This window comes from Actinocatenispora comari (genome assembly GCF_017312725.1).
Classification (GTDB): Bacteria; Actinomycetota; Actinomycetes; order Mycobacteriales; family Micromonosporaceae; genus Actinocatenispora; species Actinocatenispora comari.
Genome location: NZ_BOPO01000038.1, coordinates 1 through 55,578, shown reverse-complemented (window position 1 = coordinate 55,578; position 55,578 = coordinate 1). Strand labels below are relative to the sequence as shown.

General features: G+C 73.1%; 58 protein-coding genes. 23 read left to right on the top strand and 35 right to left on the bottom strand.

The genetic code is table 11. From position 1 onward, the window contains the following. Positions 1-810: PASTA domain-containing protein (locus NUM_RS12200; RefSeq protein ID WP_207124923.1), on the top strand; the 810-nt coding region annotated here is incomplete at its 5' end. Then, positions 807-2,594: a Stk1 family PASTA domain-containing Ser/Thr kinase gene (pknB, locus tag NUM_RS12195; RefSeq protein ID WP_207124922.1), complete on the top strand. Its 1,788-nt coding sequence runs from the start codon at positions 807-809 to the stop codon at positions 2,592-2,594. The genes NUM_RS12200 and pknB, both read left to right, overlap by 4 nt. A gap of 13 nt (positions 2,595-2,607) precedes the next feature. On the opposite strand, the gene NUM_RS12190 is transcribed toward pknB, so the two are convergent. The 4 genes from NUM_RS12190 to NUM_RS12175 are packed head-to-tail and all read right to left on the bottom strand — an operon-like array spanning position 2,608 to position 5,216. Then, positions 2,608-3,258: an aminodeoxychorismate/anthranilate synthase component II gene (locus NUM_RS12190; protein WP_207124921.1), complete on the bottom strand. Its 651-nt coding sequence runs from the start codon at positions 3,256-3,258 to the stop codon at positions 2,608-2,610. 39 nt (positions 3,259-3,297) lie between these two features. After that, a complete protein-coding gene (locus NUM_RS12185) occupies positions 3,298-3,555 on the bottom strand; it encodes a hypothetical protein (RefSeq protein ID WP_207124928.1) in 258 nt (85 codons plus the stop codon). Between the two features lie 3 nt (positions 3,556-3,558). Next, on the bottom strand, positions 3,559-4,380 hold the full coding sequence (locus tag NUM_RS12180; protein WP_207124920.1) for a class E sortase: 822 nt from the start codon (positions 4,378-4,380) through the stop codon (positions 3,559-3,561). A 35-nt stretch (positions 4,381-4,415) separates the two neighbouring features. Then, complete coding sequence (locus NUM_RS12175; protein WP_207124919.1) at positions 4,416-5,216, bottom strand: DUF881 domain-containing protein; 801 nt, start codon at positions 5,214-5,216, stop codon at positions 4,416-4,418. Positions 5,217-5,282: 66 nt separating this feature from the next. Between NUM_RS12175 and NUM_RS12170 the strand changes: the two genes are divergently transcribed. Continuing rightward, positions 5,283-5,552 carry a cell division protein CrgA gene (locus NUM_RS12170; protein WP_030445359.1) on the top strand — a complete coding sequence of 90 codons (270 nt, stop codon included), beginning with the start codon at positions 5,283-5,285 and terminating at the stop codon, positions 5,550-5,552. A gap of 307 nt (positions 5,553-5,859) precedes the next feature. Continuing rightward, on the top strand, positions 5,860-6,099 hold the full coding sequence (locus tag NUM_RS12165; RefSeq protein WP_207124918.1) for a DUF397 domain-containing protein: 240 nt from the start codon (positions 5,860-5,862) through the stop codon (positions 6,097-6,099). A 116-nt stretch (positions 6,100-6,215) separates the two neighbouring features. Here the strand turns inward: NUM_RS12165 and NUM_RS12160 are convergent, their stop codons facing one another. Next, complete coding sequence (locus tag NUM_RS12160) at positions 6,216-7,394, bottom strand: acetyl-CoA C-acyltransferase (RefSeq protein ID WP_207124917.1); 1,179 nt, start codon at positions 7,392-7,394, stop codon at positions 6,216-6,218. Between the two features lie 95 nt (positions 7,395-7,489). Between NUM_RS12160 and NUM_RS12155 the strand changes: the two genes are divergently transcribed. Next, the gene (locus NUM_RS12155) at positions 7,490-8,212 is read left to right on the top strand and encodes a PH domain-containing protein (RefSeq protein WP_207124916.1); all 723 of its coding nucleotides are present in this window, start codon (positions 7,490-7,492) and stop codon (positions 8,210-8,212) included. A gap of 39 nt (positions 8,213-8,251) precedes the next feature. On the opposite strand, the gene NUM_RS12150 is transcribed toward NUM_RS12155, so the two are convergent. Next, positions 8,252-9,145, bottom strand: a complete 894-nt coding sequence (locus NUM_RS12150; protein ID WP_207124915.1) for a rhomboid family intramembrane serine protease — start codon at positions 9,143-9,145, stop codon at positions 8,252-8,254. 135 nt (positions 9,146-9,280) lie between these two features. Next, entirely contained in the window at positions 9,281-9,805 is a 525-nt protein-coding gene (locus NUM_RS12145) for a peptidylprolyl isomerase (RefSeq protein WP_207124914.1), read from the bottom strand. Between the two features lie 210 nt (positions 9,806-10,015). On the opposite strand from NUM_RS12145, the gene NUM_RS12140 reads away from it, so the two are divergent. Next, entirely contained in the window at positions 10,016-10,714 is a 699-nt protein-coding gene (locus NUM_RS12140; RefSeq protein ID WP_207124913.1) for a hypothetical protein, read from the top strand. 151 nt (positions 10,715-10,865) lie between these two features. On the opposite strand, the gene corA is transcribed toward NUM_RS12140, so the two are convergent. Beyond that, on the bottom strand, positions 10,866-11,996 hold the full coding sequence (gene corA, locus NUM_RS12135) for a magnesium/cobalt transporter CorA (RefSeq protein ID WP_207124912.1): 1,131 nt from the start codon (positions 11,994-11,996) through the stop codon (positions 10,866-10,868). 656 nt (positions 11,997-12,652) lie between these two features. Beyond that, the gene (locus NUM_RS12130) at positions 12,653-13,735 is read right to left on the bottom strand and encodes an aminotransferase-like domain-containing protein (protein WP_207124911.1); all 1,083 of its coding nucleotides are present in this window, start codon (positions 13,733-13,735) and stop codon (positions 12,653-12,655) included. A gap of 133 nt (positions 13,736-13,868) precedes the next feature. Here NUM_RS12130 and NUM_RS12125 point away from each other — a divergent pair, with 133 nt between their 5' ends. Then, positions 13,869-14,951 (top strand): serine hydrolase domain-containing protein, encoded by a 1,083-nt coding sequence (locus NUM_RS12125; RefSeq protein ID WP_207124910.1) that lies wholly within the window; start codon positions 13,869-13,871, stop codon positions 14,949-14,951. A 117-nt stretch (positions 14,952-15,068) separates the two neighbouring features. Further along, the gene (locus tag NUM_RS12120; protein WP_207124909.1) at positions 15,069-16,310 is read left to right on the top strand and encodes an MFS transporter; all 1,242 of its coding nucleotides are present in this window, start codon (positions 15,069-15,071) and stop codon (positions 16,308-16,310) included. 106 nt (positions 16,311-16,416) lie between these two features. Here NUM_RS12120 and NUM_RS12115 read toward each other — a convergent pair whose 3' ends face one another. Further along, positions 16,417-17,256 carry an acyl-CoA thioester hydrolase/BAAT C-terminal domain-containing protein gene (locus tag NUM_RS12115; RefSeq protein WP_207124908.1) on the bottom strand — a complete coding sequence of 280 codons (840 nt, stop codon included), beginning with the start codon at positions 17,254-17,256 and terminating at the stop codon, positions 16,417-16,419. Positions 17,257-17,404: 148 nt separating this feature from the next. On the opposite strand from NUM_RS12115, the gene NUM_RS12110 reads away from it, so the two are divergent. Together NUM_RS12110 and NUM_RS12105 are read left to right on the top strand one after the other, a co-directional pair. Next, positions 17,405-17,944 carry a YbhB/YbcL family Raf kinase inhibitor-like protein gene (locus NUM_RS12110; RefSeq protein WP_207124907.1) on the top strand — a complete coding sequence of 180 codons (540 nt, stop codon included), beginning with the start codon at positions 17,405-17,407 and terminating at the stop codon, positions 17,942-17,944. A gap of 55 nt (positions 17,945-17,999) precedes the next feature. Then, the gene (locus NUM_RS12105; RefSeq protein ID WP_225918509.1) at positions 18,000-18,635 is read left to right on the top strand and encodes a DUF6518 family protein; all 636 of its coding nucleotides are present in this window, start codon (positions 18,000-18,002) and stop codon (positions 18,633-18,635) included. 151 nt (positions 18,636-18,786) lie between these two features. Here NUM_RS12105 and NUM_RS12100 read toward each other — a convergent pair whose 3' ends face one another. The 5 genes from NUM_RS12100 to NUM_RS12080 all read right to left on the bottom strand — a co-directional run bounded on the left by NUM_RS12100 (position 18,787) and on the right by NUM_RS12080 (position 25,310). Further along, positions 18,787-19,548, bottom strand: coding sequence for a D-Ala-D-Ala carboxypeptidase family metallohydrolase (locus tag NUM_RS12100; RefSeq protein WP_207124906.1), 762 nt, complete (start codon positions 19,546-19,548; stop codon positions 18,787-18,789). Between the two features lie 139 nt (positions 19,549-19,687). Next, positions 19,688-20,836 (bottom strand): acyl-CoA dehydrogenase family protein, encoded by a 1,149-nt coding sequence (locus NUM_RS12095; RefSeq protein ID WP_207124905.1) that lies wholly within the window; start codon positions 20,834-20,836, stop codon positions 19,688-19,690. Positions 20,837-20,863: 27 nt separating this feature from the next. Next, positions 20,864-22,417 (bottom strand): acyl-CoA carboxylase subunit beta, encoded by a 1,554-nt coding sequence (locus NUM_RS12090; protein WP_207124926.1) that lies wholly within the window; start codon positions 22,415-22,417, stop codon positions 20,864-20,866. Positions 22,418-22,671: 254 nt separating this feature from the next. Further along, complete coding sequence (locus NUM_RS12085; RefSeq protein ID WP_207124904.1) at positions 22,672-23,877, bottom strand: chaplin family protein; 1,206 nt, start codon at positions 23,875-23,877, stop codon at positions 22,672-22,674. 182 nt (positions 23,878-24,059) lie between these two features. Continuing rightward, complete coding sequence (locus NUM_RS12080; RefSeq protein ID WP_207124903.1) at positions 24,060-25,310, bottom strand: hypothetical protein; 1,251 nt, start codon at positions 25,308-25,310, stop codon at positions 24,060-24,062. A 354-nt stretch (positions 25,311-25,664) separates the two neighbouring features. Between NUM_RS12080 and NUM_RS12075 the strand changes: the two genes are divergently transcribed. Further along, a complete protein-coding gene (locus NUM_RS12075; protein WP_207124902.1) occupies positions 25,665-26,507 on the top strand; it encodes an LLM class flavin-dependent oxidoreductase in 843 nt (280 codons plus the stop codon). Between the two features lie 63 nt (positions 26,508-26,570). Here NUM_RS12075 and NUM_RS12070 read toward each other — a convergent pair whose 3' ends face one another. From NUM_RS12070 to NUM_RS12040, 7 genes are all read right to left on the bottom strand, one after another. After that, positions 26,571-27,170, bottom strand: a complete 600-nt coding sequence (locus NUM_RS12070; protein WP_207124901.1) for a Uma2 family endonuclease — start codon at positions 27,168-27,170, stop codon at positions 26,571-26,573. A gap of 117 nt (positions 27,171-27,287) precedes the next feature. Continuing rightward, the gene (locus tag NUM_RS12065; RefSeq protein WP_207124900.1) at positions 27,288-28,202 is read right to left on the bottom strand and encodes a hydroxymethylglutaryl-CoA lyase; all 915 of its coding nucleotides are present in this window, start codon (positions 28,200-28,202) and stop codon (positions 27,288-27,290) included. Beyond that, positions 28,199-29,554, bottom strand: coding sequence for an acetyl-CoA carboxylase biotin carboxylase subunit (locus NUM_RS12060; protein WP_207124899.1), 1,356 nt, complete (start codon positions 29,552-29,554; stop codon positions 28,199-28,201). The genes NUM_RS12065 and NUM_RS12060 overlap by 4 nt, the downstream gene beginning before the upstream one ends. A 387-nt stretch (positions 29,555-29,941) precedes the next feature. Continuing rightward, positions 29,942-32,341, bottom strand: a complete 2,400-nt coding sequence (locus NUM_RS12055) for an ATP-binding protein (RefSeq protein WP_207124898.1) — start codon at positions 32,339-32,341, stop codon at positions 29,942-29,944. Positions 32,342-32,459: 118 nt separating this feature from the next. Continuing rightward, a complete protein-coding gene (locus NUM_RS12050) occupies positions 32,460-33,035 on the bottom strand; it encodes a TetR/AcrR family transcriptional regulator (RefSeq protein ID WP_207124897.1) in 576 nt (191 codons plus the stop codon). Positions 33,036-33,101: 66 nt separating this feature from the next. After that, a complete protein-coding gene (locus NUM_RS12045) occupies positions 33,102-33,638 on the bottom strand; it encodes a hypothetical protein (RefSeq protein WP_207124896.1) in 537 nt (178 codons plus the stop codon). After that, the gene (locus tag NUM_RS12040; RefSeq protein WP_207124895.1) at positions 33,596-33,964 is read right to left on the bottom strand and encodes a hypothetical protein; all 369 of its coding nucleotides are present in this window, start codon (positions 33,962-33,964) and stop codon (positions 33,596-33,598) included. The genes NUM_RS12045 and NUM_RS12040 overlap by 43 nt, the downstream gene beginning before the upstream one ends. Positions 33,965-34,159: 195 nt before the next feature. Here NUM_RS12040 and NUM_RS12035 point away from each other — a divergent pair, with 195 nt between their 5' ends. Then, a complete protein-coding gene (locus NUM_RS12035) occupies positions 34,160-34,717 on the top strand; it encodes a GNAT family N-acetyltransferase (protein WP_207124894.1) in 558 nt (185 codons plus the stop codon). Between the two features lie 106 nt (positions 34,718-34,823). Then, on the top strand, positions 34,824-35,264 hold the full coding sequence (locus NUM_RS12030; RefSeq protein ID WP_207124893.1) for a hypothetical protein: 441 nt from the start codon (positions 34,824-34,826) through the stop codon (positions 35,262-35,264). Positions 35,265-35,513: 249 nt separating this feature from the next. Here the strand turns inward: NUM_RS12030 and NUM_RS12025 are convergent, their stop codons facing one another. Both NUM_RS12025 and NUM_RS12020 read right to left on the bottom strand, forming a co-directional pair. Then, positions 35,514-36,227 (bottom strand): VanZ family protein, encoded by a 714-nt coding sequence (locus tag NUM_RS12025; RefSeq protein ID WP_207124892.1) that lies wholly within the window; start codon positions 36,225-36,227, stop codon positions 35,514-35,516. Beyond that, positions 36,224-36,949: a TetR/AcrR family transcriptional regulator gene (locus tag NUM_RS12020; RefSeq protein WP_207124891.1), complete on the bottom strand. Its 726-nt coding sequence runs from the start codon at positions 36,947-36,949 to the stop codon at positions 36,224-36,226. Before NUM_RS12020 ends, NUM_RS12025 begins: the two co-directional genes overlap by 4 nt. A 37-nt stretch (positions 36,950-36,986) precedes the next feature. On the opposite strand from NUM_RS12020, the gene NUM_RS12015 reads away from it, so the two are divergent. Together NUM_RS12015 and NUM_RS12010 are read left to right on the top strand one after the other, a co-directional pair. Continuing rightward, entirely contained in the window at positions 36,987-38,612 is a 1,626-nt protein-coding gene (locus tag NUM_RS12015) for an FAD-dependent monooxygenase (protein ID WP_225918510.1), read from the top strand. Positions 38,613-38,736: 124 nt separating this feature from the next. Further along, positions 38,737-38,919, top strand: coding sequence for a hypothetical protein (locus NUM_RS12010; protein ID WP_207124889.1), 183 nt, complete (start codon positions 38,737-38,739; stop codon positions 38,917-38,919). Between the two features lie 106 nt (positions 38,920-39,025). Here NUM_RS12010 and NUM_RS12005 read toward each other — a convergent pair whose 3' ends face one another. Then, entirely contained in the window at positions 39,026-39,832 is an 807-nt protein-coding gene (locus NUM_RS12005) for an SGNH/GDSL hydrolase family protein (protein WP_225918508.1), read from the bottom strand. A gap of 282 nt (positions 39,833-40,114) precedes the next feature. Here NUM_RS12005 and NUM_RS12000 point away from each other — a divergent pair, with 282 nt between their 5' ends. After that, positions 40,115-40,819, top strand: coding sequence for a DsbA family oxidoreductase (locus NUM_RS12000; protein WP_207124888.1), 705 nt, complete (start codon positions 40,115-40,117; stop codon positions 40,817-40,819). 242 nt (positions 40,820-41,061) lie between these two features. On the opposite strand, the gene NUM_RS11995 is transcribed toward NUM_RS12000, so the two are convergent. From NUM_RS11995 to NUM_RS11985, 3 genes are all read right to left on the bottom strand, one after another. After that, positions 41,062-41,619, bottom strand: a complete 558-nt coding sequence (locus NUM_RS11995) for a YbaK/EbsC family protein (RefSeq protein ID WP_207124887.1) — start codon at positions 41,617-41,619, stop codon at positions 41,062-41,064. Positions 41,620-41,736: 117 nt separating this feature from the next. Next, complete coding sequence (locus tag NUM_RS11990) at positions 41,737-42,090, bottom strand: VOC family protein (protein WP_207124886.1); 354 nt, start codon at positions 42,088-42,090, stop codon at positions 41,737-41,739. Between the two features lie 50 nt (positions 42,091-42,140). Next, positions 42,141-42,626 (bottom strand): GNAT family N-acetyltransferase, encoded by a 486-nt coding sequence (locus tag NUM_RS11985; RefSeq protein ID WP_207124885.1) that lies wholly within the window; start codon positions 42,624-42,626, stop codon positions 42,141-42,143. Positions 42,627-42,784: 158 nt separating this feature from the next. Between NUM_RS11985 and NUM_RS11980 the strand changes: the two genes are divergently transcribed. After that, positions 42,785-43,543, top strand: coding sequence for a phosphotransferase (locus tag NUM_RS11980; protein WP_207124884.1), 759 nt, complete (start codon positions 42,785-42,787; stop codon positions 43,541-43,543). Between the two features lie 158 nt (positions 43,544-43,701). Here NUM_RS11980 and NUM_RS11975 read toward each other — a convergent pair whose 3' ends face one another. Beyond that, positions 43,702-44,340 (bottom strand): maltokinase N-terminal cap-like domain-containing protein, encoded by a 639-nt coding sequence (locus NUM_RS11975; RefSeq protein WP_207124883.1) that lies wholly within the window; start codon positions 44,338-44,340, stop codon positions 43,702-43,704. 435 nt (positions 44,341-44,775) lie between these two features. Here NUM_RS11975 and NUM_RS11970 point away from each other — a divergent pair, with 435 nt between their 5' ends. Then, positions 44,776-46,293: an MFS transporter gene (locus tag NUM_RS11970; protein ID WP_207124882.1), complete on the top strand. Its 1,518-nt coding sequence runs from the start codon at positions 44,776-44,778 to the stop codon at positions 46,291-46,293. Here the strand turns inward: NUM_RS11970 and NUM_RS11965 are convergent. The 3 genes from NUM_RS11965 to NUM_RS11955 form a co-directional block, all read right to left on the bottom strand. After that, on the bottom strand, positions 46,274-47,515 hold the full coding sequence (locus NUM_RS11965) for an amidohydrolase family protein (RefSeq protein ID WP_207124881.1): 1,242 nt from the start codon (positions 47,513-47,515) through the stop codon (positions 46,274-46,276). The two genes, NUM_RS11970 and NUM_RS11965, sit on opposite strands and share 20 nt — an antisense overlap. A gap of 263 nt (positions 47,516-47,778) precedes the next feature. Next, positions 47,779-48,318 (bottom strand): hypothetical protein, encoded by a 540-nt coding sequence (locus NUM_RS11960; protein ID WP_207124880.1) that lies wholly within the window; start codon positions 48,316-48,318, stop codon positions 47,779-47,781. Positions 48,319-48,462: 144 nt separating this feature from the next. Further along, positions 48,463-48,762, bottom strand: coding sequence for a hypothetical protein (locus NUM_RS11955; RefSeq protein WP_207124879.1), 300 nt, complete (start codon positions 48,760-48,762; stop codon positions 48,463-48,465). Between the two features lie 363 nt (positions 48,763-49,125). Between NUM_RS11955 and NUM_RS11950 the strand changes: the two genes are divergently transcribed. The 3 genes from NUM_RS11950 (at position 49,126) to NUM_RS11940 (ending at position 51,560) form a co-directional block, all read left to right on the top strand. Continuing rightward, positions 49,126-49,890: an SDR family NAD(P)-dependent oxidoreductase gene (locus NUM_RS11950; protein WP_207124878.1), complete on the top strand. Its 765-nt coding sequence runs from the start codon at positions 49,126-49,128 to the stop codon at positions 49,888-49,890. 100 nt (positions 49,891-49,990) lie between these two features. Then, complete coding sequence (locus tag NUM_RS11945) at positions 49,991-50,434, top strand: carboxymuconolactone decarboxylase family protein (protein ID WP_207124877.1); 444 nt, start codon at positions 49,991-49,993, stop codon at positions 50,432-50,434. A gap of 79 nt (positions 50,435-50,513) precedes the next feature. After that, complete coding sequence (locus tag NUM_RS11940; RefSeq protein ID WP_207124876.1) at positions 50,514-51,560, top strand: amidohydrolase family protein; 1,047 nt, start codon at positions 50,514-50,516, stop codon at positions 51,558-51,560. 13 nt (positions 51,561-51,573) lie between these two features. On the opposite strand, the gene NUM_RS11935 is transcribed toward NUM_RS11940, so the two are convergent. Further along, positions 51,574-52,092, bottom strand: coding sequence for a hypothetical protein (locus NUM_RS11935; RefSeq protein WP_207124875.1), 519 nt, complete (start codon positions 52,090-52,092; stop codon positions 51,574-51,576). Positions 52,093-52,201: 109 nt separating this feature from the next. Beyond that, positions 52,202-52,699: a YcxB family protein gene (locus NUM_RS11930; RefSeq protein ID WP_207124874.1), complete on the bottom strand. Its 498-nt coding sequence runs from the start codon at positions 52,697-52,699 to the stop codon at positions 52,202-52,204. A 163-nt stretch (positions 52,700-52,862) separates the two neighbouring features. On the opposite strand from NUM_RS11930, the gene NUM_RS11925 reads away from it, so the two are divergent. Continuing rightward, the gene (locus NUM_RS11925) at positions 52,863-53,606 is read left to right on the top strand and encodes a phosphotransferase family protein (RefSeq protein ID WP_207124924.1); all 744 of its coding nucleotides are present in this window, start codon (positions 52,863-52,865) and stop codon (positions 53,604-53,606) included. An 81-nt stretch (positions 53,607-53,687) separates the two neighbouring features. Beyond that, positions 53,688-54,260, top strand: coding sequence for a DinB family protein (locus tag NUM_RS11920; RefSeq protein ID WP_207124873.1), 573 nt, complete (start codon positions 53,688-53,690; stop codon positions 54,258-54,260). Between the two features lie 895 nt (positions 54,261-55,155). On the opposite strand, the gene NUM_RS11915 is transcribed toward NUM_RS11920, so the two are convergent. Continuing rightward, positions 55,156-55,578: DDE-type integrase/transposase/recombinase (locus NUM_RS11915; RefSeq protein ID WP_207124872.1), on the bottom strand; the 423-nt coding region annotated here is incomplete at its 5' end.

Sequence of the window (55,578 nt, the reverse complement as noted above, 5' to 3'; positions counted from 1 at the left end):
GGGGCCGGGGGGCCGCAGCACACCTCGGTGCTGCCGGCCGGCGCGCCGACCAGCGGCCCCGGTGGGTACGCGCCGACCAGCGGCGCCGGCGGCTACTCGCGCGGCGCGGCGGCGGTGCCGTCCGGGCCACCGATGAACACCGGCTACGAACGCAACGACGAGTACGCCGGCGCCGCGCCGCAGCGCGGCGGCAACGGCCGGGGGCTGAAGATCGCCGCGATCGTGCTCGCGGTGGTCGTCGTGCTCGGCGGCGTCGGGGCCATCGCGTACGCGCTGACCAGCGGAAGCGGCGACGACAACCGGGCCAGCGGCAACACCACCCACTCGCCCAGCGCCAAGGCGTCGCAGAACGACACGGTCGACTTCGATGTCGACTCCTGCCAGAACAAGTCGTGGGACGACGTCCAGCAGGAGCTGACCGACAAGGGGCTCAACCCGATCAAGAAGTACAAGAACGTCTTCCAGCCGTCGGCCGGGCAGGTGGTCAACTGCGTGCCGGCGCGCAACGACGGCTCGGCACTGCACAAGGGCGACAACGTCCTCGTCTACGTGTCCACCGGCGGCTTCGGCAACGGAAACGGGAACGGCAACGGGAACGGCGACGACAACGGGAACGGGAACGGCGGCAAGGACCACATGCCGTCGCTCGACCCGTCGTCGCCGGGTGGCGGCAACTCGCCGTCGACCGCGCCGACCACGCCGGGCGGCAACCCGTCCCCCACCACCAGCGACGGCGGCGGGACCGGCAACAACGACGCGCTGTCCGGCCGCGACACGGGACCGTTCGGCCTCGGGGAGGACTCCCCGTGACCGACGAGGACCGGGTGCTCGGTCACCGGTACGAGGTCGGCGAGCTGATCGGCTACGGCGGCATGGCCGAGGTGCACAAGGGCCTCGACCAGCGGCTCGGCCGGGACGTGGCGATCAAGATGCTGCGCACCGACCTGGCCCGGGACGCCACCTTCCAGGCCCGGTTCCGGCGCGAGGCGCAGAACGCCGCCTCGCTGAACCACCCGGCCATCGTCGCGGTGTACGACACCGGCGAGGAGAAGGGCGCCGACGGCGAGGCGCTGCCGTACATCGTGATGGAGTTCGTCAGCGGACGGACCCTCAAGGAGGTGCTGACCGCCGAGGGGCCGCTGCCGCCGAAGTCCGCGCTGGAGATCACCGCGGACGTCTGCTCGGCGCTGGAGTTCAGCCACCGGCACGGCATCATCCACCGCGACATCAAGCCCGGCAACATCATGTTGACCGACGCCGGTCAGGTCAAGGTGATGGACTTCGGCATCGCCCGCGCGGTCGCCAGCACCACCACCACGATGACCCAGACCAGCGCCGTCATCGGCACCGCGCAGTACCTGTCGCCGGAGCAGGCGCGCGGCGAGACCGTCGACGCCCGCTCCGACGTGTACGCCACCGGCTGCGTGCTGTTCGAGCTGCTCACCGGCCAGCCGCCGTTCACCGGCGACAGCCCGGTCAGCGTCGCCTACCAGCACGTCCGGGAGGAGCCGAAGCCGCCGAGCCAGCGCAACCCGGACGTGCCGCCGGACGTCGACTCGGTGGTGTTGAAGGCGCTCGCCAAGAACCCCGCCAACCGGTACCAGAGCGCCGCGGAGATGCGCGCCGACATGCTGCGGGCGGCGAACGGTCGGCCGGTGCTGGCCACCCCGCCGCCACCGCAGGAGGGGCGTACCCAGGTGTTGGGGGCGGCGGGCGGTGCCGGCGGCGACACCGGTACCCAGCCGGCCGCCCGGGTGACCGACCCGCAGCGCCGCCGCCGCGCCGTGTGGGTGCTCGTCTCGCTGGCGCTGCTGGTGGTGCTCGGCGTCGCCGCGGTCGGTATCGGCCTCTACCTGCAGTCGGACCACAGCGCGAAGGCGGTGCTGCCGAACGTCAAGGGCAAGCCGACCGCCACCGCGATCACGACCCTGCACACCGCCGGCTTCCGGCACGTCGAGCAGCGCACCGCGAAGTCGACGAAGGCGCAGCAGGGCAAGGTGATCGAGGAGGTGCCGACGCCGCAGGCGAACAAGAAGATCGCGACCAGCACCCAGGTGACGTTGACGATCGGCAGCGGCCCGCAGACGGTCAAGGTGCCGGACGTGACCGGGTTCAGCCGGGACGCGGCCAAGAGCACGCTGGAGCTGCACCACCTGAAGGCCCGGTTCACCGAGGTGGACAGCGAGAACGCGAAGGGCACGGTGGTCGACACCGATCCCGAGAAGGGCAGCGAGCTGGCCATCGATTCCACGGTCACGGTGCACATCTCGAAGGGCAACGAGACCAAGGTGCCGTCGGTGGTCGGCAAGATGCAGTCCGAGGCGGAGCAGCAGCTGCGCAACGCCGGCTTCACCGACATCACCGTGCAGCCCGACACCGAGTCGAGCGAGAAGCAGGGCACGGTGACCAGCCAGACGCCGAACGGCGGCGAGTTCGCGGTGCGCGGCTCGCAGGTCACCATCACGGTGGCGGTCGGCCAGTCGAAGTCGCCCAGCCCGACCGGTTCGGCGTCCCCGAGCCCGAGCGAAACGCCGAGCAGCACTCCCTCGTCGCCCGGATTCCCGTTCCCGACCGATGGGGGCGGCGGCGACTGAGTGTCGCCGCCGGTCAGCCGGCGGCGACGAGGCGGCGGCGCTCGACCTGCTCGGCCAGGGCCGGGGCGAGCGCCAGCGCCTCCGGGTGGCCGCAGCCGGCCAGCCAGTTCGCCAGCATCAGGTGACCGCCCTGGGTGAGCACCGACTCGGGGTGGAACTGCACGCCCTCGATCGCGAGGTCGCGGTGTCGCATCGCCATCACCACGCCGGACTCGGTGCGCCCGGTGACGACCAGCTCGGGCGGCAGGGTCGACTCGGTGACCGCGAGCGAGTGGTACCGGGTGGCGGTGAACGGCTCGGGCAGGCCGGCGAGCACCCCGACGCCGGTGTGATGCACCTCGCTGGTCTTGCCGTGCAGCAGCTCCGGCGCCCGCGTCACGGTCGCCCCGTACGCCTCGGCGATGGCCTGGTGGCCGAGGCAGACGCCGAAGATCGGCAGCCGGCCGGCGGCGGCGGTGACCAGCGGGACGCAGATGCCGGCGCGGTCCGGCGTGCCGGGGCCGGGTGAGAGCAGCACGCCGGCCACGTCCAGCCCGAGCGCCTCGTCGACGGTCAGCTCGTCGTTCCGGCGGACCAGGCAGTCCACCCCGAGCTGGCCGAGGTATTGCACGAGGTTGAACACGAACGAGTCGTAGTTGTCCACCACCAGCACCCGGGTACCCATGGCAGGAAGTCTAGGACGTGCCCGGTGCGGCGCCGCAGCTCAGTTGCCGGGGAGGTCGGAGCCGCCGGTGCGGTGCGGCGTCGGGCTCGGCGCACCGCTGCCGTGGCCGGCGCCGTTGCCCTGGCCGGAACCGTCGCCCGGGCCGGTGACCTGGACGTCGTTGAACGGCAGGATCGGGTCGATGGCCGGGAACACCAGGTACCACAACAGCGCGGCGGCGCCGACGACCAGCACCAGCGTGCCGATCAGCTTCCCGGGCAGGCCGAACGGGAGCTTGCGCCAGATCCACCCGTACATGCGTCAGCCCTTCAGTTCCTTCGGCATGCCGTCCGCGGTGGGCATCTGACGGACCAGCTTGCCGTGGTAGATCAGCCGCTGGTAGTTGTCCCACCACGGATTGCAGGTGGTGAGCGTGACCAGCGCCTTCGTCGGCTTGGCGTCCGCGGGCTCGCCCGGCACCGGGTTGACCACGTCCACCTGGTGCGGGTCGACGATCTGCTGCTGGTAGGTGCGGTAGACGAACCAGGTGGTACGGGTCTGCACGATGATGTCGTCGCCCATCCGCAGCTTGTCGAAGTTGCGGGGGAAGATCGCGTCCTCGCGGTGGCCGGCGACGGCGAAGTTGCCGATCTGGCCGGGCATCGCCGAGTCGGGGTAGTGGCCGGGTGCGTTGCGGATGTCCTCCGGCGTCACGCCCTGCACCACGATCAGCTCGATGCCGAACCGCGGAATGTACAGCCGGGCCAGCGCCTGGCCGGGCAGCGGCGGCGCGTCGTCCGCCTTCTTCGGCGGGTCCTGCCAGGCCCGTTGCAGCTGCTGCTCGTACTTGTCCTGCTGCTTGTGGATGACGATCTGCTTGCCCCAGATCTCGTACCCGGCGAACAGCATCACGATCAGCCCGCAGGTGATGAGCACCTCACCGATGCCGCGGACGGCACGGCGCGCCGGCCCGTCGACGTGCGGCGGCACCGCGGCGGCCGGCTCGGGCCGCCCGGCGCCCCGGCCGCGGCCCCGTCCCCGGGCCCGGTGGGACCGGATCTCGGCGGGCACGGCCGGCATGACGACCGTCTCGTCGTCGTCCGGGCGCCAGCCCCGGCCTTCCTCCGGCCCCCAGTAGCTCACGTGCCCTCCGCGGGATGATCGGCTCGCATCCGTTCCTACCGCGGCACTCGGGCGTCGGACAGGGACGAGGACCCGTCGTACGCCGGCAGCCGCACGTCGTCGTCCTCCTTGACCTCGTAGCCGAGACCCCAGTCCTTGGCCGCGGCGCGGAAGGCACGCACGCCCGGTGCGGCGTCGAGCGCCGCGTTCATCCGGCCCCGGTCACCGATCGCCACGATCACGAACGGCGGCGAGAACACCTGGCCGGACAGCAGGAGCGTGTTGCCGACGCAGCGTACCGCGCTGGTCGAAACGACCCGGACGTTCATGATGGACATCGCCTCGGCGCCACCGGCCCACAGCGCGTTGACGACCGCCTGCACGTCCTGCTGGTGTACCACCACGTCGTCGGCGGTCGCGCCGCTGGGCAGCTGCCGGTCCGGCTGGCGGGGCGCGTCGTTCAGAGTGACCGTGAGCGCCGGGCCGTGCACCGCGGTCAGGCCGGCGTCGGCCTTGCTCCCGTCGGCGCGTTTCTGCTGGTCACGCACGCGCGCGTCGTTGCGGCCCTGCCGGCTAGTGTCGTCCTCGACCTCGGCGCGCAGCGCGGCGGCCCGCTTCTCGCTGCGGGCCACGTCCGCCTGGCGCTGCCGGATCGCGTCGCTGAGCTGCACCCGGCGGTCCTCCCGCAGCTGCGTGCCACGGGCGGTACTGGCGGTGGTGGCGAACAGGAACCCCGCGGCAACGACCACAAGTGGCACGATGGCAGACCAACCGGGCTTTCGGCCGGGGCGCCGGCGCGGCAGCAGGAATTGGGCGAGCAACCCGGGGTTCCGGTCCGCGGGACTGGAATCCGCCACGCCTCCTCCTTGCGGTCTGCCCAACCTTGATTACGCTAGCGTCCGGAACCCCTGTCAGGAGAGACCGTGCCTAAGTCGCGAGTACGTACGAAGAAGGTTTACACGCCGCCCGCGGATCTGCGACCGCAGGAGCGCACCGCCGCGGCGAAGAAGAAGCCCAGCCCGACCTGGGTGCCGATCACCGCGCTGGTGTTGATCGTGGTCGGGATCGGCTGGCTGGTGACCTACTACCTCTCCGGCGGGCTCTTCCCGGTCGGGACCTGGGGATACTGGAACCTCGCGATCGGTTTCGCCGCGCTGGTGGCGAGCCTCGTCGTGCTGTCTCGGTGGCGCTGACCCGGCACCGTCGCACCTCTCCTGGCGCTACCCGGGATCGCCTCGTCAACAGAGTTATCCACACTGTGGATAACTCTGTTGGCACGTGTCGTGACGCGGTGGCCGTGGTCACTCGAGCTCCGCTTCGCCCCCGTCGCGCCGGCTGTCCGATTTCCGACGCCGGGTTCGCCCTGTGTCCTTGATCACGCCCGTATGCGCGCACGCCGGTCCATCGCGTCGCGTTGACCCGGTCGGAGACCGACCAACCGCCCGACTACCGTCGAATCCGGCGCCGGTCGGCGCCGGTACCGCCCGCTGAGGAGAGACGATGACCGCGCCCGAGTCGCAGAAGAAGGAATGCCCCGACCTCACCAACGCGGTGTGGCGAGGCTCCGACGAGGAGACGCCGGCCGGCGGCGGCCGCATCGAGGTGGCGTTCGTCGAGGACAAGATCTGCATGCGCAACGGCGAGGACCCGGACAGCCCGGTGCTGGTCTTCACCCAGGCCGAGTGGGACGCGTTCGTCGGCGGCGCCAAGGACGGCGAGTTCGACCTGCCGATGGAGTGACGCCGCCCGGTTCTCGCGGTCCGGTCCGGCCGGTGGGAGCCTCCGAGCCACCGCCCAGCCGGGCGGATCCGAGCCGAGCGGCCGCCCGCCGCTCAGGAGCCGGGAACCGCCCGCGCTCAGGAGCCGAGCAGCTCCAGCACGGTGGCGTTGGCCATCCCGCCGCCCTCACACATCGTCTGCAGCCCGTACCGGTGGCCGCCGGCCCGCATCGCGCCCAGCAGCGTGGTCATCAGCCGGGCGCCGGAGCCGCCCAGCGGGTGCCCGAGCGCGATCGCACCGCCGCGCGGGTTGACCCGCTCCGGGTCGGCGCCGGTGTCCTTCAGCCAGGCCAGCGGCACCGGCGCGAACGCCTCGTTCACCTCGAACACGCCGATGTCGTCGATGCCGAGACCGGCCTTCGCCAGTACCTTCTCGGTGGCCGGCATCGGCGCGGTCAGCATCAGCACCGGGTCGGCGGCGGCCAGCGCCGTCGCATACACCCGGGCGATCGGGGTCAGGCCCAGCTCGCGCGCCTTCTCGCTGGTCGTGACCAGCATCGCCGCCGAGCCGTCGGAGATCTGCGAGGCGGACCCGGCGGTCACCACCCCGTCCGGCCGGAACGGGGTGGGCAGCTCACCGAGCTTGGCCAGCGAGGTGTCCCGCCGGATGCCCTCGTCGGCGTCGAACGTGCCGCCCTCCACCGGTACCGGGACGATCTCGTCCACGAACAGCCCGGCGTCCTGCGCGGCCGCCGCCTTCGCGTGGCTGGCCAGCGCGTACTCGTCGAGCTGGGTACGGCCGAACCCGTACCGCTGCGCGATGAGCTCGGCGCCGACGCCCTGGTTGAACGGCAGCGGCCCCGGCGTGACGCCCTCGACCCCGTCGTACCGGGCGAGCACCTGCGGGCCGAACGGCGTGCCGACGTCGTGGCCGACCGAGGATCCCATCGGTACCCGGGTCATCGCCTCGACGCCGCCGGCGACCACCACGTCGCACTGGCCGCTGACCACGGCGGCGGCGGCGAAGTGCAGCGCCTGCTGGCTGGAGCCGCACTGCCGGTCGATGCTGGTGCCGGGCACCGACTCGGGCCAGCCCGCGGCGAGCACCGCGTTGCGGGCGATGTTCCAGGACTGCTCGCCGACCTGGCTGACGCAGCCCCACACCACGTCGTCCACCAGCGCCGGGTCGATGCCGGACCGCTCCGCCAGCGCGGTCAGCACCCGCGCAGACAGATCGACCGGGTGCACCCCGGCCAGCGTGCCCTTGCGCCGCCCGACCGGCGTGCGTACCGCTTCGACGATGACCGCGTCGCGCATCTGTTACTCCCCGGTAGCCTTTGCCCGAAGCGTACCGCGGGCCGCGCCGCGCCGCGGGTGTGGCCGGCGTACCGGCGGGCGGGCAGACTGGGCGGATGGACAGCGGAGCGGAGTCGTTCGGGGTGCGGCGCGCGGCGCCGGGCGACCCGGACGGGGACGAGACGACGCCGGCCGACCGAGCGGGTTCGCTCCGGCCGGCGGCACCGCCGCCTCCGGACACCGGCGCACCGCACCGTCCGGACGATCCCGGCACGCCAGCCTGGTCCGGCGACCCCGATGCGCCCGGCTGGTCAGGCGACGCCGACGGGCCGGGCTGGTCGGACGGCGCCGACGCGCCGAGCTGGGCGGACGAGACCGGTCGGTCGGACCGGTCGACGGTTCCGCACGACGCCACCCCGACGCCGGACCGGGTCGAGTGGCGGGTGCGCCCCGCGGCCACGGTGCTGAAGGGCGTCGGGGCGGTGGCGTTCGTCGGCGCCGGGCTCTGGGCTGGGCGTACCGACCGGGTCGGGCTGGCGATCGGGCTGGCCGGTGCCGTGGTGCTCGCCGCGCTGGCCCTGCGCGACCTGGTGCTGTCCGTCTCGCTGGCCGCCGACCGGGAGGGCGTGACCGTGCGGGGCGTCCTGGGCCACCACCGGGTGCCGTGGTCGGAGGTGGAACGCATCCGGGTCGACCGCCGGTCCCGCCGCGGCATCCGGTCCGAGCTGGTGGAGATCGACTGCGACACCGAACTGCACCTGTTCGGTCGCACCCAGCTCGGCGGCGCCGACTGCGCCGACGTGGTCCGACAGCTCGCCGCGCTGCGCCCGACCGCCTGAGCTCCGGCGCGCCGGCCGGCGCCGGCGGCAGGGTGCTTGCTACGCGGTCAGCAGTTGGGCGGTTCTGCCCACGGTGAGCAGGATCAACACCAGCAGGACGCCGCCGAGTACCGCGATCTGCACCGGGGTGCGGGCCGACCTCGGTGCGTACGCGAGGCCGAGGCCGAGGACGCCGCCGGTGATCAGGCCGCCGATGTGCCCGATGATCGAGATGCCCGGCACCAGGAAGCTGAAGACCAGGTTGATCACGATCAGCACGACCACGCTGGAGCTGGACAGGTTCAGCTTGCGGTTGACGAAGAACATCGCCGCGAACAGCCCGAACACCGCGGTCGAGGCGCCGCCGGACAGGGTGCGGTCGGTGAACAGGTAGCAGGCGACGTTGCCGCCGATGCCGGCGATGAAGTAGAGCGCGACGAACCGGGCCGGGCCGAGCGCGCGTTCCAGGTAGCGGCCGAGCACCCACAGCACGTACATGTTCATCGCGATGTGCAGGATGCTGAAGTGCACGAACATCGCCGTGATCAGCCGGTAGTACTGGCCGTCGGCGATGGCCGGGGAGAAGACTCCGAGCTTGAGCTCCAGCCCGGTGGTGGCGCCGGCGAGGAAGCTGCTGCCGCTGCCGATCGCCGCGCCGAGGCCACCGCCGACCAGGATCAGCACGTACACCAGGACGTTGACGGCGATCAGGGTGATCGTGGCGTACCCGCGGTCGCCGGCGCGGTGGCTGCCGCCGAACGCACCCTGCGGCTGCCGAACGGTACGTTTGCCCTGGGCGACGCATTCCGGGCACTGGAAGCCGACCGAGGCGGCGTTCATGCAGTCCGGGCAGATCGGGCGGTTGCAGCGCACGCACCGGACGTACGTCTCCCGGCCCGGGTGCCGGTAGCAGACCGGGACGGTCGGACTGCCGGTGGTCTGCGGTTCGGTCATCGAGCGCCCTTCCGTGCCTGCTGGACCCGCGCCGCGCCCACGCAGCTGCTGCCGGGGGGCCGGTGCCGGGCCTCAAGCATGCCGCACCGGGCGGCCGAACCGCTCGGCCGCCCGGTCTGCGGTGTTGCGTACCGGTTATTCCTGGGTGATGTCGATGCGCTCGATCACGATGTCCTCGACCGGCTTGTCCTGCGCGCCGGTCTTGGTGGTCGCGATCTGGTCCACGACCTGCTGCGACGCCGGGTCGTCGACGGCACCGAAGATGGTGTGCTTGTTGTTCAGCCAGCTCGTCGGCGCGACGGTGATGAAGAACTGCGAACCGTTCGTGTTCGGCCCCGAGTTCGCCATCGCCAGCAGGTACTTCCGGTCGAACTGCAGCTCCGGGTGGAACTCGTCGCCGAACTTGTAGCCCGGGCCGCCGAACCCCTTACCCAGCGGGTCGCCGCCCTGGATCATGAACCCGTCGATCACCCGGTGGAAGATCGTCCCGTTGTACAGCGGCCCCTGGCCCGGCTGCCCGGTCGCCGGGTCGGTCCACTCCTGGGAGCCGTCGGCGAGCCCGACGAAGTTCTTCACCGTCTTGGGCGCGTGGTTCGGGAACAGCTCGACCTTGATCGGGCCGGCATTGGTCTGCAACGTCGCGTACAGCTTCTCAGCCATCTGAGTCTCCTTGTGGTGCTGTCCGGGTGGCCCTGTCGCCCCCGCGGCGGGCCACGGCGGGTGGCCAATCACGCAATCGTCGCATGCTGTCGTTTGGCCGGTACGGGGGTAGGGGAACAGGGAGGATGGGCGGGTAGTACTCACGGGAGGTGGGACACAGTGTCGCTGGGTCGTGCGGAGAAGACACGTGCACAGCAGTTCGGAAACGAAGTGACGGACGGGCTCGGGCACCTGCGGTCGGCGGCCGTGATCGCCGCCGAGCGCGCGGCGGAAGCGGTGGCTCCGCGGGTCGACACGGCACGGGTGGCGCTCAGCCCCCGGGTCGACGCCGCCCGCGAGGCACTCGCGCCGCGGCTCGACGCGGCCCGGGGCGCCATGTCGCCGCGGGTCGAGGCGGCCCGTAGCGCGGTGGGCAAGTCCTGGGACACCACCGTTCAGGCGGTGGCACCGGTGGTGACGGCCGCGGCCGACAGTGCCCGGCGCTCGACCGAGGAGGCGCGCAAGGCGGCCGGCAAGAAGGCCGGCAAGGCGCGCAAGAAGGCCGGCAAGAAGCTCGACAAGGCTCGTGCCGCGGCCACCGGCAACCAGCGGCGTCGTCGCTGGCCGTGGGTGGTGGGCGCGGTGGCGCTCGGCCTCGCGGTCGGTACGGTCGCGGCCGTCGTGTCCCGGCGGTCCACCGCCAACTGGGACGAGTACGAGCCGGAGCACGAGTTCGCCGAGCCGAGCAGCGTGTTCGCCGAGGCGCGGGAACGCGCCACGGAGAACGCCGAGTCCGGCAAGACCGACGCCGACAAGGAGAAGCCGGCGGACGCGGCCGACAGTGCCAAGTCCGCGGTGGCGGACGCGGCGAAGAACGGCGCGAAGGCCAGCCGGGCCACCGAGGCACGCAGCAACGGCCACAAGGCCTGACGGGTCACCGCACCGCTCCGCTCTCGTACCGGGAGCGGAGCGGTGCCGTCCGCGGGGCCAGAGCCGGCCCGCGGGGTCAGCGCCAACCCGGGCGGGCCAGAGCCGGCCCGCCCGGAGTCTGAGAGCGGCGGAAGAGCCGGCCCGCGCGGGGTCAGAGCCAGCCGGAGCGGCGGAAGATGCGGTACAGCCCGACGCAGATGCCGAGCATCAACGCGACCACGACCGGATAGCTGAACATCCAGTGCAGCTCCGGCATGTGAGTGAAGTTCATGCCGTAGATGCCGGCGATCGCGGTCGGCACCGCCAGGATGGCGGCCCAGGCGGCGATCTTGCGCATGTCGTTGTTCATGTCGACCGACAGCTGCGCCAGCCGGGCCTGCAGGATCGAGTTGATCAGATCGTCGAACGTGACCACCTGCTCGACCGTGCGGGAGAGGTGGTCGGCCACGTCCCGGATGTATCGCCGGATCTCGCTCGGCACCCCCGGGATCCGGCCGCTGACCAGCGCGTTCAGCGGGCGGGCCAGCGGCACGACGGACCGCTTGAACTCCACCAGCTCGCGCTTGAGCTGGTAGATGCGCTGGACCCGGTCGTCGCCGGCGCGGCTGAACACGCTCGCCTCGACCTCGTCGATGTCCTGTTCCATCTCGGACGCGACGTCGAGGTAGAGGTCGACGATCCGGTCGACGACGGCGTGGAACACCGCCCACGGCCCCTGCGCGAGCAGCTCCTCCTTCGTCTCCAGCTCCTGCCGGACCGGGCTGAGCCGGCACGCGTCGCCGTGCCGCACGGTGATGACGAAGTGCGGGGAGATGAACAGCATCACGGCTCCGGTCTCGACCACCTCGCTGGTCTCGGTCAGCTCGGCGTGCTCGACGTACCGCGCGGTGCGGACGGCGACGAAGGTGATCTCGCCGTACCGCTCGACCTTGGGGCGCTGGTAGGACTTGACCGCGTCCTCGACCGCGAGTTCGTGCAGGTCGAAGGTCTGCGCGATGTCGGCGAACTCGTCCACGTCCGGCTCGTGCAGGCCGAGCCACACGAACGCGTCGTCGCGCTCCAGAGCCGCCGCCAGCGCGTCCCGGTAGTCCCACTCACCGGGCTGGCGCACCCCCTGGACGTACAGCCCGCAGTCGACGATGGAGCTGCGCTCGGGCCGGGACGGCGGCCGCGGTGGGGTGACGCTCGACGTCGTGCGGGGCAGGACCTTCGACACGGCGCGGACGGGAGCGCTGAACGCCCGACTCAGCCCACGACCGTTTCCTCGGTGCTGATATGCCATCGTCCGCCCCCTTTCCGCCTGCACGGCAGCGGCCGATGTCCGGGCACAGTGCTGCCGCGGGTCCTCCCAGTCTGGTCGCCGAAAACGTCCGGCTCACGAACTCACAAGAAATGCCCAGGAGAGCGCGCACACTCTCGGCGGGTCCGCAGGAAACTGTACTACCAGGGGCAGATCGCCGACCGACGCGGCGCCGTGTGGCCGGTCACCGGTCGCGCTGCTGGGCGGCAGGATACCTCGCGAGCGGCGAACCGAGCGGCCGGCGCGGTGGGCCGCAGCGCCGCCGCGGTGGCTCGGCGTGGCGTGGCCCGGACATTAAGCGAGGCGCCGGGTGGGCCACCGGCTACGGGGGGTTCAGCCGGTGACTCCACCCGGCGCCTCCGGGGGCGGGGGTAAAGCCTTTATGCGCCACTCCGCAAGTTGATGCTCACGGACGGCGGCCGTCGCCAATCTAGGACGGCCCCGCCGGCCAGGGAACGCTTTGCAGTTGGCGGGTTTGCGCCATGTCGCAAAAGCGACGCCGTTCCCAGCGTCACTCTCCCACGATCTGGACGTTTGACAGTGGCTGTACCGACGGCGACAGGGCGCGCCCCGGAGGCTGCCGGCCGCGAACGACCGGCCGACCTCGGGACACGCCCTGCCTTCGTCCAGGCCGGTCGTCAGCCCGCGTGGACCGCCTCGGCGAGCCGGCGCACGCCCTCGTCGATCTGGTCCGTAGTGACCGCCGAGTAGGCCAGCCGCAGCGCGTGCTGGCCGCCCTCCAGCAGGAAGTCGCTGCCCTTGACCACGGCGACCCCGCGCTCGGCGGCGGCCGGTGCCACCTTGGCCACGTCCACGCTGTCCGGGAACTCGACCCAGAGGAAGTAGCCGCCGTCCGGCACCGTGAACCGCGCCTCCGGCAGGTACTTGTGCAGCGCGTCGGCCAGCAGGTTCACCCGCTCGGACAGCGCCGCGCGGACCGTCTTGATCGACGCGTCGATGGCACCGGAGGTGGCGAACTGGTAGACGATGCCCTGCGCGACCATGCTCGGCGAGATGTAGGTGTTGGTGGCCACCTTGGCGATCTTCGCGATCGTCGCCGCCGGCCCCACCAGGTACCCGACCCGCAGCCCCGGGCACACCGTCTTGGTGAACGACGACGCGTACACGACGCGGTCGTCCCGGTCGAGTTCCCGCATCGTGGGCAGTGGATCACCGGCGAACCGGATGTCCAGGTACGGGTCGTCCTCGAAGATCGTGAAGTCGTACTCCCGGGCCAGCTCCAGCAGCCGCTCCCGGCGCGGCGCGGACAGCGTGACCCCGGCCGGGTTCTGGAAGTTCGGGATGATGTGCGCGAGCACCGGTCGCACCCCGCCGGCGAGCAGCCGGGCCAGCTCGTCGACGTCGATGCCCTCGTCGTCGACGGTCACCGGGTGCAGGTTCCCGCGCCGGTTGCGCAGCCCGAGCAGGGTCCGGTCGTACGTCGGCCGCTCCACCACCACGTCGCTGTCCGGCTGGACCAGCAGGTCGAACAGGAACGCGTCGGCCTGCAGCGAGCCGTTGGTGACGAGCACCTGCTCCGGGGCGACACCGTGCTTGTCGGCGATCCACTTGCGCAGCGGCAGGTAGCCGACGGAGGTCCCGTACGCCGTGAGGCCGCCGGGATCGCTGTCGAAGGCTCGGACCGCTGCCTGCTTCAGGCCCTCGACATCCACGATGTCCAGGGACGGGGCTCCACGTGCGAACGAAATGGTGTCGGCCATGCCGACAAGGTTAGGCGCCCGGTCACCGGCTGCAACGCACGCCCTGTCTGCCGCTCACCATGCGGATCACGCGGGCGCCCACCACCCGGGTCCGGACCGAGCGGCGTGCCCCGCCCACGTAGTGTCGGCTGGCGTGAGCGAGCTGCGGGCGGTACTGGAATCGGGTCTGCCGGACGAGTCCGGGCCGGGGGTGTACCCGTCGGCGGTGGCGCTGGTGCTGCGCGACGGCGAGGTGGCCGGCCGGGCCGCGGTCGGCGAGGCGGTGCGGTACGCGAGCCGCGACTTCTCCCTGCTGCCCCCGGGGCGCCGGATCCCGGCGACGGTCGACACCATCTACGACATCGCCTCGATCACCAAGATGTTCACCGCGGTGATCGTGCTGGGGCTGGTCGAGGAGGGGCTGCTCGACCTGGACGAGCCGGTCGCCCGGTGGTTCGCCGAGTACCGCGGCGGGGTCAAGCAGCGCACCACGCTGCGGATGCTGCTCACCCACGTCGGCGGATACCGGCCCGGGCGGCCGGTCTGGCGGGAGGCCGACTTCGTCGGTGCCCGGCGGCAGCTGCTGCTCGACGCCGAGCCGGTGCGCGAGCCGGGCACCGCGTTCGAGTACTCCGACATCGGTTACCAGACCGCCGGGTTCCTGGCCGAGCTGGTCACCGGGCGGCGGCTGGAGGGGCTGATCGAGGATCGGATCCTCCGGCCACTCGGGCTCACCCAGACCGGGTTCAACCCCTCGGTGGCGCTGCTGCCGCGGATCGCCGCCGCCGAGGAACGCGACGACCTCGCCACCGGGATCATCCACGGCCGGGTGCACGACGAGAACGCGTACGGGCTGGGCGGGGTCGCCGGGCACGCCGGGCTGTTCGCCACCGCGGCCGACCTGGCCCGGTTCGGCGAGCTGCTGCGGCACGACGGCACCCTCGACGGGGTCACCGTGCTCAAGCCGGAGAGCGTCGAGCAGTTGCGCACCGACCAGCTGCCGGCGAGCGTGCCCAACCGGTACCGGCAGGGCATCGGGGCGCGGATCGGCGACGGCAACTTCATGGCGCCGCTGCCCGGCTCGTTCGGGCACACCGGTTTCACCGGGACGTCGCTGGTGGTCGACCAGGCCCGGAAGCTGACCGTGGTGCTGCTGACCAACCGGGTGCACCCGACCCGGGAGACCGACGTCAACCCGACCCGGCACGCGGTGTCGGAGTGGGCGGCCAACCTCTGACCCGTGCCGCGGTGCCGTCGGAATCCGGTACGAAGCGACGCAGCGCAGGCGTGCCCCCGCGCCCTGTGACCGGAAACTCGTAGCGGCGGCCGAGCGCGCTCTGTTAGTACCTGTAGCGTGCTCGCCCCTTACCGTCGCATCCTCGCCACCCCGCACCTGCCGCTGTTGCTGGTGATGTCGCTGCTGGCCAGGCTGTACGCGACGGGCATGGCGCTGGCGATCACGTTCCTCGTCGCCGGCTGGACCGGCTCCTACACCCTGGCCGGCGTCGTGACGTCGGCGCTGATCGTCGGCAGCGGCATCGGCGGCCCGCTGCGCGGCCGCTCGGTCGACCGCAAGCCGGCGCCGCGGCTGCTCGTGCTGACCAGCTTCGGGTACGCCGCGGGCATCGGGCTGATGGCGCTGCTGCCGGCGGCGTGGTGGCCGCTCGCACCGGTACTCGCGTTCCTCGCCGGGCTGTCGCAGCCGCCGGCCGGGCAGGTGGCGCGGTCGGTGTGGTCCCGGCTGCCGGACGCGTCCGCGCGGGAGGCCAGCTACGCGGCCGAGGCGACGCTGCAGGAGCTGCTGTTCGTCGTCGGGCCGATGCTCGCGGCACTGCTGGTGGCGCTGGTCAGCGCACGCGCGGCGGTCAGCGCCTGCGCGGTACTGGCGCTGCTCGGTTCGGCCGGCTTCGCGCTGGTGGTGCACCGGTCCGGGCTGCAGACCCGGCCGGCGGCGGAGCGGCCGGAGCAGCACCGGCGCGAGTCGCCGTTCGCGGTGCTGCGCTCCCCCGGCCTGGTGTCGGTACTGGTGGTGATGGCGCTGCTGGTCGGCGCGCTGACGGCGGGCGACATGGTGGTGGTGGCGTGGGCCCGGGATCGCGGCACGCCGTCGCTGGCCGGGGTGCTCGGCGCCGTCTGGGCGATCGGTTCCGGGGTCGGCGGGCTGTTCCTCGCCGGCCGTGGCGGGCAGCGGCTGCCGCTGCGGGTCGGCCTGGTCACCGCCGGGCTGGTGCTGCTGGCGCTGGTACTGCCGCCGGTGCTGGCGCACCCGTCGCCGCTGCTGGTGGCCGCGGTGCTGCTGATCGGCGGTACCGCCATCGCGCCGGCGATCGCGGCGGCCAACTCGGCGCTCGGCGCGCTCGCCCCGGACGACCGGCGGGGCGAGGCGTTCGGCTGGATGACCACCGCCACCACGGCCGGCGGCGCGGTGCTGTCGCCGGTGATCGGCGCGCTGCTGGACCACCTCGGCCCGGCCGCCGCGGCCGGTTTCGGTGGGGTGGTCGTGCTGCTCGGTACGGTGCTGGCCCGCCGGGTCCCGCCGGCGCCGGCGCCGGTGCTGGCCACGACCGGCAGCACCTCCCCGGTCTCCCCCAGCTGACCGCGCTCGGACGAGCGCCTTTGGCGCTGGTGGCGCGGGTCGGCGTCGACCCCGGCGGCACGATCCGCCGTCGACGCCTTCGGCGCCCATCGCGGCATGATCCGGGTCAGCGGAGCCCGAGGGCGGCGAGCAGGTGCGGCAGGGCGCGGGCGCCGAGTTCGGCGTCCGCGGCGGCGTTCCCGCCGTACCGGTAGTTCGCCGACGGCGCCGGCTCCGGCTCGCCCGGCAGGTACGGGCGGTGCCCGGCGGTGTCCGAGTCGAGCACCGTGAGCCGCCCGCCGGCAGCCCGGCGCCGGGCCGCGATCGCGCGGGCGAAGTCGGTGGACTGCCACATCTCGTCGTCCGCGCCGGCGACCAGCACGATCTCACCCCGGATCCGCTCGACCGGGATCGCCGCGGCCGCCGCCTCGGCCGGGTAGGCGGCGATGCTCCGCTCGTACATCGGGCGGCAGGCCGCCGGTGCCTCGCCCAGTGGCTCGTCGTCGTACGGCACGAACGGCAGCGGCTCGCCGTGCCAGGTCCAGGACGACCGGTACGGCTCCGTCACGCCGTCGCGGCCCGGCCCGACGTTGGCCCACACCACCGAGGTCGGCGAGAACGCACCGACCAGGTCGAGCCGGTCGTCCCGGATCCCGGTCAGCAGCGCCGCCTCGGCGCCCTTCGACACCCCGATCATGCCGAGCCTCGGCGGGTCGTACCGGCACAGTGCGTCGAGGGCGGCGGTGAACGTCTCCAGCGGTACCTCGCAGACGCCGGGCGGCTGGCCGGGTCCACCGAACCAGCGGATCGAGGCGGCGAGCGCGCCGTGCTCGGCGAACACCCGGGCCCGGTCGGAGTCGATCCGGCCGCTGGAACCGGCCACGACCAGCACCGCCGCCCGTGGCGGCTCGTCCGGCAGCCACAGCACGCCGGTGGGTTCGCCGGGCAGCGCCTGTTCGGTCGGCATCGCAGCCACCTCCCCCGCCGATCATCCCAGGGGGCGCGGCGCGAAATGCCGGTACCCCGCTGGCGTGAGCGGCGTAGGTTCGCCTGATGGCGGCCGACATTCGTACCGGCCGCGCCAGCCAGACCCGACGATCCCGAGAGGAGGCGGCATGACGACGAGCCGACCGCGGCCGCCGGTGCCGTACGACTTCCTGCCACCGGTGCCGTCGTTCCCGGTGTCCAGTACGGACATCGCGGACGGCCAGGTGCTGCCGCAGGCGCATGTCGAGGACGACGACGGCAGCGTGTCGCCGCAGCTGTCCTGGAGCGGCGCCCCGGCCGGTACCCGCAGCTACGCGGTGACCTGCTTCGACCCGGACGCGCCGACCGGCTCCGGCTTCTGGCACTGGGTGCTGTTCGACATCCCGGCCGACGTGACGGAACTGCCCACCGGTGCCGGCTCGGGCGACTTTCTCGGACTGCCGGTGGGCGCCAAGCACGGCCGGAACGACTACGACGAGCAGGGGTTCGGCGGCGCCGCGCCACCGCCCGGGCACGGCCCGCACCGGTACATCTTCGCGGTGCACGCGCTGGACGTGCCGACGCTCGGGCCGGACGCGGGCGACCCGCCGGCGTACGTCGGGTTCAACATGTACAGCCACACGCTCGGCCGCGGCCTGCTGATCGCCACGTACGAGAACAAGGGCTGACACGTCCGGGGTTTCACCGGATGCGACGGCTCCGCGGCGCCGGGACGATGACGGGGTGACCGTCTCGTCCCCGACCGCGGTACCGACCCGGGTCCGCGGCCGCGCCGCCACCCTGCTGGTGGCGGTGCTGGCCGGGCTGGCCCTCGGCGCCGTCGACCTCGCCGGCCAGTTGCTGCTGCCGTACCCGTGGGCGAACCTGGCCAACTCGCCGGCGGTGTGGGCCGCCGCCGCGTTCGCCCTGGGCGCCGGGCTGCGGGCCGGCCGGGCCCGGGCGATCGCGGCCGGCATCGTGCTGCTGCTGGTCGCGGTCGAGAGCTACTACCTCGCGGCGACCCTGGTGCTCGGCGACGACCTGGCCAACCTGTGGTCGCCGACCACGCTGATCTGGCTGTTCGCGGGCGTACTGGCGGGCCTGGTGTTCGGTCCGGCCGGGGCGGCGTGGCGGGCCGGCCGGTGGTGGCCGGCGACCGTCGCGGTCGCGCTGCTGGGCGCGGTGTTCGTCGCCGAGGGCGCTCGCGCGTTCCGGACCGTCAACCTGCCGACCGGGGCGATCCTGGCCGCGCTCGGCCTGGCGCTGGTGCTGCTGCTGGCCCGGTCGGCCCGGCAACGGTTGGTCGCCCTGGCCGTCCTGGTGCCGCTCGCCGCGCTCGGCGCCGTCGGCTATCTCGGCGCCGGCCTGGCCACCGGCTGACCGAGTCGCGCCGGGACACCGGCTGACCGAGTCGCCGCCGGATCACCACCCGAGTCGCCGCCGGATCACCGGCTGACCGGACCGGTCGGGCCGCCGCCGGTCACGGCTGACCGGGCCGTTCGGGGGTCGAGCGGCCCGGCTCCGGAAGCGGTCAGACGGTGCCGGACTCCCACCACCAGCCACGGCCGAACTCGGCCTGGCTGTCCACGTGCTGGTGGTCGGTCGTGTAGCGCTCCAGCCCGGAGAAGCCGCACGTCTCGGCGTGCTGGTAGATCGTCTTGTAGGTGATGCCGGAGACGTACATGTCGGCCGCCGCACCGTAGGTGTGCATGCTGCCGACGATGCCGCCGACATCGGCGTTGTGCTGCTTGTTGCGGAAGCCGGAGTTGATGTGGATCGGCAGGTTGCCGAGCTTGACCCGCAGCGCCTCCAGCTTGTACATCAGCCGGCGGACGTTCTCCTGCGCGCTCGCCGCGCTGACCGCGCCGCCGGCGAAGCTGCCGGTGCGGCTGTCCCACAGCTCGCTCCAGGCGAAGTGCGCGGTCGAGCCGTCGCTCTTGGCCAGCGCGTTCAGCTTCGACTGGGTGTTCGCGCCGACGATGCCGTCGACGGCCAACCCGTACGCGCGCTGGAACCGTTCGACCGCCGCGAAGGTCGCCGGGCCGAACTGGGCGTCGATGGCGAGGTAGACCTTCGCGGCGCTCGAGGTCGGCCAGCCGGCGACCCGGATCTGCAGTTCCCGCACCGCGGTACCGGACGCGCCCTGCCGCAGGGTGCCGCCCCACGGGTACGCCTGGGCCGGCGCGGCGAGCAGCGGGCCGGCCACGGCGCCGGCGCCGACGGCGAGCGCGCCGACGGCCGCGTTGCGCAGCAGTCGCCGGCGGCTCGGGGAGAACGAGAAGCTGTCCGTCACGATCGCTCCTTGAGGGGAAGAGCGGATAATGACGGAATAGTGCAGGATTACGAAGAACGGCGCCAGCAGCCGGTCGACCGTCGGTCGATCGACCGATAGGCAGTCGATCGACGCCGAACCGGCCGCCGGCGCACGGGTGTCACAGGCCGAGGTCGCGGGCGATCAGCAGCCGCTGCACCTCACTCGTCCCCTCGCCGATCTCCAGGATCTTGGCGTCCCGCCACATCCGGGCGACCGGGAACTCGTTCATGAACCCGTACCCGCCGTGGATCTGGGTCGCCTCGCGGGCGTTGGTGACCGCGGACTCGGACGCGTACAGCTTGGCGATGGCCGCCTCGGTCTTGAAGTCCTCGCCGGCCAGCATCCGCGCCGCGGCGTCGTAGTACGCCAGCCGGGCGGTGTGCGCGCGCACCTTCATGTCCGCGATCTTGAACTGGATCGCCTGGTAGTCACCGATCTCGTGGCCGAACGCCGAGCGCTGCTTGGCGTACTTGACGGACTCGTCGACGCAGCCCTGCGCCAGCCCGACCGACAGTGCCGCGATCGCGATCCGCCCCTCGTCGAGGATCCGCAGGAACTGCGCGTACCCCCGGCCGCGCTCGCCGACCAGGTTCGCCGCCGGTACCCGGCAGTCCACGAAGGACAGTTCGTGCGTGTCGGAGGCGCACCAGCCGACCTTGGAGTACTTCGGGCCCACGGTGAAACCGTTGGTACCGCTGGGAACCAGGATCGACGAGATCTCGGGTCGGCCGTCGGCCTTCCGGCCGGTGACCGCGGTGACCGTGACGAAGTCGGTGATGTCGGTGCCGGAGTTGGTGATGAACGACTTGCTGCCGTTGATGACCCAGCTGTCGCCGTCGAGCTCGGCCCTGGTCTTCGTGGCACCGGCGTCCGAGCCGCCGCCCGGCTCGGTGAGCCCGAACCCGGCCAGCGCCTCCCCCCGGCACAGCCGCGGCAGCCACCGCCGCTTCTGCTCCTCGGTACCGAAGCGGTGGATCGGCATCGCGCCGAGGGAAACGCCGGCCTCCAGGGTGATCGCCACCGACGAGTCGACCCGGGCCAGCTCCTCCAGCGCCAGGCACAGCGCGAAGTAGTCGCCGCCCATCCCGCCGTACTCCTCCGGGAACGGCAGGCCGAACAGCCCCATCTCGCCCATCCGCTTCACCACCGGATAGGGGAACTCCTCGCGCTCGTAGCAGTCGCCGATCACCGGCGCGACGACCTCGGTGGCGAAGTCGCGGACCGACTCGCGGAGCGCCTCCTGCTCCTCGCTGAGCCTGAACTCCATGGTGGACGCTCCTTTGTGGATGGTCGGTCAGACCGGGGTGACGCCGTGCCGGCGATCGGCGAAGTCGCGGCCCTTGCCGGCGGCCGCCGCGTACCGGGCGATCAGCTCGCCGCGCAGCTCGGCCGGCTCGACCACGGTGTCCACCACCAGCTCGCCGGCCAGCCGCAGCACGTCGATGTCCGCCTCGTACTCGGCGCGCTTGGCGGTGACGAAGTCCGCCCGCTCGGCCTCCGGGAGGGCGGCGATCTTCTTCGCGTACACGGCGTTGACGGCCGCGTCCGCACCCATCACCGCGATCTTCGCGGTGGGCAGCGCGATCGTCGCGTCCGGGTCGAACCCGGGACCGGCCATCGCGTACAGCCCCGCCCCGTACGCCTTGCGCACCACCACGCACATCTTCGGCACGGTGGCCCGGGCGACGGCGCTGATCATCTTCGCGCCGTGCCGGATGATGCCGGCCTTCTCCACCGCGGTACCGACCATGAAGCCGGGCACGTCGGACAGGAACAGCAGCGGCACGTTGAAGGCGTCGCACAGTTCGATGAACCGGGCCGCCTTGTCGGCGGAGTCGATGAACAGCACCCCGCCCTTGAACATCGAGTTGTTCGCGACGACGCCGACGACCTCGCCGTTCAGCCGGCCGAAGCCGATCGTCACCTCGCGCGCCCACAGCGCCTGGATCTCGAAGAACGAGCCGGCGTCCAGCAGCCCCTTGACGTAGCGGCGCATGTCGAACGCCTGCCGCTCGGACGCCGGTACCAGCTTGGCCAGGTCGACGTCCGGCGCGGCGACGGGCTCGGCGCTCGGCGGCTGCTGCCGCCAGTTCGACGGCAGGTAGCTCAGGTAGCCGCGGACCACCTGCAGCGCGGCCGGTTCGTCCTTGACCAGGAAGTGCCCGACGCCGGACTCCTTGCAGTGCACGGCGGCGCCGCCCATCGCCTCCAGCGTGGTCTTCTCACCGGTGACCATCTCGACCATCCGGTCGGACCCGAGGTACATCGAGGCGTTGCCCTCGACCATCACGACCACGTCGCAGAACGCCGGGATGTACGCGCCGCCGGCGGCGCTGGGCCCGAACAGCGCGCAGATCTGCGGGATCGACCCGGACGCGCGCACCTGCTCGTGGAAGATCCGTCCGGCGCCACGCCGGCCCGGGAACAGCTGCACCTGGTCGGTGATCCGGGCCCCGGCCGAGTCGACCAGGTAGATCATCGGCACCCGTTCGGCGTACGCCCGCTCGATGACCCGGATGATCTTCTCGACGGTACGGGCGCCCCAGGACCCGGCCTTGACCGTCGAGTCGTTCGCCATCAGCCGCACCGGGCGGCCGTCGATCGTGGCCCGGCCGGTGACCACGCCGTCCGCCGGCAGCCCGTCGGCCTGGGCGTTGGCGAGCATCCCGTCCTCGACGAAGCTGCCCGCGTCGACCAGCAGCGCCACCCGCTCCCGGGCGAACAGTTTGCCGCGGCCCCGGTTCGCCTCGTGGTACTTCTCGGCGCCGCCCGCGGCGATCCGCTTGCGCAGTCGTGCCAGTTCGGCGGCTGCATCCTCCGGCAGCTCCGCCGCCCGGTCCTCCGGCATCGACACCGGCGCCTCCAATCGATCGCACCTACGTGTACGTAGCTGAACGATCGTTAGGGTAGCTCAGCCGGCGGCGTGGCACCATCCGTACCCACGACGACGGGCCCCCGCCGCGTGGCGAGGGCCCGTCGAGGCAGTGCCGTGAGTGACATCAGCGGCAGGTGCAGTTATGTGAGACGGGGTCGATTGGGGGCTACCCCGGTTCGTTCGGTACCCGGCCCCGAACCTCGCGGTCGGGGCCGGGCTTCAGCGAATCAGTGCTGGGCAGCGACCGCGGTCGAGCTGCCGTTGACGCCCACGCCGACGCCGAGCACGCCGACGCCGTTGCCGGCCACGTTCACCGGAACCTGGATCGGCGCGTGCACCTGGGTGCCGTTGGCGATCCCGGAGTTACCGGCGGAGACCATGTCGGTGCCGTGCGACGAGGCCATCGCGGGCAGCGTGTTCGCGGTCTTGGCCGGCTTCGCGGCCTCCGCGCCCTCGGTCGAGGTCGCCATCGAGTGGTAGCCGCCACCCTGGTGGCCGCCCTCGTTCGACACCGCGGCCGCGCCGCAGTTGCCGGAGATGCCGATCCCGGCACCCAGCACGCCGACACCGTTGCCGCACACGTTCACCGGGACCTGGATCGGCAGGTTCGCCTGGGTGCCGTTCAGGATGCCCTTGTTGGCGGCGGACACCATGTTGGTGCTCTCCTGCGCCGACTCGCTGCGGTCCGCGACCGAGGTGCAGTCGCCGGACACGCCCGCGCCCAGGCCGAGCACGCCCACGCCGTTGCCGCAGACGTTGATCGGGACCTGGATCGGGGCGTAGACCTGGGTGCCGTTCAGGATCCCGGCGTTGCCCACCGAGCCCATGTTGGTGCTCTCCGGCGCGTACGCCGACTCCTGCGCGGCGGCGACGCTGGTGCAGTCGCCGGAGACGCCGATCCCGGCGCCCAGCACGCCCACGCCGTTGCCGCAGACGTTCAGCGGCACCTGGATCGGCACGTTGACCTGGGTGCCGTTGCCGATGCCCATGTTGCCGGCCGACACCATGTCGGTGCTCTCCTGCGCCGACTCGGCCCGGTGCGCCACCGCGGTGCTGGAGCCGTTCACGCCGATGCCGACGCCGGCCACGCCGACCCCGTTGCCGGCCACGTTCGCCGGCACCTGGACCGGGATGTCGGCCTGCGTGCCGTTCCCGATGCCCTTGTTGTCGGCGGAAACCAGGTTGGTGCTCTCGGCGCGGTCCGCGACCGAGGTGCTGCTGCCGTTCACGCCCAGCCCGACGCCGGCGACCCCGACGCCGTTGCCGGCCACGTTCGCGGGAACCTGCACGGGGGCGACCACCTGGGTGCCGTTGGCGATCCCGTCGTTGCCGGCGGAGACCGCGTTGCTGGCGTGCGCCATGCTGGCGCCGGCCAGCAGGAACCCTGCGGAGAGGATCCCGACCCGAGCGGTACGACGAACCCATGTCTTCATGAGGAAATGCCTTTCCGAATTTCGTGAATGAATGCAACAGGAATTGCTGTCGGGCAGCGTGCACCCAACATCGATCAGTCAATTACTGAATTGAGCGGGACGGTCGTTTTCGCCAGCAGGAACTGCGTCGACGAGCGGACCTTTCGGTGCCTTGCCAGAAACGCTCGGCGGGTGGATCCCGCTCAGTCCGGTGAGACGACCGGGTCGGCCTCGGAAAGGCGAGGCAGCCCGATCTTGGCCGCGGCCGGCCGGACCCGCAGGGCCCGGTCTGCGATCGCGGCGTAGGCACCGGTCGGTGCGAAGGCACCGCCGTGCGCGTAGGAGGCCGCCGAGACGGCGGATCCTCCGCTGGTCATCCCCGCACCCAGTGGTGCCGGTGCGGGGGTTCCCGGTGCCGGGTCGCCGGCGCCGAGAGACCGGATGCCAGCGCTGTCGGCCTCGGTACCCGTCCAGGTCGCGAACGGGTGCGACGCGCAGCGTGACGCCGGTACGGCCGGTCGGGCGAGCCCGCCGGCGGGCAAGTGTCGACCCAGCCACGACGCCTGGTGCGGCGCCGTGAGAGTCGGCACGCCGAATCCGGACAGCGGATCGGTACCACCCGTCAGCACGCCTGTCACCGGGGTCGCAACGCCGTCGGCCATCCCTGGGAGCGGATGCACGACGGCGCCCAACAAGCCGGTCACCGGGCGCGTGGCAGAGACGAGCGGGCCGGTCAGGGTGTCCGTGACGGGCCGGGTGGTGGCCGCGACGGTCGAGGTGACGGGTCGGGTGACGTCCGCCAGTGCGCCGATCACCGGGCTCTGGTTGAGCCCACCGGCGATCGGTCCCACCACGGTCGTCACCGGCCCGGTCACCGGACGCGTCGCGTCCGCCACCGGTCCGAGCACGGGACGGGTCGCGTCGGCCAGCTGGCCGAGCGGCGCCGGTCCGGATGCCCCGGCGGCTGGTTCGCCGGCCGGGGTGGTGGCCGAGTCCGTCGACGGACGGTTCGGCCGGGTGCAGGCCTGGTCGGCCTGCGGGTTCGTCGGCGCAGCCGCACCGTGCTCGGCGGTGTCCGCCGAGCACGTGGAGTTGGCGACCGGTGCGGTGCGCGGGGCGTTCCCGTGGTGCGAGCCGGCGGCAGGCCGGTCGCACGTCTTCGCTCCGGCGGCGGTACCGCCGGAAGTCTGGTTGCCTGCGGTGAGGCTGTGCAGCGTCGAACCGACGGCGTGCGTGGTGGCCGGGAGCAGACCGGCCTGGCAGCTCGGCGCCGGGGCGCTGTCGTCGTGCGCGGGCGAGGCGCTGGCGACCTGGCTGCCCAGGAACCAGGCGGCACCCGCGGCGCCGGCGAGGACGAGGGCCCGCAGGCCGTACCGAAGGGCGCGGGAGCGGCGCGCGGTCGCGGGTGCGCAGCAGCGCGGGTCGCGCTCTCCGCCTCGCGTCCGGTCGCCCATCTACGCAACACCTTTCGTGGCCTTCATGGCTTTCGTCCCGGTTGGGATCATGCCGGAAAAGCAGCTCGTTCGCAACCGATTGTGCAAGTCGCGGCACGATCTGTAGAACTCAACGAGAACCGTCGATCGGGGTCACGCCGAGATCGAGAAAAAATCGGACCCTCCGCAATTACCGGATGGCAGTGCGGTACCGCACTCCACGTTGCGGCGCCGACACCGATCGAGGATGGTGCTGAGGTCGGCCCACCGCGCCGACCGGTCCGGCGTCACGTCGGCCCGGGCGGTCGATCCGGCGGGTGGTGGGCACGGCCGATCATGAGGTGCGGCGACGGTGCGAACGGGCAGGAGGTGCGCATGGGCGTCTCGTACGCGGTCGGGCTGCCGAACGTCGGCGAGTTCGGCGACCCGCGCACGCTGCTGGAGCTCGCCGTCGCCGCCGAGGAGAGCGGCTGGGACGGCGTGTTCGTCTGGGACCACGTGCTCTACCACGAGCCGGACTGGCCGGTCGCCAACTCGGTCGTGGTGCTCTCCGCGATCGCCGCACGTACCCAGCGGATCCGGCTCGCGCCGCTGATGACCGCGCTGCCCCGGCGCCGGGTCCAGGTGGTCGCCCGGGAGATCGCCACCCTGGACGTGCTGTCCGGCGGTCGGATGATCTTCGGCGCCGGCCTCGGCTCGATGGACCGGGAGTACGCGGCGTTCGGCGAGAACGCGTCGCTGCGGGCCCGGGCCCGCCGGCTCGATGCCTCCCTCTCGGTACTGGCGGACCTCTGGGCCGGCGAGGCCGTCACCCGCGGCGAACCGGTACCGGTGGAGCAGGTCAGCATGCGCCCCACCCCGGTGCAGCGACCCCGCCCGCCGATCTGGTGCGCCGGCCGCTGGCCGGCCACCGCGGGCTTCCGCCGCGCCGCCGGCTGGGACGGCGTGATGCCCACCCACACCGACTACGGCCGCGGCACGATCATGCCGGCGAGCACGCTCGGCGAGATCCGCGACCTGATCGCCACCCGCCGCAGCGGCATGCAGGGCTTCGACATCGCGCTGGAGGGCCGCACCGAGCCGGCGACCGCCACCGAGACGATCACGCCGTACGTGCGGGGCGGGCTGACCTGGTGGGTGGAGGCGATGGGCTGGTGGCGCGGCGGCGTCCGGGAGGCCTGGACCCGCATCCTCGCCGGCCCACCCGACTCGCCCTGACTCCCTTGCGCCACAACACTTTCCCCGAGCGTCGGACAGCCTGGTCGAGCGGGAGTGCCGAGGTCAGGACAGCTCGCGCAGCCGGATCTCGCTGTCGAACGGCGCCGGCAGGCTCAGCACCCCGGCCGGCGGCGCGTCGGCCACCAGTTCGTACTTGTCGGCGTCCAGCCGGTACAGCTCGCCGAGGAAGCCGGCCGGCGTCTCCTCGACGATCAGGTACCACTCGATGCCGGCCTCGCGGTAGGCGGTCATCTTGCCGCTGCGCTCCTCGCCGCCACCGGGTGAGACAACCTCGCCGACCAGCACCACGTTCGCCGGGTCCATCGGCCGCCCGCGGCGGAACTCCTTCAGCACCAACACATCCGGTGCCCGGTACCGGCGCCCGTCGGCCATCCGCACGTCGACTTCCATGAGCACGCGCTTGCGGTCGCCGAGCACTTCCTGAAACAGCCCGGCCAGCGTCATGCTGGCGAACATGTGCTGAGCGGTGGGACTCGGGGTCAAGATCAATCTCCCGTCGTGGAGCTCGGCGCGCACGCCCGGGGGCAGTGCCTCGTAGTCCGCCTCGGTCCACTCACCACCGTGGAAGAGCACCAACTCGCCGAGCTCGCGCGCCTCGTCCCCGGCGTGGCTCGGCGAATCGACGTGGGCTGCTTCGGTCATGGTCGGCACCTCCTCGGCCCGAATCTACCCGGCGCACAGACCTCGCCGACGGTAACGGAATTACGCAAAGAGAACGCCGAGCGTGACACCGGTCGATGTCGGGCGCGTGCCGCCGGCTCAGGCCGGGATGGTGCGGTAGCGGGGACCGGCGCGCAGGACGCCGGACGGCAGCTCCTTGCCGACGATGTCCTGGGCCAGCGCGGCCACCTCCACCAGCGCGTCCAGATCGATGCCGGTCTCGATCCCCATGTCGTGCAGCATGTGTACGACCTCCTCGGTCGCCACGTTGCCGGTGGCGCCGGGCGCGTACGGGCAGCCGCCCAGGCCGCCGATGCTCGCGTCGAACTCGGTGACGCCCAGCTGCAGCGCGGTCAGGATGTTCGCCAGCCCCGTCCCGCGGGTGTTGTGGAAGTGCAGCAGCATCGGGATCTCCGGCTGCCGGTCCCGTACCGCGGTGACGAGTTCGGTGACCCGGCGCGGCGTGGCCATCCCGGTGGTGTCGCCGAACGCGACCCGGTCGGCGCCGTCGGCGACCACCCGGTCCACGATGGACGCGACCCGCGCGGGCGCGACGTCCCCCTCGTACGGGCAGCCGAAGCTGGTCGCCACGATCACCTCGACGCGGGCGTTCTCGTTGTGCAGCAAGGTGATCAGCTCGGCGATGTCGGCGAGCGACTCGTCGGTCGAGCGGTTCACGTTCTTCCGGTTGTGCGTGTCGCTGGCGGACACGACGACCTCGATGTCGGTGAACCCGGCGTCGAGCGCGCGCCGGGCGCCGCGCGAGTTGGGTACCAGCGCCGAGTAGCGCACCGCGGGGTCGTGGCTGCTGCCCGACCAGACCTGGTCCGCGTCGGCCATCTGCGGGATCGCCTTCGGGTGCACGAAGCTGACCGCCTCGATCCGGCGGATCCCGGTGCGCGGCAACGCGTCCAGCAGCCTGATCTTGGCCTCGGTCGGTACCGGGTCCTCGTTCTGCAGTCCGTCTCGCGGGCCGACCTCGCGGATCGACACCCGCGCCGGCAGCTCGGTCATCGCTGTCCTTCCTTCGTGGCCGGTGCGCGCATCCGGCCGATGATGCCGGTGTCGTACGCACCGGCGACGAACTCGGCGTTGTCCAGCAGCTCGGCGAAGAACGGCAGGTTGTTCTTCGGCCCCTCGATCCGGAACTCGGCGACGGCCGCGCGGGCCCGCGCGAGCACCGTGTCGCGGTCCGGGCCGGCCACGATCAGCTTCGCCAGCAACGAGTCGTACGCCGGGGTCACCGTGGTGCCGGCCGCGTAGCCGGCGTCGACGCGTACCCCGTCGCCGGCCGGCTCGACCCAGGTGCGCACCGGTCCGGGGCCGGGCAGGAACCGCTTCGGATCCTCGGCGTTGACGCGTAGTTCCAGCGCGTGCCCGGTGATCTCCAGTGCCGCCGGATCGAAGCCGGGGTCCTCCCCGGAGGCGATCCGCAGCTGCGCCTCGACCAGGTCGATGCCGAGCGTGGCCTCGGTGATCGGGTGCTCGACCTGCAGCCGGGTGTTCATCTCCAGGAAGAAGAAGTCGCCGGAGTCCGGGTCGAGCAGGCACTCGACCGTGCCGGCGTTGCGGTAGTCGACGGTTTCGCCGGCGAGCTGCGCGGCGCCGAGCAGCCGGGCCCGCAGCTCCGGCGTGACGGCCGGCGACGGCGCCTCCTCGGCGACCTTCTGGTTGCGCCGCTGCACCGAGCACTCCCGCTCGCCGAGCGCCACGACCCGGCCGTCGGCCAGGCCGAGGATCTGCACCTCGATGTGCCGCACCCGCGGGAAGTACCGCTCGATCAGCACGCTGCCGTCGCCGAACATCCGCTCCGCGAACGCGGTGACCTTCTCGTACTGCGTGCGCAGCTCGGCCTCGTCGGCGGCCGCGGCCATGCCCATCCCGCCGCCGCCCGCGGCCGCCTTCACCATCACCGGGTAGCCGATCGTGGCCGCCGCGTCCACCGCCGCGGCCACACCGGCCAGCGGCGTGGTCGTACCGGGCGAGACCGGCACGCCGGCCGCGGACATCAGGTTCCGCGCGTTGATCTTGTCGCCCATCTGCTGGATCGCGTCGGCGGGCGGGCCCACCCAGATCAGCCCGGCGGCGGCGACCGCGCGGGCGAAGTCCGCGTTCTCGGACAGGAAGCCGTACCCGGGGTGGATCGCCGCGGCGTTGGTCTTCCGGGCCGCGTCGAGGATGGCCTCGGCGTTCCGGTACGCCTGAGGCGCGCCGATGTCGACCGCCTCGTCCGCCTCGGCCACGAACGGCAGGTCGGCGTCCAGCTCCGAGTGCACCGCGATGGTGCGCACCCCGAGCCGGCGCGCGGTACGGATGACCCGCCGCGCGATCTCCCCGCGGTTGGCGATCAGCAGCGACTCGATCACGTGCCCTCCTGCCGTTCCGGTGTCGGCTTGAACGATCGTTAGGGTACCCCGGCCGCCCGCCGATCGGGCGACACGAGTTCCCGGCGCTCGGGCGGCGCCCGGCTCGGACGGGGCGTGGCAGCGGCCGGCGCGCCCCGCTCGCCGAAATGGACAACAGCACCGAAGCCGCTATCCGGGTCAAAACGGGCTTGTTACCAGCGGGAAACTACGGACGGCAACGAAACTGCATGTCGTACTTCCTGGCCCGGGGCGTTACCGGCCCGCACGATCGTTGTGCGGTTGCTGCCGGTGCCGGGTGCAGGATCCGGGCCGAACGGGGGGCGGCCTGATTCCTTTCCCCGGCACCGCAGCAGTCCGTCCACGAGCCGTCTCGGGCGGGTCGTCGGCTCAGCGCAGCAGGGCGCGCACCCGGGCCGCCGCCGCCGGCTCGGCCAGCTCGTCCAGCCGGGCCGCGGCCCGGCGAAGCACCTCGCGCGCGGTCGCCACCGAACCGGTCGCGGCCAGTGCCCGGCCCAGCGCGGTCAGCGCGGCCACCTCGTCCTCGACCCGACGCGCCCCGGCCGGCAACTCCTCGTACAGCGCGAGCGCGCGCCGGGCGTGCTCGGCGGCCACCCGCGGGCGCCCCAGCACCAGACAGGTCGCCGCGAACTCGCCCAGCACGCTCACCTCGGCCCGCCGGTCGGCCAGCTCCTCGGTGATCCGTACCGCCCGGGTGTGCTCGGCGAGCGCGGCGTCCGGGCGACCCAACCCCGCCAGCACCATGCCCAGCCGGCTCGCCACCGCCGCCTCGTACTGGCCGCCGCCCAGCTCGCGGGCGATCAGCAGCGCCTCGCTGAGATGGTCGTACGCGGCCTCGTCCTCGCCGGCCTCGTGCTCCAGCTGACCGAGGTTGCCCAGCGCGGTGACCTGGGCGGACCGCGCGTCGGCGGCGCGCGCGGCGGCCAGGCTGTCCAGCAGCGAGCGGCGGGCCGCGGCGATCCGGTCCGGCCGGCCCGCGGACGACCGGCCCGCCTCGTACATCAGCCGGCGGCCGATGCTGTTGAGGATGCCGGCCTCGGCGTCCTTGGCGCCGGCGGCGCGGAACGCGGCCAGCGCCAGCTCCTGGTGCCGGGCCGCCTCGTCCGGCCGGCGCTGCTCCAGCAGCGCGAACCCGAGCCGCTTCTGCTCGGTACCCACCAGCAGCGGGTCGCCGGCCCGCTCGGCCAGCGTCACCGCCCGCCGGGCGCCGCGCTCCAGCGCCACCAGGTCGCCGCGCAGGAACGGGTACAGGTTGATCAGGCTGGCCAGCCGGGCCACCGTCAGCGCCGGGGTCGGGGTGCCGGGTTCGGTGGCGATCCGGCGCAGCAGCACGTCCAGCGCGGCCCACTCGGTGCGGTACCAGCTGGCCGCCTGCTCCCGGGAGTCGAACGTCGCACCGGGCGCGTTCGGTGGCGGGAAGGGCGGCCGGCTCGCCGGCCACATCGCCAGGTCCGCCTGGTACGCGGTCGCCGCCAGGTGATCGACCAGCCGCTCCAGCGCGGCCCGGGACTGCGCCGGATCGAGCTCGTCGGCGAGCAGCTCGCGAGCGAAGGCGTGCAGCAGGTCGTGCTGCCGGTACCGGCCGAGTTCCGGACTTTCCAGCAGGTAGGCGTCGACGAGCTGTTCCAGCAGCAGCTCGGTGTCGGCCTCGGACTCGCCGGCCAGGACGGCCGCGGCGGCGGTGGCGAGGTCGTGCCCGGGCCAGTGCCCGAGCAGCGCGAACAGCCGGGCCGCCGGCGCCGACAGCCGGTCGTAGCTGACCCGGAACGACGCCCGGACGGCCAGGTCACCGACCCGCAGCTCGTCCAGCCTGCGGCGGGACGCGGCGAGCCGGTCGGCGAGCGACGAGACGGTCCAGGCCGGGCGGACGGCCAGCCGGGCGCCGACGATGCGCACCGCGAGCGGCAACCGGTCGCAGGCCGCGACCACCCGTGCCGCCGCGTCCGGCTCGTACGCCACGCGTTCGGCGCCGGCGATCCGGCCCAGCAGTACGGTCGCCTCCTCGTCGTCGAGCCGACCGATCGGCACGTGCCGGGCACCGACCAGGTCGGGCAGCCGGTACCGGCTGGTGACCAGCACCGCGGAGCCGGCGCCGGCCGGCAGCAGCGGCCGAACCTGGGCGGCGTCCCGCGCGTCGTCGAGCAGGACCAGGACGCGGCGGCCGGCGAGCGCGGTGCGGTACCGGCCGATCCGGGCGGACAGGTTCTCGCCCCGCTCGCCGGGCTCGGCGCCGAGCGCGGTCAGGAACCCGGACAGCGCGGACGCCGGGTCGACGCCGCCCGAGCGGCTGCCGGCCAGATCCAGGTAGAACTGCCCGTCCGGGTACCGGTGGCGGAGCAGGTGCGCGGCGTGCACGGCGAGCGCGGTCTTGCCGGCGCCACCGCCGCCGCCGAGCACCACGATGTGCACGCCGGACTCGTCGCCGGTCGCGAGCGCCTCGGTCAGCCGGGACAGCTCGGTGATCCGGCCGGTGAAGTCGGGCAGGTCGGTGGGCAGCTGGGCCGGGCCGGTGGCGTCGCCGGCCACCCGCCGGCCGCGGGCGACCGCGGCGAACCGTTCGGCGTCCAGGCCGGTCAGGCCGAGCGCGACGGCGAGCCGGTCGACGGTGCCTCGGCGCGGCCGGGACGCCTCGCCGCGCTCCAGGTTGCTGAGCGCCCGGACGCTGAGCTGGGCGCGTTCGGCCAGCTCCTCCTGGGTGAGGCCGGCCGCGTTCCGGGCGCTGGCGAGCACCTCGGCGAAGGACGCCTCGGCCGGCGAGTCGGGCTCCACGGAGTGAGATTATTTGCCCCGGCACCGACAGGCGCGGTAGCTCTGTCGGACTTCCGGCAAGAATTCACGCAGGTCACTGACGGTAACGAACTCTCAGTGACCGCTCGTTGCCATACGGTCAGGAAAGTAGGGCAGCCTTGGTGGCCGCCCGCAGCATCGTCGCGCGGCGGTCCCGATCGAGCTCGGCGCCGATGAACGGGGTGGAGTTCATCAGGCCGAACGCGGCGTGCGCGAGCACCCGGGCGGCCGGCCGCGGCAGCTCCGAGCGCAGCTCGGTGAGCACCTGCACCCACTCTTCCACGTACTGCCGCTGCAGCCGGCGGATCTCCCGCCGCGGCTCGTCCGGCAGCCGGTCCAGTTCGTGCAGGTGCAGGGTGATGACGGCCGGATTTTCCAGGGCGAACTCGACATGGAAGTCGAGCAACGCGTCCAGCGCCGTCTCCGGATCGGCCGCGCCCTTGATCCGCTCCTGGCTGGCCGAGAGCAGGTGCTCGCTGACCGGGATCAGCGCCGCCGCCACCATCGACTCCTTGCCGGAGAAGTGGTGGTACAGCGCGGGGCCGGTGACGCCCGCCGCCTTGCCGATCTCGTCCATCGAGACGCCGTGGTAGCCGCGCCGCGCGAACAGGTCGACCGCGACGTCAAGAATCTCCTCGCGCCGCGACCGGCGCCCGTTCGATTGCCCGGCGGTCATCGCGCCAGCCTAGCCGCACCGACGACCGCCGCCGGGTCGCACCGGCCGGTACCACGATGTGGTCGGTCAGCGGGCCAGGTGCTCCATCAGCGACTGGAACCCCGGGGACAGCACGATCGACACCTCGTCGCCGCTGGTCCGCAGGTCCGCGGCAAGGAAGATCTCGCCGTCGTGCCAGTGGTACAGCGCCGCCGCGATCGGCTTCTCCGCCTGGGCGTACCGGTCCAGCGTGGCGCCCGCGAGCACCTCGCCCGCCGAGTACACGGTGCCGTCGGTGATCGGGTGCACGAAGAGCACGCCCTCCGCCGGCACCGCCACCAGCGCGCCGTACGGCCCGACCACCGGGTACCGGTCGAGCCAGAGCAGGTGCGTGCTGGCGTAGTCCTCGTCGCCGGCCAGCACCGCGATGTCGGCGCCGTCCATCACCTCGCGCTGCACCACCTCCAGCGGCTGACCGGCCCGGAGGTTGGCCCGGCCCAGGTCGAGCAGCCCGTCGGAGTCGAGCGGCCAGTCGGCGACCCGGTCGGCGGACGGCGTCATCACCGTGGTCGGCCGGTCGATCACCAGGCACTCCTCGATGCCCGGCGCCACCGGCCGGCGCACCGGCACCAGCCCGTCGGGGATCTCCCGGTCGACCGGGAGATCCGGGTGCGCAGCTGTGACCGGACGTCGTCCAGGCTCTCGGTGGGTGCGGTGTCCTGATCGGCGTCGCCCAGCTGGTCCAGGAACTCGTCGATCAGGTTCCGCCACTGGTCCCGCGGTGCCTGCTCGGCCCGCCGGCGCAGGTTGTCGAGCTGGATCGTCCACGGTGTGCCGGACGAGGCGCCGACGATCTCCAGCTCGTCCGCCGACACCACCGTCACCGCCAGCCCGCGGTTCTTCGCGCGCAGCCGGAACAGCCACAGCAACGGATCGTCGTTCACGCTCACCTACCAGCTCGACGGACGTATCAGCACAGCCTGCCAAGCCCGTACAACCACGGCAGGTCAGCGCCGCCGGTACGCTCGGTGAGCCGAACCGTAAGTGTCCATAATGGACAGACGGCGCGGCACTCCCGCGCTGGTGAGCCACGACCGGCCGCGGTACGCGGGGTCGGCCGGCAGAGCGCTGGATAGGGTGGACCGATGGGTGTGGAGATCGGGGAAGATCCGCTGGCGGGCCGGCTGGTGCGGCTGCGGGCGGTGGCCGAGGACGACCTGCCGACGCTGGCGCGGTGGTGGGCCGACCCGGCGGTCGCCACGTACCAGGACGGCGGGCCGCTGCATCCGAAGCCGGTCGCGAAGATCATGGACATGCTGCGGTCGTGGAGCACGAACGAGTCGCTCGACGTCGGCCTCGCGGTGACCACGCTCGACGGCGAGCTGGCCGGGCACGCCGCGCTGCACCAGATCCGGCCGAAGGACCGGGTCGCCACGTACGGGATCATGATCGGCCCGGAGTTCCAGAACCGCGGCCTCGGTACCGACACCACCCGGGTGATGCTGCGGTACGGGTTCACCGAGCTCAACCTGCGCCGCATCCAGCTGCTCGCGTTCGGCTACAACGAGCGCGCGATCGCCGCGTACCGCAAGGCGGGGTTCCGGGAGGAGGGGCGGCGCCGGGAGGCGACCTTCCGCGGTGGCCGCTACCACGACGAGGTGATCATGGGCGTGTTGCGCCGGGAGTGGGCCGAGCCGGCCTGAACCGTCCACTGTGGACCACCTGCGGTCCGCGGAACGGAACCAGCGAGGGAGGCGGCTCCCTCGCTGGTGGGAGTCGCCGGCCGGGTCGGCCGGACAGGCTTGCGACATGACCACCATCGAGCACCGACACTCGTCCGGGACCCCGTACGGCCGGGTCGACACCGTTCGCCGCTGGGCCAGCCGGGTCGGAGCCGTCGCGCTGGTCGGCATCGGCATCGCGCACACCGCCGTCAACGGCTACGCGTACCTGAAGCACGGCGACGGTTCGCTGCCGCTGTTCCTGGTGTTCGGGCTCGGGGTGAGCGTGCTCGCCTTCGCGCTGGCGGCCGTCGCCTGGCGCTACGGCCGCCGGGACCGGCACGCGGGTACCGGCGCGCGGATCGTCGTGGCGGTCGCCGCCGCCCTGCTCTGCCTCACCGCGGTCAGCGTACTGCGCAGCCACCCGTCGCTGGTCTGGGTGCCGCTCGGGCCGGGGCCATGGTCGGTACTCGGCGGCCCGGCGCTCGTCCTCGCCGCCTGCTTGCCGCGCGGGCGCGCCCGGGACTGATCGGTGCCACCGAGCCGCCTCGACAGCACGTGCACGGCCGGTGAGCCCCTCGACAGCGGGTGCCCGGCCGCCGAGCCCTCGCCACAGCGGGTGCCCGGCCACGCCAGCGCTTCGGGGCGGGCGGCTAGGCCACGGCGGCGCTTCGGGGCGGGCGGCCAGGCCACGGCAGCGCTTCGGGGCGGGCGACTGGGCCATGGCGGCGCTTCGGGAGCGGACGGCGGAGCCCGCCGCCGCGCGCCGGCGGATCGATCAGCGGCGAGCCGGTGCGCGACCGGGCTGGTCCGCATCATCCACTGTGGACCGACGGGCCCAGAGCGGCCGGGACGCCAGCGCGAACAGGCCGGCGCCGACCGCGTTGACCAGCACGTCGTCCACCGAGGACACCCGGCCCAGCTCCGCCACGTACTGCACGGTCTCGATCAGCGCCGAACCGAGCGCGGCGAGCAGCACCACGCGCGGCAGCGACCGCAACCAGGCGAACCGCAGCGGCAGGAAGAACCCGGCCGCCGCGAACACCAGCACGTTCCCGATCAGCTGTACCGCAACGGTTTGCGCCGGCGCCCCGGCCAGCGCGGCGAGGTCGTGCAGCGGTACCGGCTGGATCCGGCGCGGCGCACCGGGGTCCGGCGTGAGCGTCATCGCCAGCCACGGCAGGGTGCCGTAGACCGCGGCGACCTCGCACACCGCGTACCAGAGCGAATGCCGGGTCACCGGAGCCGCGGCCGCCGCACCGGCCGGCTGCACCGGCGTCGCGGGCGCCGGGCTGGTTGACTGCGCCGGGGTCGCGAGGCCGGCCGGCCTCGCGGGCGTCGGGTCGGCCGGTTGCGCCGGAGGCGCGGGGCCGGTCGGATGCGCCGGGGTCGTCAGCGCGCGGGCTCGGAGCAGGACGGCGAGGACCGCGACCGGGAGCGCGACGGCGAAACCGATCAGGATCAGGTGGTAGCGCGACCAGACCTCGGTCACCGGCGGTCGACCAGCCGGCCGGCGATGCCGTCGAGCAGGCAGTCCAACCCGAGGGCGAACTGCTGGTCGGGGTCGACCTCGTGCGCCTCGCCGATCCAGCGGGCCAGGGTGGGGTAGCGCGGGTCGGCGGTGATGCGGTCGACGTGGGCGGTCGCGGTGGCGCGCAGTTCGGCGTCGGTGGTCACGCCGATCCGGCTGCGCATCCGGGCCTCCTCGGCCTCGTGCTGCGCGTACGACTGGGCGTGCCCGACGACCATCCCGACGATGCTCATCATGGTGGTCACGTCGAGGCCCAGTCCGTCCACCGCGCGCAGGGCCCATTCGTTGTGCCACAGGGCATTCGGCCCGAACATCGGCCGGTGGTGGGACAGCCCGACGAACCACGGGTGGCGGCGCAGCGTGTCGCGTTCGCGGTGCGCGAGCAGGGTCAGGTCGGCGCGCCAGTCGCCGGACGGCTCGGCCGGCAGCTCGATCTCGCCGTACACCGCGTCGAGCATCAGGTCGACGATGCCGTACTTCCCGCCGACGTAGCGGTACAGCGACATCGGGGTGGACGAGCCGAGCGCGGTGGCGACCCGGCGCATGGTGACCGCCTCGGCGCCGTGCTCGTCCGCGATGGTCAGCGCGGCGCGCACGATCGCCTCCCGGCTCAGCGCCGGCCCGGCGGCACGGCCGGTCGGCTCCGGCAGGTCCCACACCAACCGCCCGTCGCGACTGCTCATGGCGTGACTCTAGCCTGTCGTGTACGTTGTACGCGTGATGTACAACGTACACGATCCTGAGCCCGTCCTGATCGTCGGCGCCGGCCTGGTCGGCCTGACCACCGCGCTCGCCCTGCACCACCACGGCGTGCCGGCCGTCGTGGTGGAGAAGCATCCCGGTACCTCCATCCAGCCCAAGGCGCGCCGGTTCAACTTCCGCACCATGGAGGTGTTCCGCGCGATCGGCGTCGCCGACGCCGTGTACGCGGCGGCCGAAGGGCTGGCCGCGCACCAGGGCATGCGCGCCGGACGCACCCTCGTCGAGTCCGAGCCGCTGCCGCCGCCCCCGCACGTCGACTACACCGACCTGCTCGCCGCGAGCCCCGAACGGTCCTGCCTGGTCGCCCAGGACCTGCTGGAACCGGTCCTGCTGCGCGAGGCGCGCGACCGCGGCATCCCGGTGCACTTCCAGACCACGCTCGCCGACCTGGCCGACGACGGCACCGGCGTCACCGCCACCCTCACCGGCGCCGCGACCACCGGCGGCGCCCTCGCCGCATCGTTCGGCGGCAGGTCAGCGGTCACGCCCACCGGCACCGGGGTGCGCGCCCCCGGGGCCGGGGCGGCAGCCGGCAGCGCGCTCACGGTGCGAGCGTCGTACCTGGTCGGGGCGGACGGGGCACACAGCACGGTGCGAGCGCTGCTCGGCATCGAACGCAGCGGGCTGGGGGTGCTCGGCGACGCGGTCAACGTGTACTTCCGTGCCGACCTCGGCGCGCTCACCGCCGGCCGCGAGTTCAACATCTGCCAGACCGAACATCCCGCCGCACCCGGCGCGTTCGCCTCCGTCGACGGGCGGTACCGGTGGATGTTCATGACCGGCCCGCTGCTGCCGGCGGCCGACGATCCCACGGCACCGCCCGACCCGCGCTGGGCCGACCTGGTGCGTACCGCCCTCGGCGCACCGGACGTGGCCGTCGAGGTGCTGTCCGCGCTGGCGTGGCAGCCGACGATGCGGGTGGCGGACCGGTTCGCCACCGGCCGGGTGCTGCTCGCCGGCGACGCCGCGCACGTGATGACCCCGTACGCGGCGGCCGGCGCCAACACCGGCATCCAGGACGCCGACAACCTCGCCTGGAAGCTCGCCGCGATCCGCTCCGGCACCGGCGGACCGGAACTGCTCGGCACGTACCACGACGAGCGGCACCCGGTGGCCCACCACGTCGCCGAGCAGTCCGCGCTGCGCACCGGCGGTCTGCGCGAACTCGCCCCACCGACCCTGGACCACCCGTTCGCGCTGGTCGCGGGCGCGCAGTACACCGCGGGTGCGGTCGTCGACGACGGCAGCGGGCCGCAGCCGACCGACCGGCTGGAACTGTCCGGCCGACCCGGCACCCGGCTGCCGCACCTGCCGCTCGCCGACGGCCGGTCCACCCTCGACCTGGCCGGCACCGAGCCGGTACTGCTGCCCGCGCCGGACGCCGCCGGCTGGCGCGCCGCGGCCGAGAAGCTGTCGGTACCGGTGGCGGACGCCGGCCCGGGCTGGCCCGCGGCGGCCGGGCTGACCGGCGACGGTGCCCTGCTGGTACGGCCGGACCGGATCGTCGGATGGCGCTCCCGCACCGCAGCGGACCACCCGATCCGGGTCCTGACCAGCGCGATCGATGCCATCCTGGCCAGGTAAGCCGGTTCCGGGTCGTCTCGGGGGTTCACCCCATGGCGGCGGCGCCACGCGCGCAGCACCATGGATGGTGAGGCGGTCGGGGTGGCCGCCGAGGATGAGAGGTCAGACAGTGAAGGCGCTTCTGATGGCCGCACTCGTGGTGATCGGGCTGTTCGTCGCCGGATCGATCGTCGTGTGGGCCGTGAAGGCATTCATCGGCGTCCTGTTCTACGTGCTCATCGGCGCGCTGATCGTGGGCGGCGTGGTGTTCATCGCCGGCAAGGTGCGCAAGTCGGTCGGCGGCACGAGCCGGCGCCAGCTGCGCTGAGCCCCGCGAGCTCGGCGGCAGCCGGGCGAGCCGAAACGCGACGGCGGTTCGACCGAGCCGCCGTCGCCTGCCTGCCGCTCACCCGGCTCGCGCCGAGCAGCGGCGGCTACCTGGAGGCGCCGTCGTCCAGCGGTGCGGCGGACGCCTCGACCATCCGGTCCAGCGTCGGGCGCTTGGCGGTGATGCCGTCGCCGGACGACCGGCCGGTCAGCCGACGACGGATCCACGGGGCGAAGTAGCGGCCGGCCCAGCGCACGTCCCCGCCGCGCGCCCGCAGCCACGGACGGGCCGTGGCCGGCGGCAGGTCGGCGAACCACGCCTCGTCCACCGGGACCTCCAGCGCCTCGAGTACCCGCCCGGCCGCCCGGCGGTGGCCCACCGGCGACAGGTGCAGCCGGTCGGAGCCCCACATCCGCCGGTCCACGAAACCGCGGTCCCGCCACAGATCCGCCAGTACAGCGCCGTGCCGGGCCGCGGTCTGCCGGATCACGTCGTTGTACGCCTCGGCGCGCTCCTCGATCACCCGCCGTGCCGGCAGCAGGAACGTCACGTCCGCCGCGGTGAGCAGCAGCACGGTGGCGCCGGTGTCGGACAGCCGGCCGACCACCCAGTCGAGCCGGCGGCTGATCTTCGGCAGGTCGAAGCCCGGCCGCAGCGCGTCGTTGCCGCCGGCGACGAAGCTGACCAGGTCCGGCCGCATCGTGATCGCCGCCGGCACCTGCTCGTTCACGATGCCCTTGAACAGCCGACCGCGTACCGCGAGGTTCGCGTACCGGAAGTCGGGGTTCCGCGCGGCCAGCACCTCGGCGACCCGGTCCGCCCAGCCGCGGAAGGTACCGTCCGGGCGCGGGTCGACCATGCCCTCGGTGAAGCTGTCCCCCACTGCGACGAAGCTGTTGAACTGCCGCGGCACGGCGGTCCGCCCCCTTACCTCAGGCCGGCGGACGCGCTGTCGAGTCCCCGCCGGGCCCCGTTCCCGAACGGTGTCAGGTTACCCGCAGGTACGGCGGTGGTCCGGCGCCAGGTTCACCCGCGCCGGCGCCGGGCTGGCGCGGGTTCCACGGCGTGCACGGCCGGGTGGGCAGCGGCGGTTCCGAGGTCGGGCGGACGGCTCGATCGCCGCCTCCGCCGCCTCGGCCCGGGGCGATGGTGCCGGCGAAGGAATCCCGGGAGGGTTGTTGCTGTTGCAACTACCGTGGACATCGACATCTACTCCGACGTGGCCTGCCCGTGGTGCTACCTGGGCAAACGTCGACTCGAACTGGCCCTGGAGCGTTTCGACGGCGACGTCACCGTGCGGTGGCGGCCGTTCCAGCTGGATCCGTCCGCGCCGACCGAACCGACCCCGCTGCAGCCGGCGCTCGCCGCGAAGTTCGGCGGGCTCGACCGGGTGCGGCAGCTGAACGACCAGCTGGCCGAGCTGGGCCGCGCGGTCGGGCTGGACTACCGGTTCGGCGACGCGCAGCACGTCAACACCTTCCCGGCGCACCGGCTCGCCTGGTACGCGGAGCGGGAGGGGTACGGCATCGCGGTTACCGACGGGCTGTTCCGGGCGTACTTCACTGAAGGCCGCAACGTGGCCGATCCGGCCGTACTGCTGGAAGTGGGCGTTGCGGCAGGACTGGAGCGGGAAGCGCTTTCCGCGTTCCTCGACTCGGACGAGGGCAACGCCGAGGTGGCCGCCGAGCTCGCGGAGGCGCAACAGCTTGGCATCACCGGGGTGCCGACGTACGTGCTGGCCGGCAAGTACGCGGTGTCCGGGGCCCAGGAGCCGGACACCCTGCTGGAGGTGCTCAAGGAGGTCCAGCAGCGCGAGTCCAGGACGACCCCGTTGACCACTCTCGGTGACACAACGGACACGCAGGCAGGTACCTGCACCGACGACTCCTGCGCCATCTGACCCAGCTACCGACGGCCCGGCTCGACCACGAGCCGGGCCGTCGAGTTATCCACCGCGTTATCCACAACCGGGTCACGGTACCGATCGATGTTTCACGTGCAACATCGCCGCGATCGATGGCTGCAAGATCAGGAATGGATCGTTTTCCGAGGTCAGCAGGGCCGCTTCAAGTTATCCACAGGTTTGTACACAAGCGATGGCGGTCGGCTGTTGATAACCGGGCAACCTGTGGACAACTTGGCTCAGTCCGCGGAAACCGGTCGGCCCAAACCCTCGCTGACCTCGGCGTTCGGCAGCATCCCGAGCACTTCACCGGGAACCGACAACTTGCTCCGGCGCAGCCCCGATCCGATCACGACGCGTCCCGCCGTCAGCACCGCCGGGTCGACCAGTACCGGCCAGTCCGCCGGCAGGCCGACCGGGGTGATCCCGCCGTACTCCATCCGGGTCGACTCCACCGCCGCGTCCATCGGCGCGAAGCTCGCCTTCCGGGCGGACAGCCGCCGGCGCACCAGCCCGTTCACGTCGGCGCGGGTGGTCGCCAGCACGACGCAGGCCGCGTAGCTCGTCTCGGCGCCGCGGCGACCGGCCACCACGACGCAGTTCGCCGAGGTGTCCAGGGTGGTGCCGTACGCGGCACAGAACTCGGCGGTGTCGGCCAGCTCCGGGTCGATCTCCGCGACCAGCACCTCGGTCACCGGCACGCTCGGCACCGACCAGGACCGCAACGCGGCCAGTACCGGCTCGGCCAGCAGGTCCGGCCGCTCCAGCGCCGGTGAAGTCTGCAACGTCGATGTCATCCGGCCATCCTCACACCGGCGGCCGGTACGCCCGGCACACCGGCACCGCGGCGGCCACGTACCGGGACGGCGGGTACCGGGGAAAGCGCATACCGGAAGACGTGAGCGGGGACCGGCTCAGGACGGTGGGCGCAGCACGCAGAACTCGTTGCCCTCCGGGTCGGTCAACACGTGCCAGCTCCAGCCGGCCTCCTCGACCGGCTCGGCGGTCTGCCGGCGCGCGCCGAGCGCGACCAGCCGGTCGACCTCGGCGTCCACGTCGGCCACCCGCAGGTCCAGGTGCATCCGGTTCTTACCGGCCTTGGGCTCCGGTACCCGCTGCAGCAGCAGGTCGGGGCCGTCACCGGTGTGTGGCACCAGGCTCAGGTAGCGGCCGACCGGCTCCCCCTCGATCCGGTAGCCGAGCGCCGCCGCCCAGAACTCCGCCACCCGCCCCAGGTCGTGACAGTCCAGCACCGTCACCACGTGCATCGCTCACCCCAGCGCATCGCCCCGCTCCGCCTCCGCGTCGCTGCCCGCGGTCACCCGAGCGGCAGGCGCCACTTCTCCTCGCCGACGTTCGGATTCGACGGTAGCGGCTGCCGCTGGCCCGTCGGGCCGAAGCCGTACCGGCGGTAGAACGCCTGGGCCCGGTCGTTGCCGTCGGCGACCCACAGCACCACCCCCGCCGGCTGCCGGCCCTTCGCCCAGGTCAGGAACCCGTCGACCAGCCCGGCGGCGACGCCCCGGCCACGGACCGCACCGCGTACCCACATGCCGATCAGGTGCAGGTCGGCCGAGTCCTCCTCGGCGAACCCGCCGACCAGGCCGAGCGGCGGCTCGGCCGGATCGGCCAACGCGACGAACCAGGTCGCGCGACCGAGCTGGGCCCGCCACTGCCACTCGTCGAACGCCGCTTCCCGCTCCACCGTCGACGCGAACGCGTACGGCGCGTCGGTGAGCGCGGCGAGCCGCACGTCCCGGTAGATCGCCCAGTCGTCGCCGGTCAGCTGCCGAATCTCGATCACCCGCCGAGTATGCCCACCCGGCCGCCGCGCCGACCGGCGTGCGGTGCACCGCGACGGCACACCCGGGCGAACGCCGCGGCGCCGGGCTCGATATCGGTACGGCCGGCGCCGGGCGGCAGGTGAAGATGGCCCGAGCCGATCGAAGGAGTCGTACGCGGATGATCGAGGAACCGTTGACCGGGGGCAACGTGAGCGCCGGGGTGGTACGCGTCGGCGACACGGTACGGCGGCCGGCCGGGCCGTGGACCCCGGCGGTGCAGGCGCTGCTCGGCCACCTCGCCGACGTCGGCTTCCGCGGCGCGCCCCGGCCGTACGGGCTGGACGAGCGCGGCCGGCAGGTGCTGGAGTACCTGCCCGGCACCGTGGCCTGGCCGGACCACTTCGACGCGCTGGAGGACAGTGCCGCGCTTGCGGCGGTCGGCCGGCTGATCCGGGAGTACCACGATGCGGTCGCCGGGTTCCGGCCGCCGGCCGACGCCCGCTGGCAGGCGCTGTGGCCACCGCACGGCGACGAGATCATCGCGCACCACGACCTCGCGCCGTGGAACCTGGTGCTCGGCGACCGGCCGGCGTTCATCGACTGGGACGGCGCCGGGCCGGGCAGCCGGCTGTGGGACCTCGCGTACGCGGCGCACGGGTTCGTCCCGCTCGCGCCGCGCACCGGGGCGGACGGTGCCGCGGCCCGGCTGCGTACCCTCGCCGACGGCTACCGGCTGGCGGAGGCCGACCGGTACGAACTGGCCGAGCTGCTCGCGGTGCCGGCGCGGGCGATGTACGAGCTGCTCGCGCGCGGCGCCGACAGCGGCGAGCAGCCGTGGGCGCGGTTGTGGTCCGAGGGGCACGGCACGGTCTGGCACGACGACGCCGAGTTCATCGAGCAACGCCGGGACCGGTGGCGCACCGCCCTGCTCGCGTGAACCCGCGTCGAGCAACGCCGGCCGCACCGCCCGGTCCGCCGGACGCGCCCGCCCGGTGGCACGCACGCCGGGGCGCTGGCGCCCCGCACCGCTCGGCTGGGGCCCGGCGCGACCGGCTCGGGTCGGTTGATCGACGTCCCCCGGCCGCGGACCGGCAGTCAGGCCGGGCGGTAGCTCGCCGTCGCGTAGCTGGCGCGCACCGGGGTGTCGTCCGGGCGAAGCCAGGTCGCGACCACGCCCGGTACCGTCTCGTCGGCCGGCGCGGCGCTCAGCACCCGGTGCAGCCGTACGGTCAGGGTGCCGGCCCCGGTGGCCACCCGCAGTTCGGTGCCGGCGGCGGTGTCGGCGGTGTCGATGCCGGTCACGGTGAGCCGTTCGGTGCTCGCCGGCCGGGCCACCACCGTCGGGTCCGGCGTGTGGCTCTGCCGCTGCGCCTGCGGCTCGGCGGTGCCCTGGATCAGCGCAACCAGCTGCGTCACCAACACCGGGTCGTGGCCGCCGTCGTAGATCCAGCGCGGCCCCAGCACCCCGTGCTCCGCGGTACCGATCAGCGCCGCGTCGGCGCCGGCCAGCGGCGCGGCGCGGTACGCCATCGGGACGAGGTAGGTGGTCGCTCCGTCGGCGACCGCCATGAACTCCAGCCCCACCTCGCCGGCCGGGTCGTCCAGCCGGAACCCGCCGGCCCGGGCGAGTTCCGGCCGGCCCGATCCCGCCACGTACCAGGGCTGCTTCGGCAGCCAGCCGGTCAACAAGTCGAGCTTGGTCGGTACCAGCGTGGTCTGGTGGATGACGGCCATCGGCGCTCCTCGGTGTCCTGTCTACGTCGCTCGTCCAGCCTCGCACCGCAACGGCGGCCGGCGGTACCGCGGCGCCACGGATCACAGCACCGGCCACTCGGCGTATGGTCGTCGTACCAGGACACCGACATCTCCTGCCGGGTGTAGCCGACGTCCGGGGCCGCGTCCCGCCCCGCGTCACCATGGACGGCTACTGGTCTTCGGAGCACGGACCGAGTCACGCGGACGCCCGCGGTCCGGTGCCTCGCCGGTTTCGCGCGGGACGACTCCCGCGGAGCTGGACCCGTCGGCAGCGGAAAGGGAACCACCGTGCCGACGCGTCTCGGCCGGCGATCCGCGCCCGCCTCCACCCTGCCCACCTCACCCCGACGGCGCCGCCTGCCTACCGGCATTGGCCGGTGCGCGACGGCTCTGCACACCGGCTTCGGCCGGTGCGTGGCGGTCCTGCGCACCGGCGTCGGGCGGTACGCCGCGGCGATCCGCGTCACCGGCGCCGTCCGCTACTACGCCGCGTCGCTGCCGATCCGGCTCGGCGCCGCCATGCTCAGCCTCGGCGTACTCGTGCTGATCCGGCACGCGACCGGCGGGTACGCGACCGCCGGCGCGGTCGTCGGCACCCTCGCCGTCGCCGGTACCGTCGGCGGGCCGCTGGCCGCCCGCCTCACCGACCGGTACGGCCCGCGCCGGGTGCTGCCGCCGCTGGTCGCCGGCAACGCGCTCGGCGTGGTCTGTCTCGTCGTCGCGGTCGCGACCGCCGCACCACCACCGCTCTGGTACGCCACGGCGGCCGTCGCCGGCCTCTGCACGCCCGCCGCGGGTTCGCTGACCCGGGCCCGCTGGTCGTCGCTGACGCCGGACCGGGCCGTGCTCTCCACCGGGTTCGCGCTCGAATCGCTGACCGACGATCTCACCTTCGTGGTCGGGCCGGTGCTCGCCACCGTCCTCGGCAGCACCGTCCAACCGGTCCTCGCCCCGCTGCTCACCGCGCTGCTGGTACTGACCGGTGGCGTCGCGATGGCGGTCCAACGACCTCCGCGACCGACCGCCGGACGGTCCGGCTCGCCCGCCCGCGCACCGTCGTCGCGAACCGCCGCACCCGAAGCTCCGACGTCGGCCACGTCCGCGCCCGCCACGCCGTCCGCGACGAGCGGGGTATCGGCTCCGACCACGCCGACCGGGGTACCGGCTCCGACCGCAGTGAGCGGCCCACCCGCGCCGCCAGCGATGGGCGGGAGGCCGACGCCGACCGCGGTGGGCGGGGCGCTGGCGTGCGGTACCCGCGGCAGGTCGGTGTCGTCGGATCCGGGGAGGCGGCGGCGATTCCGGCGCGGCGCGGCCGGCGCGCTGGCCGTACCGGCGCTGCGCGTGATGGCCGGCGCGTTCGTCGCCACCGGCGTCGTGTTCAGCGGCGTCCAGGTGAGCATCGCCGCGGTCACCGGCGGGTACGGGCACGCTGCCGCGGCCGGCCCGGTGTACGGCTGCTTCGGCGTCGCCAGCATGTGCGCGGGTCTCGGCTACGGCGCGATCGGCTGGCGGTCCGCGCCGTACCGGCGGGTCGCCGTCGGGTTCGGGTGCCTCGCCGCCGGCTGCGCGCTGCTGCCGTTCGTCCCCGGCCTCGGCCTGCTCGCGGCGGCCGTGGCGGTTCCCGGGCTCGCGGTCGCGCCGACGGTGATCGCCGGCAACACCGTGGTGGAGCAGCGGGTCGGGGCGGGGCAGCTGGCCGAGGCGTTCGCCTGGCTGGGCGGCGCGTGCTCGCTCGGGGTCGCGGTCGGTGCGGCGGCGGCCGGCCGGCTCGTCGACGCGTACGGCCCGCGCGCCGGGTTCCTGCTCCCGGTCCTCGCCGCCGCGGCGGCCGCGCTCCTCGTCGCCCGCTCCCGCCGCACCCTCGACCCGCACCGACCGGACCCTTCCGCCGGTCGGGGCGGCCGGGGAATCAGGCCGGGGCGCCGGTGAGTTCCGCGACGATCTGCCGGTACTCGGCGCCGACGGCCTCACCGTCCACCCGGGTCGGCGCGCCGTCCCGGAGCACCCACTCGCCGCCGACCAGCACGTGCCGGACCAGCGCGGCACTCCCGTCGGTCAGGACCGACCAGGCCAGCGTGTCCGGGTCACGGTGCGCCGGGCCGAGCCGGTCGGCGTCCAGCAGCACCAGGTCGGCGGACCGGCCGGAAGCGATCTCCCCCAGGTCGTCCCGCGAGTAGCCGAGCGCGCCGCCGCGGCTGGCCATCCGGAGCACGTCGGCCGGGCTGGCCCGGCGCGGCCGGTCCGGCTCGCGCTGCTGCAGCAGCCAGGCGGCGCGCATGGTGCCCCACATGTCCGTGTCACCCCAGTCGGTACCCAGGCCGAGGGTGACGCCCGCCCGCCGCCACTCGACCGCCGGCGGGATCCGCCCGTGCAGCGCCAGGTTCGACACCGGGCAGTGCATCACCGCGGCGCCCGCCTCGGCCACCAGTGCGACGTCCGCCCGGTCCATCTCGCAGCCGTGGAACAGCACCGTACGGGGGCCGAGCAGGCCGTGCCGCCGAAGCACCTCGATCGTCGACGCACCCCACCGCTCCACCACGAGTTCCCGCCGGCGGACCGTCTCCAGGCAGTGCAGCGCGAAGATCGGCTGGTACTCGTCCCGGTAGCGTTCGGCGAGCGCCACCGCCTCGGCGGTCAGGTCCTCCTCCGACTCGATGTTGACCGTGACCCCGGCCGGATCCGGCACCTTCTCCACCCAGTCGTCGTACGCCTGCGGCAGCGACCGGATGCCCACCGCGGCACCGGCATCGGCCAGCAGCCGCGGCGAATGCTCGCCGAAACCGCAGTCGGCCACCATCGTCACGCCCTGCCGCAGCAGGGTGAGGTACTCGTACCGGATCACGGCGGCGATCCGGTCGAGGTTCGCCGGGTCGTCCATCCAGGCGCCGACGCGCTGCTGGGCCCGCCCGGCCGGGGAGTCACCGAACCAGTCGAAGATCTCGTACCCGAACTCCAGTCCGCGGACCGCCGTCGACTGGCTGTGGAAGTGACCGTTCACCAGTCCCGGCAACACCACCAGGCCGGAACAGTCCACATCGGACGGTTGGCTGCCGGCCGGTTCGATCCGGCCGATCACCCCGTCGGCGACCTCGAGGTCGGCCTCGCCGAACGTCCCGTCGGGGGCCAGGTACCGCGCACGCGTCAACCACACGCCGGCCACCGTAACCGGCCCTGCCGCCCGCCCGCGCACCATTTCCCCGGCGCCGGCGCCCGGACCCGGAGACCCGGCTGCCCGGCCGGAGAGCCCGGCGGATCGGCCCGGACACTCGCCGGACCGGCCCGGACACTCGGCGGTCCGGACACTCGGCGGCCCGGCCGGGAAAGTCCAGCGGCTCGGCCCGGAAGCCCGGCGGCTCGGCGGAGGCCTGGGCGGGGCGGTCCGGCAGGTTCGTCGGCAGCGGCGCGGCGTCGCGGTCATCCAGGTCGCCGGCGGCGCCAGTAGTCGACCGTGACCACGGCGAGCAGCGGTGACCAGGCCGCCAGCGGCTGATAGAGCAACCCGACCAGCAACCGGCCCATCTCGGTCATGCCCGGATGGGGCAGCATCCACCAGAACAGCATCGGCGTCCACAGCGCCGCGAGCACCGCCACGCCGACGCCCGCGACGGCGATCACCGCTCGATACGGCACCGTCCGGCCACCGAGCACCGGCACCCACCGCGGCACCCGCTCGCCCCACGGGCGTACCAGCCCGAGCGTCGCCACCGCCGCCAGTTCGGTCAGCACGCTCAAGGTGAGCAGGTAGGCCGGCCCGGCGAGACCGGGCGGGCAGATCTCCAGCAGCCCGGCCGGCGTGTACCCGGACGGCCCGCCCAGGGCGACGACGATGCGCCACAGTCCGGACGGCAGGGCGGTCAGCGCGGCGGCGTGCGCCGCCCACCCGACCCAGCGGCGCGGTCGACGACCTGCCGAAATCGACACCGGGTGGGCGGGCACGAGCGAAGCGGCTGTCATGGCTCGATACTGGCTTCGCGCGCGTCGCCGTCCCTTCCCGCGGCGAGGGAGACCGCTCCCCCGCCCGGGGGAGATCCGGAGGTCGTTCGCCGCCACGGGCGATCCTGCCAGCGCTCCGCGTCGGCCACCGGCGTCACGCGGGGCTCAGGGGGTGTCCTCGCCCGCCGGTCCGCCTGTCGGTTCTCCGGATCCCGGCGCACGGTCCCCGTCTGCCGACGCCGGCCCACCGTCCGCACCGGACTCTTCCTGGCGTGGCGGCCAACCGTGGGGCATCACCCGGCTGCCGGCGAGCAGTGCCACCCCCGCGGCGCCGAACCCGACCGCGCACAGCGACAGGCACACGTAGCCGCCGGCCGAGCCGGCCAGCACCCCGACCGCCGCCAGCACGACCACGACCGCCGACGCCACGCCGAGCACCAGCCCGACCACGCCCGCCACGACCACGCGCCCATCCTCGCACGCCGGCCGGAACCGCCGGGCCAGTCAAGCAGCGAACCCCTCCCGCCCTGACCGCACCGCAGCCCCCCGAGGTCGCCGCATCACCTCGACTCCGACCCACTGGCCGCTGCACGCGAGGTCGGCCCCAGCCAACCGGGCCACCTGCCGGGCCACGGCGTTCGACCGGCCTCGGCCAACCGCACCGCGTGCGGGTCGCGGCGCCGAACCGGGACCGGCCGGGCCGCCGCACCTCGGGTCCCCGCCTCGAACCGCCTCGCCGGCGTTCGCGGGGCGGCACCGCGAACGTGGCCGTCGGGCGAGCCACGGTGTCGCATCCGCGATCCAGCCGGTAGGTCCTAACCTGCTGGCATGACCCCATCGACCAGCCCGGTCGTGCTCGTCACCGGCGCCGGGCACGGCATCGGCCGCGCGACCGTACGGAAGTTCCGCGCCACCGACGCCCGGGTGCTCGCCGCCGACGTCGACCTCGCCGCGGCGCAGGACCTCGCCACCGACCCCGGCGTACGCGCGGCGCACCTGGACGTGACCGACCCGGCATCCGTCGATGCCTGCGTCGCCGAGTGCGTCGACCGGTTCGGCCGGCTGGACCATCTGGTCTGCACCGCCGGCGGCGACAAAGGCACGCCGCCGGACTTCCTGGACCAGACCGACGACGACTGGCGCCGCCTGACCGAGCTCAACCTGTACGGCGTGGTCCGGTGCATCCGGGCCGCGGTACCGCGGATGTCCGCCGGCGGCGCGATCGCCCTCGTCGGCTCGGTGAACGGGCTCGCCGCCTGGGGCGGGGCACCGTACTCGGCGGCGAAGGCCGGGCTGGTCAACCTCACCCAGCAGCTCGGGGCGGAGCTCGGGCCGCGCGGCATCCGGGTGAACCTGGTCGCGCCGGGCACGGTGCGTACCCGGGTCTGGGACGACCAGCCGGGCCGGCCGGACCAGATGGCCGTGCTGTACCCGCTCGGCCGGATCGGCGAGCCGGAGGACATCGCCAACGCGCTCGCGTTCCTCTGCTCGCCCGACGCGTCCTGGATCACCGGGGTGACGCTGCCGGTCGACGGCGGCGCCTCGGCCGGCCCGCGGCACCTGTTCACTCGGCTGTCGGGCCGCACCCCCTGATCACGGCGCCCATCCCGGCCGGTGACGCGGTTCACGTCACAGCTCCCGGCACCCTCTCGTCTACCTGGTGAGACGCATTCCGACGAGGGGAGCAGGAACGATGAGCAAGCAACGACTCGGCATGGCCAGCGTGCAGGCAGGGATCCAGCAGGTGATGGGGCTGCAGAACTTCGTCGACGAGCGGGTCGACGGCACCCTGCTGCACCTGATCCAGCTGCGCGCCTCCGTCCTGAACGGCTGCGCCTACTGCGTCGACATGCACAGCCGCGAGGCGACCGCCGCGGGCGAGGACAGCCGCCGGCTGTTCGCGGTGGCGGCCTGGCAGGACGGCCCGTTCTTCGACGACCGGGAGCGCGCGGTCCTGGCGCTGACCGACGCGGTGACCAAGCTGGGCCCGGACGGTGTGCCGGACGAGGTGTGGGAGCCGGCCACCCAGCACTTCGACGACCAGGAACTCGCCGACCTGGTCCTCGCGATCGCCGTGATCAACGTGTGGAACCGGATCAGCATCACCAACCGGACGCAGCCGCCGAAGCACGTCTGACCGGCCCGCCCGCGTACCGTGAGGATCCTCGCCGAGGGTGCTCCCACGGGGATCTTCGGGTACGGCGGAGGGAGAGCCGATGGTGCTACGGGTACGCGGGCACGGTCTGCCCGACGGTCGCTGGCTCGACCTGTACGCGGACGGCGACCGGTGGGCGACCGACCCGGTGCCGGGCGCGGAGCTCGTCGCCGAGGGCTGGCTGCTGCCCGGCCTCGTCGACGCGCACACCCATCCCGGCGCCGAGCACCCCGGTCAGCCGCTCGACCTCGAGTTGCTCCGGGCCGATCTGCACGACCATGTCGCCGCCGGGGTGACGATGATCCGGGCGCCGGGCATCGCCGCCGACCCGCCGGCCTGGTTCGGCGCCGATCCCGACGTCCCTCGTGCCGTGCACGCCGGGCCGTGGATCGCCCAGCACGACACCTTCTTCGACAACTGGGGCCGGCGTGCCGACCTCGCCGACCTGCCCGGCGTCGCGGCCGAACAGGCCAGCCGTACCGGCTGGGCGAAGATCATCACCGACTGGCACCCCGGCGACGAGCCGGTGCCGGCCGAGGTGCTGCGCGAGACGGTGCGCCGGGTGCACGCGGTCGGCGGCCGGCTCGCGGTGCACTCCCAGCACGCCGCCGGCGGCGCCGCCGCAGTCGCCGCCGGGGTCGACTCGCTGGAACACGGCATGTGCCTGGATCCCGCACTGTTGAGCCAGATGGCGGCGCAAGGCACGGCGCTGACCCCGACCCTCGCGACCATCACCGACTCGCTGCACCGGGTGGAGCGGCAGCCGGACAGCCCCCGACGCCGCTGGTACCTGTCCGGCGCCGGCGTGCATGCCGCACTGGCCGCCGCCGCGGCCGAGGCGGGCGTCACGCTGCTCGCCGGTACCGACTCGCGACCGCACGGCCGGATCGCCGACGAGGTGCGCGCCCTGGTCGCCGCGGGCGTCCCGGCCGATGCCGCGCTGGGCGCCGCGTCCTGGACGGCCCGCTCCTACCTCGGTCTGGACGGCCTGGTCGACGGCGCGCCGGCCGACGTCGTCGTCTACGACGCCGACCCGCGCACCGATCTGTCCACACTGGACAGGCCGCTCGCCGTCGTGCTCCGCGGCACCCTCCGCCACCACCGCTGACGGTTCAGCCCGGCTACTCGGCCGGCACCTCGCACGAGACCCCCGGCACGCCCAGCGCGGACAGCAGACCGTCCACCCCTTCCCCGAACGGGCCGGGCCGGATCGGGATGGCTGCGGCGATCGCGGCCGGCACGGCGGACAACCCGCACTCGGCGGACCAGCGCATCAGCTCGGCCACCGTGTCTTCCACTGCGGGCGGCTCCGCCGGCGGCGGATCCCACGGCATGAACGAATCCAGCGCCGCATCCGGATCCAGCAGGAAGGTGTGCCGCACCCCCGCCGGGCTGTCGCACGACACCTCGGCGAAATCGTTGTCCACGACGTAGCCGGCAAGCGCGGGCGCCGAGGTCTCCGCCACCATGCCGGCGGCGAAATCCGCGGGGCTGAAGATCTCGTGCGTGTGTACCTGACAGAACCACCACTCGGCGCCCAGCGGTCGCCCGTCGCACTCCGCGCCGTCGGCGTTCGCGCTCGCCCAGGCCGCGAGTTCGGGGCCACCGCGAGCCACCAGGAACATCCCTGTGGATCCCATGGCCGGATCGTTCCTCGCCGGTACGACAACTCCCAGCACGCCAATGGCGGAGCGACCGTCAGGCCGGGCGCAGCCTTGCGCTCGGCGCGGCGTTCGGTACCGCGTCGGGTCAACTGGTCGGTGGGCCGTAGGTGAGCAGGTCGCGGTCGGTGAGAAGTTCGCGCAGTTGCTCGTCCTGATCGTCGGTCAGATCGGCCCGGGGCAGGTCGACGTACTGCCGGGAACCGGCGAACAGCAGGTACGCGAACGGCTTCCGGCGGGCGTGGGTGAAGACTCCCCAGCCGTACCGGCAGTTCACGAGGTCCGACTCCACCGTCACGCCGTCCGCGTCGCAGACGATCCGGCGCGGGTTCGACGCGTACGACGGGAGCCGCTTCATGGCCCGCCGCACCGGAAACAGGTACGCCTGACCGAACAGGACCAGGACGCACAGCACGATCAGGCCGGCGACGATGGCGACCCCGCCGCCGGTCGCGAAGCACAGACCGATCGCCAGTACCAGCAGCCAGAAGAAGTAGACGCCCCAACCGGAGTTCGTCGAGGACCGGTCCCGCAACAGCTGCCGCCAGTACTGCTCGTCCCGACGTGTCGTGAACTCGACGCGCATCGCACTCCCCTCCGCTCCAGGGCACCGACAGCGTTCCAAGCCGGCGCGTTCCTGTCGACCCCGGCGCCCGAACGCACGCGGGCCGTCCGCACGGATCGCTCGCCCTGGCCGCTGCCGGCGAGAGCGACAAACCCGTTGGCGACGAAAGGGACCGGCCGCGATGATGGTCGGCGTGCAGGAGATCGAGATCGTCGTCGCCCACCAGGAACGGACGACGTTGCGGGTCGGCGACATGTTCCTGAAGGTCGACTCCGACCCGGGCCGGCTCGACGTCGAGGTCGAGGCGATGGCCAGGGCGCCGATCCCGACCGCGGAAGTGCTGTGGCACAAGCCGGCGGTACTCGCGCTCGCCGCCCTGCCCGGCACGGCGCTCGGCACCCTCGGCGCGCCGTCGCCCGCCTCACCGGCGGCCTGGGCCGCGGCCGGCGCCGCCGTACGGAGGCTGCACGAGGCGCCGCTTCCACCGTGGCCCGGCAAGGACCAGGACGAGATCGTGGCGCGCCTCGACCAGGAATGCGCCTGGCTGGTGGCGAACGACGTCCTGCCCGCCGACCTGGTCACCCGCAACCGGCAGATCGCCGAAGCCGCGCTGCGGCCGTTCACGCCGGTGTTCATCCACGGCGACCTGCAGCTCACCCACGTGTTCGTGGACGGTGACGAACTCACCGGGGTACTCGACTGGTCCGAGGCCAGCCAGGGCGACGCGATGTTCGACCTCGCCATCCTGACGCTGGGGCACGAGGAGCACCTTGCCGATGTCGTGGCCGGCTACGGTACCGGCGTCGACGTCGACGTGATCCGCGCGTGGTGGTCGTTGCGCAGCCTCAGCGCGGCCCGCTGGCTGATCGAGCACGGCTTCGACCCGGACTCACCCGGCTGCGAGTTCGAGGTACTGCGCTCCCAGTAGCGCGCCTGCCGACCGCGCCGCCAGCCCCCGACGTGCGCTCGCCGAGCGCACCGCAAGCGCCCGCCGTGCCAAGCTACGCGCATGGCGAGCGCACCGAAGAACGTACTGAAGAGTTACCTGCAGAGCGCACGAGACGTGCTGCTGTGGAAGCTGGACGGCCTTTCCGAGCGCGACCTGCGGCTGCCCCGTACGCCGACCGGTACCAATCTGCTGGGCCTCGTCAAGCACGCGTTGAACACCGAGGTCAGCTACTTCGGCCCGACCTTCGGCCGCGAGTGGCCCACACCGGACGAGCTCGTACCCGCCGACGACCCCGACCCGCTCGCCGGCTGGTACGCCACCGAAGACGAGACTGCCGCCGGGATCGTCGACCTCTACCGCCGCGTACAGGCCTTCGCCGACGAGACGATCGACGCGCTGCCGTTGGACGCGATCGGACACGTCGCGCACTGGGGCGGCGCGGAAGTCACGCTGCACGAAGTGATGGTGCACAAGACCGCCGACCTGCAGCGGCACGCCGGCCACGCCGACATCCTGCGCGAACAGCTCGACGGCTCGGTCGGGCTGCTGCCAGCGAACGACAACATGCCCAGCAACACCGACTGGCCGGCCCACACGTACCGACTGACCACGATCGCCAACCGCTTCCACTGATCAGCACGATCGGACGTCGCCGCAACCCCGAACAGTCAGTCGACCACGACCGACGCGCTGCTGGCTTCTGCCGCCACGGTCCGTTGAAACGCCGACCACCGCTTCGAACTACGGGTTCCTGGCCTGGGGAGACCTGGGTGGAGCTGAGGGGACTTGAACCCCCGACCCGCCTTGCAAAGTCCACGCTGATCGTGGCTGGGCGTCTGCCGACATCGGTCTACCGCATGCGGTTACCGGCCCGCCTGTTGTCGGCCGACGTCTGCCATGTCGGCTGTCTTGGCTACACCTTTGGCTACAGATCATCCGTCGCTGTCGGCGTCGCTCTCGCTTTGTGCAGCGCCGCGCGCGCACGGAAGCGAATGCGGCCGCACTGGTCGCGTTCCTCGTTCGGCGTCGTGTCGGTGCAGGCGCAGCGAGACGCCAACCACTCCAGGTCTTCGCGGGTCAGCCACAGCGCGATACGGCCAAGGTGCGCCTCGCGTTCTGGGTCGGTGGGTTCGGGGGCCTCGGCATGTCCACGACCATAAGCCAGCCCACGGCCAGGCGGTGAAGGTCGGAACGCTGCGCTGCGGCTCGTCTCGTCCGGCGGGTCGTGACCGGCAGATCTCGGGGGGCAAGATGGCCCCGGTCTTGGGCCATCGCGGCGGCGCTCGCCCGGAACCACTACGAACGGTGGCCACACAGAGGCGAGCGTAAGACCGTGCCCGACAGCTCGTCCTGGTCCTGGCGGTGCTCGTCGACGGCGGCGCCAGCGGCGCCTTGATCGGGACGCCGTTGGAGCCGCGGAACGTGAACCGGGTCTTCGAAGCAGTACGGGCCGAGGCTGACCTGCCGTGGCTGCATCTGCATGACCGGGACTGCCCCAAGTTTTGTTGACACTCGGGGTTGTGTGGTGTCAGGCCGCGTGTGTGGTGTAGATGGTCTCAAACTCGATCGGGGTCAGGCGTCCGAGGCGGGCTTGGCGGCGTCGGCGGTGGTAGGTCTTCTCGATCCAGGTGACGATGGCCAGTCGCAGCCCTTGGCGGGTGGCCCAGCGGCGGCGGTTGAGGACGTTCTTCTGCAGCAGGGCGAAGAACGACTCCATTGCCGCGTTGTCGCCGCAGGCACCGACCCGTCCCATCGACCCGGTCAGCCCAGCCTGGCGCAGTGTGGTGACGTATTTCCGGGACCGGAACTGGCTGCCCCGGTCGGAATGCACGATCGTGGCGGCGGGGCAACGCAGCCCGATGGCGTGCTGCAACGCGGCGACCGCCAGATCAGAGGTCATCCGGGAGCCGATCGAGTAGCCGACGATCCGGTTGGACCACAGGTCCTTGAT

What these genes read in the sequence shown, in the direction of transcription:
- NUM_RS12130 (WP_207124911.1), bottom strand. Translation starts at nt 13,735, where the DNA reads ATGGCCGACACCATTTCGTTCGCACGTGGAGCCCCGTCCCTGGACATC.
- NUM_RS12020 (WP_207124891.1), bottom strand. Translation starts at nt 36,949, where the DNA reads ATGAGCAGTCGCGACGGGCGGTTGGTGTGGGACCTGCCGGAGCCGACC.
- NUM_RS11935 (WP_207124875.1), bottom strand. Translation starts at nt 52,092, where the DNA reads ATGGGATCCACAGGGATGTTCCTGGTGGCTCGCGGTGGCCCCGAACTC.
- NUM_RS12050 (WP_207124897.1), bottom strand. Translation starts at nt 33,035, where the DNA reads ATGACCGCCGGGCAATCGAACGGGCGCCGGTCGCGGCGCGAGGAGATT.
- NUM_RS11920 (WP_207124873.1), top strand. Translation starts at nt 53,688, where the DNA reads ATGGCGAGCGCACCGAAGAACGTACTGAAGAGTTACCTGCAGAGCGCA.
- NUM_RS12075 (WP_207124902.1), top strand. Translation starts at nt 25,665, where the DNA reads ATGGGCGTCTCGTACGCGGTCGGGCTGCCGAACGTCGGCGAGTTCGGC.
- NUM_RS11975 (WP_207124883.1), bottom strand. Translation starts at nt 44,340, where the DNA reads ATGGCCGTCATCCACCAGACCACGCTGGTACCGACCAAGCTCGACTTG.
- NUM_RS12160 (WP_207124917.1), bottom strand. Translation starts at nt 7,394, where the DNA reads ATGCGCGACGCGGTCATCGTCGAAGCGGTACGCACGCCGGTCGGGCGG.
- NUM_RS12010 (WP_207124889.1), top strand. Translation starts at nt 38,737, where the DNA reads ATGGCCGCACTCGTGGTGATCGGGCTGTTCGTCGCCGGATCGATCGTC.
- NUM_RS11940 (WP_207124876.1), top strand. Translation starts at nt 50,514, where the DNA reads ATGGTGCTACGGGTACGCGGGCACGGTCTGCCCGACGGTCGCTGGCTC.
- NUM_RS12030 (WP_207124893.1), top strand. Translation starts at nt 34,824, where the DNA reads ATGACCACCATCGAGCACCGACACTCGTCCGGGACCCCGTACGGCCGG.
- NUM_RS12150 (WP_207124915.1), bottom strand. Translation starts at nt 9,145, where the DNA reads ATGACCGAACCGCAGACCACCGGCAGTCCGACCGTCCCGGTCTGCTAC.
- NUM_RS11950 (WP_207124878.1), top strand. Translation starts at nt 49,126, where the DNA reads ATGACCCCATCGACCAGCCCGGTCGTGCTCGTCACCGGCGCCGGGCAC.
- NUM_RS12015 (WP_225918510.1), top strand. Translation starts at nt 36,987, where the DNA reads ATGTACAACGTACACGATCCTGAGCCCGTCCTGATCGTCGGCGCCGGC.
- NUM_RS11960 (WP_207124880.1), bottom strand. Translation starts at nt 48,318, where the DNA reads ATGACAGCCGCTTCGCTCGTGCCCGCCCACCCGGTGTCGATTTCGGCA.
- NUM_RS12190 (WP_207124921.1), bottom strand. Translation starts at nt 3,258, where the DNA reads ATGGGTACCCGGGTGCTGGTGGTGGACAACTACGACTCGTTCGTGTTC.
- NUM_RS12035 (WP_207124894.1), top strand. Translation starts at nt 34,160, where the DNA reads ATGGGTGTGGAGATCGGGGAAGATCCGCTGGCGGGCCGGCTGGTGCGG.
- NUM_RS12095 (WP_207124905.1), bottom strand. Translation starts at nt 20,836, where the DNA reads ATGGAGTTCAGGCTCAGCGAGGAGCAGGAGGCGCTCCGCGAGTCGGTC.
- NUM_RS12145 (WP_207124914.1), bottom strand. Translation starts at nt 9,805, where the DNA reads ATGGCTGAGAAGCTGTACGCGACGTTGCAGACCAATGCCGGCCCGATC.
- NUM_RS11925 (WP_207124924.1), top strand. Translation starts at nt 52,863, where the DNA reads ATGGTCGGCGTGCAGGAGATCGAGATCGTCGTCGCCCACCAGGAACGG.
- NUM_RS12110 (WP_207124907.1), top strand. Translation starts at nt 17,405, where the DNA reads ATGACGACGAGCCGACCGCGGCCGCCGGTGCCGTACGACTTCCTGCCA.
- NUM_RS11930 (WP_207124874.1), bottom strand. Translation starts at nt 52,699, where the DNA reads ATGCGCGTCGAGTTCACGACACGTCGGGACGAGCAGTACTGGCGGCAG.
- NUM_RS12155 (WP_207124916.1), top strand. Translation starts at nt 7,490, where the DNA reads ATGGACAGCGGAGCGGAGTCGTTCGGGGTGCGGCGCGCGGCGCCGGGC.
- NUM_RS12070 (WP_207124901.1), bottom strand. Translation starts at nt 27,170, where the DNA reads ATGACCGAAGCAGCCCACGTCGATTCGCCGAGCCACGCCGGGGACGAG.
- NUM_RS12165 (WP_207124918.1), top strand. Translation starts at nt 5,860, where the DNA reads ATGACCGCGCCCGAGTCGCAGAAGAAGGAATGCCCCGACCTCACCAAC.
- NUM_RS11980 (WP_207124884.1), top strand. Translation starts at nt 42,785, where the DNA reads ATGATCGAGGAACCGTTGACCGGGGGCAACGTGAGCGCCGGGGTGGTA.
- NUM_RS12085 (WP_207124904.1), bottom strand. Translation starts at nt 23,877, where the DNA reads ATGAAGACATGGGTTCGTCGTACCGCTCGGGTCGGGATCCTCTCCGCA.
- NUM_RS12185 (WP_207124928.1), bottom strand. Translation starts at nt 3,555, where the DNA reads ATGTACGGGTGGATCTGGCGCAAGCTCCCGTTCGGCCTGCCCGGGAAG.
- NUM_RS12080 (WP_207124903.1), bottom strand. Translation starts at nt 25,310, where the DNA reads ATGGGCGACCGGACGCGAGGCGGAGAGCGCGACCCGCGCTGCTGCGCA.
- NUM_RS12115 (WP_207124908.1), bottom strand. Translation starts at nt 17,256, where the DNA reads ATGCCGACCGAACAGGCGCTGCCCGGCGAACCCACCGGCGTGCTGTGG.
- NUM_RS11945 (WP_207124877.1), top strand. Translation starts at nt 49,991, where the DNA reads ATGAGCAAGCAACGACTCGGCATGGCCAGCGTGCAGGCAGGGATCCAG.
- NUM_RS12065 (WP_207124900.1), bottom strand. Translation starts at nt 28,202, where the DNA reads ATGACCGAGCTGCCGGCGCGGGTGTCGATCCGCGAGGTCGGCCCGCGA.
- corA (WP_207124912.1), bottom strand. Translation starts at nt 11,996, where the DNA reads ATGGCATATCAGCACCGAGGAAACGGTCGTGGGCTGAGTCGGGCGTTC.
- NUM_RS11990 (WP_207124886.1), bottom strand. Translation starts at nt 42,090, where the DNA reads ATGCACGTGGTGACGGTGCTGGACTGTCACGACCTGGGGCGGGTGGCG.
- NUM_RS12090 (WP_207124926.1), bottom strand. Translation starts at nt 22,417, where the DNA reads ATGCCGGAGGACCGGGCGGCGGAGCTGCCGGAGGATGCAGCCGCCGAA.
- NUM_RS11995 (WP_207124887.1), bottom strand. Translation starts at nt 41,619, where the DNA reads ATGACATCGACGTTGCAGACTTCACCGGCGCTGGAGCGGCCGGACCTG.